This window comes from Prochlorococcus marinus XMU1411, assembly GCF_017696075.1.
GTDB classification, from domain to species: domain Bacteria; phylum Cyanobacteriota; class Cyanobacteriia; order PCC-6307; family Cyanobiaceae; genus Prochlorococcus_A; species Prochlorococcus_A marinus_V.
The window spans coordinates 687,452-745,122 of sequence record NZ_JAAORI010000003.1; the positions used below are offsets into that span (position 1 = coordinate 687,452).

Genomic DNA, 57,671 nt, shown 5'->3' on the forward strand with positions numbered 1-57,671 from the left:
TATATTTTTTGAACATAAAGCAACAAAAGTTGAGCCTGCTTTAGTGATTTCTGGAACGATCCATGCATTTGAATCATTAATCCAGTAATTATGGTAACCACCTTGTCCCCAGCTTGATGGCGACGGATCACAAATCTGAAGATTTGGCTTTTGAAGTAAGAATTCTTTTAAAGTTGTAAGCTTAATTGAATATTTACTAGAATTCTTTAAAATATTTTCAATAAAACAAGGTCCTTCATACCACCAATGTCCAAATAACTCGGCATCAAAAGGAGCTACCAATAAGGGATTAAAGGAAGAGGATAAAGTTATTTTTTCTAATTGTTTTGATCTCGCTAGAAGATAAGCATCAGCATGTTCTGCTGCCTTCTCTTTGGCTTCATTTTCTAAATAAAACTCCTTTTTCCCTAATGGAACTTTTTCATCAGTAATCTTATGAAACTTTAAACCTAAAGGTCTTTTGGTTGAAATACCCTTCTCTTGAAGCTTAGAAATAGGCAACTCCCAGCCCAAATCTTTATGAAATTCTCTATAAACTCTGTCTCCCGGGAATCCATCCTTAGCAGACCAAACGGGCAAGGTTGACTCACTATCTCTTCCGAAAAAAGCAACTCCTTTTTTAGAGCAGATTGGTGCGTAAACACCATACCTAGGCCTTGGAGTGGCATTTAAAATTCCATGTCCATCTAAAATCGCATATCTAATACCAGAATTAAATAGTAATTCATCCAAATTTTCATAATATGCACATTCAGGCAACCAAATACCTAAGGGTTTAGTTCCAAGAATATTTTCATGGCTCTTGATGGCTGTATTAATTTGTCCATTAACAGTTTCAGGGTTCTCCCTTAGAATTGGGAGATATCCGTGTGTTGCTGCACAAGTAAGAATATCCAAATTTCCAGAATTATTTAAAATTCTAAACTTCTCAATTAAATTTCCAGAACATTTTTGCCAATATAAGTATTTGTCATTAAGATTTTTTATTAAAAATGTAGAAGCACTTTTATCTTCTTCTGGCAGTTCGTTTAAGAAATCATTCCTTGTTTTAATCCAGCTTGGGAAAGTTTCCTGAATTTGTTTATTACTTAGAAGTGATAATAATGTTGGAGACAAACTAATAGTAAGTTTTGTATTAAAAGGATTTTCATCTCTGGAAGTTTCTATTGATTGAAGTAGTGGTATGTAACATTCCAATATCGCCTGAAATAACCAATCCTCTTCTAACGAGTTTTTTTCATTTTTTCTGACATAAGGAAGATGAGCATGTAAAACTATCGCTAACTGGCCTAAAAAATTTTTTTTGGGGTATTGCCCATTCATACTTTTTAAAATTTATGCCTGTAATTCTGTAGAAAATCAAAATTAACCTTTTACTTATAAAAAGTAAACTTTAATTTTAAAAGAATACTTTAATAACTTAATTATTTTATTTTTTTGTTCAGAATTTTAACCAATATTGTTAAGTAATAAACCTTTAGCAAGTTTTTATTGAACAAATCTAGTCAATTTTTTTTTATTAGCTTAAAATAAGTTTAAGTAATTTTCTCTAATGTCCAAAGATCCTGGAAGAATTTTGATCTTTGATACAACTCTTCGAGATGGAGAGCAATCTCCTGGCGCAAGTTTAAATCTTGAAGAAAAGCTTGCTATCGCACATCAACTAGCAAGATTAGGGGTAGATGTAATTGAGGCTGGATTCCCTTTTGCAAGTCCTGGAGATTTTAAAGCTGTTAATAAAATTGCCAATTCTGTCGGGAAAGAAAATGGTCCTATAATATGCGGTTTAGCTAGAGCATCCAAAGGTGATATAAAAGCATGCTATGAAGCAGTAAGTCCAGCTCCTAAGAAAAGAATACATACTTTTATTGCCACAAGTGATATTCACCTTAAACATAAACTTAAAAAATCCAGAAAAGATGTTCTTCAAATAGTTCCAGAAATGGTTAATTATGCAAAATCATTGGTAGATGATGTTGAGTTTTCTTGTGAAGATGCCTCAAGGAGTGATCCTGATTTTTTATACGAAGTGATTCAACTAGCAATTTCTGCAGGAGCAACAACAATAAATATCCCTGATACTGTTGGATTTTCAACTCCAAGTGAATTTGGGAAATTAATTAATGATATAAATAAAAACGTCCCAAATATTGATGAGGCAGTAATCTCGGTTCATGGTCATAATGATTTAGGTTTAGCAGTAGCAAATTTTCTAGATGCTGTAAAAAATGGAGCAAGACAACTTGAATGTACTATTAATGGAATTGGGGAAAGAGCCGGTAATGCCTCTCTAGAAGAATTAGTAATGGCATTGCATGTTAGAAAAAGTTTTTTTAATAGTTTTTTTAAAAGAAATCCAGATTCACCAACTCCTCTTACGGCAATAAGAACAGAAGAAATAACAAAAACCTCTAGACTAGTTTCCAACCTAACTGGAATGACTGTACAACCTAATAAAGCAATTGTAGGTGCTAATGCTTTTGCACATGAGTCAGGCATTCATCAAGATGGAGTTTTAAAAAATAGATTAACTTACGAAATTATCGATGCAAAAACTGTTGGTTTGAGTGACAACAAAATATCTTTGGGAAAACTTAGTGGAAGAAGTGCAGTAAGAGCAAGATTAGAAGAAATGGGATATGACTTGAGCCGAGAAGATTTAAATGATGCTTTTGCTCGTTTTAAGGATTTAGCTGACAGAAAAAGAGAAATCACTGATAGAGACTTAGAAGCAATTGTTAGTGAACAAGTACAGCTACCAGAAGCTAAATTTCAATTAAGTCTTGTACAAGTAAGTTGTGGTAATGCATCTAAACCTACTGCCACCATATCGCTTCTAAATACGGAAGATAATACTGAGGATACTGCTGTATCAATAGGGACTGGACCCGTTGATGCTGTATGCGAAGCTTTAAATAAATTAGCTAAAGTACCTAATGAATTAATTGAATTTTCTGTCAAGTCGGTAACAGAAGGTATTGATGCTTTGGGCGAAGTAACAATAAGAATAAGGAGGGATAATAAAATATATTCTGGTCATTCTGCTGATACGGATGTAGTAGTTGCTGCAGCGAACGCTTATGTTAATGCTTTAAATAGACTTGTCTTCTCTGAGAAAAAAAATTCAATTCACCCACAATTTGATGATTTAGAAAATCCTAATAAAACATTTATATCTAATCATGCAAACTAAATTTTTTCTCAGGAATATTAAGTAGCCTCAAAAATAGACTCTTAATATTGTAGATTAATTTAAATAGTTAAAGCAGCAAATAATGAGAGAAAGATTATTGGGATATTGGGCGCTTTCTTGGGTTGGGTTAATCAGCAATATAATTGCACTTCCAATAATCGCATTAATAATAAGTTATGGGCCCCCATTAAAAGTTGCGAATATAACTCTTGCTATAAGTCTTGGTTGGCCTGCTGCGATCGTTGGAATAGTTTCTTCAGCAGCTCTTTTAGCAGAGAGAAAATGGGGAGTAACTTTAACTCTAGTATCTCTATCAATGGTAATTTCTGGGACGGGTCCTTATTCTGTGGTAAGACTCATAACTCTCAAAGACATTTTTGGTATTGGTGGCTTTACTCTTTTAACAACCTTTTTAAGTACATTAGCTCTTCTATATTGGTGTAATCCAAAACATCGAAGAAGTATTAGGCTATAAAATTGAAAATCAAGAAAAAGTATTATTCTTACTTGTTGGATACTGAATTCTTCTATGTCTAATTCTTTTCCATACATTCAAGAACGCCCTTTGAATTAAAAAGATTTCTCCCTTTGATAAATTACTATCATCTAGTTGACCATCTTTCTGACGTGAATAAATAATTTTAGATATAGTTTCCAAAGCTTCTTCATCAGAGGCATTAATATTCATAGCTCTTAATGCTGCTTCACATCCATCAGCAAGCATTAAAATAGCTGTTTCTTTTGATTGAGGAATAGGACCCTTATATCTAAAATCATTTTCATTAATTTTAAGATTTTTTTCTTTAGCTTTATGAAAGAAATAACCCATTTTTAAAGTGCCCTGATGTTCTGGGATGAAATTGGTTATCGGTTTAGGTAGTCTGTTTTTTCTCGCATACTTTAATCCTTCATCAACATGCGCTTGTAAAACCTTTGCACTTCTAATAGGATCATCTATTTCATCATGTGGATTTTTTGAACCATCTTGATTTTCAATAAACCAATTAGGGGCATGTAATTTACCAACATCATGATATAGAGCTCCGGTTTTAATTAGATCAATATCACCACCTATCATTCTTGTTGCTTCCTCTGCCAAACCACATATCAGTAAGGTATGTTCAAAAGTACCAGGAGCTTCGAGAGACAATCTTCTAATTAGAGGTTTCTCTTTATCAGCTAATTCGAGTAATCTTGCTTTAGTTACTAATCCAAATATCGACTCAAAAATAGGTATAAATAAAATAGTAAAAAGCATTACAATTGCCAATAACAAAGAATCTGAAAAGATATTGCCGTTTGCAAAAACAAATTCTTGTTTATCAATAAGGGATATTTTATCTTTATCTATCAATATCCATTGACTCAATAATGATCCGATGGGTACAAAAATTGATAGTTGGAGCAATTGAGCTCTACTTCTTATTCTTCCTCCAAGAAGAGATACCACTGAAGCGCAGATTAATATAATAAAAAATAAATGAATATTTAAAGCAATTGCTGGGTCTGGCCAACTAAGACTTGCAATTGATACCCAAGCCAAAGCCGTTATACTTCCCATTCCTTGAGATATTATTAACGTAGGTGGAATTATCATTGATAATGGACTAATGATTGATGATAAGGCTAATTTCGAAACCTGTACTGCTAAAAGAAGAGTTAAGATCAAGATAATTTGTCTTGAAGAAATTGTAGGATTTTCCTTTTTTGAAATTAGTATCAAAATCCAAGAACTTATTAATACTTCAGTAAATGTCAAACTCCAAGAAAAAATATCTGAAATATTTAAAGGCGAAATAAGAAGAAATTTATAAGAAGAAATTATTGAAATCAAAATGCATACTAAAAAAATTATGAGATTATCAATTTTCGAAATTCTAGTTGGTTGTTTAATTGGGACTTGAATCCTTCTCCAAAGATAAGATAATTTTTTTAAGGTGGTTGTAATGTTTTGCACAGAATATAATTAAATCTATTTGAATAATTTAAAATTATAGGCATGCTAGGAGTAAAAAAGGAGATGTTTTTCTAAATGTCATTAAAATTAGACGGTAAAAAATTATCTCTGGAAATTGAGGAAAGATTAAATGACTATATTTCTAGTAATATAAAAATCGCAAAAAGAGCTCCCGGTTTAGCTGTAATAAGAATAGGTGAAGATCCAGCGAGTGGTGTTTATGTCAATAACAAGGAAAAAGCATGTTCAAGGGTAGGAATAAAGAGCTTTATCTTTCATCTAAAAAATAACGTAGAGCAAAAAGAAGTAGAAAAATTAATAAACAAGCTAAACTTGAACAAGGACATAGATGGAATGTTGCTACAACTTCCCATCCCAAAGAAATTTGATGAACAAAAGCTTATAAGTCATATCGATCCAAACAAAGATGTAGATGGATTAAATGAGATAAATATCGGCAAATTAGTAAAAAATGAGCCTGCTATGAGATCTTGTACGCCAGCAGGAATTATTAATTTATTAAAATCCCAAAATATTACAATTGAAGGAAAGAAAATTGTCGTAATAGGAAGAAGCTTACTGGTTGGGAAACCTCTATCGCTTATGTTATTGAATCTAAATGGGACAGTAACAATGACTCATTCAAAAACATTGAATTTACATAAAATCTGTATGGATGCTGACATATTAATTGCAGCAGCAGGAAAACCTAATCTAGTAGATTCTAGTTTTGTAAAAGAGGGAGCAGTGATTGTTGATGTAGGGATACATAGATTAAAAAGTTCTGATAAAAATAAATCAAGATTATGTGGCGATGTATTATTAGAAGATGTAATTCCTAAAGTATTTGCTTACACACCTGTTCCAGGAGGGGTTGGTCCAATGACAGTCACAATGTTACTAGTAAATACTATTTTTAGCTGGCAGAAAAAATTTGGTTTATCATCAACCCTAAATGAACTTTTGCCATAAATCTTAAGATGAAAAAATTATTTTTAAGAGTATAAAATGACTGACGTTATTGATAACACTTCAGATTTTGAAAAATATCTTAAAGGCACAAAAAAGATTGTAGAAGAAGCACTTGATTTTTCCTTGGGTCCTGAGAATCCAGAAATATTAAGAGATTCAATGAGATATTCCCTTTTAGCTGGGGGGAAAAGAATACGTCCAATTTTATGTTTAGCATCCTGCAAACTGGCTGGAGGAGAACCCTCTCTTGCTGTTCCTACTGCGGTAGCCATTGAGATGATACATACAATGTCACTTATTCATGACGATCTGCCAGCTATGGATAATGATGACTTGAGGAGAGGTAGGCCTACAAATCATAAAGTTTATGGAGATGCAATAGCTATTCTCGCAGGAGATGCTTTATTAACTAGAGCCTTCGAAATGGTCTCTTTAAGAAGCCCAGGAGTCGATCCAATTAGATTATTAAATGTAGTTGGCGAATTATCACTAGTAGCTGGTGCACCAGGCTTAGTCGGGGGACAAGTTGTTGATTTAGAGTGCGAAGGCAAAGAAGTAGACCTTGAAACTCTTGAATATATTCATCTTCATAAGACTGGGGCTTTATTAAAGGCTTGCGTAAGAACAGGTGCAATGATCGCAGGGGCGAACGAAAACATACTACAAGCTCTAACAACATATGCAGAGGGAATTGGTTTAGCCTTCCAAATAATAGATGATATTCTTGATTTAACTTCTAGCAGTGAAAAGCTTGGTAAAACTGCTGGTAAAGATCTTTTAGCAGACAAAACTACTTACCCTAAATTACTTGGAATGGAGGAGTCAAAGAAAAGAGCATTTGATTTAGTTGAAAAAGCAAAAAAAGCAATTGAACCTTGGGGGGTAGATGCAAAGTATTTAATATCACTAGCCGACTTTATTACAAATAGAGATAGATAAAAATTTTTAATTTATGTCTGAGTTTTTTTCCTTTTTTAATAATTCAGTTCTTTTTTGGAGCTTATTATCCTGCTTGTTAGCTCAGTTTTTTAAAATTGTTTTCAATTTCTTTTCAACTGGTGAGATAAGATTTGGAATTATGTTCGAGACGGGCGGAATGCCTTCAAGTCATTCCGCCTTAATAACTGGTGCTACATCTGGTATTGGTTATGAATTGGGATTTGATAGCTCAATTTTCGCATTATCAGTTGCTGTAGCACTAATAGTTATGTATGACGCTAGTGGTGTTCGTAAATCAGCTGGGATTCAAGCTGCAGAAATCAATAAACTATCAAAAAAACTAGATCCTCAATCTAAATTACTTTTAAAAGAAACCCTAGGCCATACAAAAATTGAGGTCATGGTGGGGAGTTTTTTAGGACCATTAATTACTTTGCCTGGAATGTTTTTTATTGGTTCTCCTCTCAAAATAATTGATTTGATAATAAATTAAGAATCCTTTGAAAAACTAATTTGGGTGGCATCTATAAAGTTTTTTGCAACTTCTGGAGAACTTGGCAAATGTAAGTGAATCCAACTTGCATGTAATTTTTTATCAAAAAAACCTTCATTTTTGTATTCAGTTTTCCAAGATTTAATTTTCCATGGAGAAGTAAGTTCCTTCGGATGTTCAGCTTTTCTTAAATCAAGTTCAGATATATTTTTTTCAATTTCCCAATAATGATATTCATGTCCTCTAATTAATTGCTTTTGTTTAATTATCGGAGTATCTTTTAAACCCTCAATGTATCTATAACCCACTGAAAGTTTACTTTTTTTCGATCTAAAAGGTAGGATACCACTCATTTTATGATCATTACCTTTTTCATCTTTTATTAAGTCTCCTAAAATCATCATACCTCCGCACTCTGCATATATAAATCCATTTTTGCGGAATTTCCTTAACGAATTTAAGCTTTTTATAGAGTTACTAATATGATCAGCATATTTTTCGGGGAACCCTCCAGGAATAATTAAAGAAGAAGCCTCATTAGGAATTTCTTCATCATCATAAATACTCCATGAAATCAATGGAATTCCTATTTCACTCAAAAACTCCTTAGTTTCAGGGTATTGAAAATGAAAGATTTTATCTTCTACAATTGCGATGGGTTTACTTTTGTCTATTTTAAAATCTTCAAGACTGATAGAATTAAATATTTTCTTTTTAGGAGATTTCATAAATTTTAGAAGAGAAAATACATCAAGATTTCTTTCGGCGAAATTTGCAAAATATTCAACATCAATTTTTCTACCATTATCCAAAGGAGATATCAAACCTAAATTAGCCTTCTTTAAAGTTATTTTTGAATCAGATGGTAAAAAACCAAGAATTTCGATATCTTCATTTTTAAAAACTTCTTCGATTAACTTTTTATGCCTATCTGAATTAACGTTATTAAATATAATTCCTGCTATTAACAACTCACCATCAAAATCTCTAAAGCCTCGAACAGTCGCCAAAAGAGAAGCTACTTGACCTCTAGCATTAACAATAAAAATTACTGGTGCATTGAGAAGTTTAGAGATATTTGCTGTGCTTGAATAGGTTGTTGATCCTAATCCATCAAATAGACCCATTGCTCCTTCAATTAATGAGAATTCATATTTAAAAGAATGTTTTAAAAAACTTTCTTGAACCCATTTCTCTCCACTTAAAAAAATATCTAAATTCCTGCAAATAGGTTGGCCAATTGAACTAAGTTGTTGTTGATCAAGATAATCTGGCCCAACCTTAAAAGTTTGTATCTTTATACCTTTTGAGAACGCCCAACAAGATATCAAAAGCGATAATGTAGTTTTGCCACTATCAGTTGAAGGAGACGATATTACACAAGGCATTTATTAGTTATTAAAACCATTAAATATTTGTAAGGCTATTTTAATTGAATTTTCAAAAAGAGGACTTGTGTTACCTCTACTACTTCCCAATAATTTACTAACATCATACTCTGATGTAGAAAAAGAATTTGGAACAACTTGTTCTATTAATTCCATATTAGCCATTCCCCCTGCTTCAAGTCTCATACATTCCACTGATTCACAGCCAAGTATTACACAAGTGTTATTTTTTTGAACCTCACTAATTTTTGAAATCAACCTTAATCCAATAACTTGTCCTAAATGAATACTTGGGTTTCCCAAAGATAAGGGATTAATTGATGCAGAAATTATTTCGCCATTAATTCTTTGAAAATCTATTTTTGTTAATTCCTTATACCTTTCAGCTCTAAGAAAAGACCAACCAAGTTTATCGCTAATCCATGAAATCAAAAACAAAGCTTGGATTATATGATCTCCCGCGATATCAATATCAATATCAGTAATATGATCTAAAATTTGTCTCCTCGAAGGTGGATCAAAAATCATTGCCAATGATTCCCTCCAATTTTTCAACCTAACCCAATTCAAATCATTAATAGCTTTATTTGCATTATTTAATTGATCTAAAACTTTTAAACATCTGTTAGGCGATCCAAGAGCAGTATCAATTATTAACCTTTGACCATAATTAGTAAAATATTCGAAAATTTCAGGCGATTCATCCAAACTTCCATTCCACCACAACCAGGAAGGTAATTCATCAATAGATAATTCATCAATTATTTTTAATCCTTTTTCGGATATTGAGGCTGAATCCCCCCTTATAACAACTAAATCCCCGCATATAGGTTGAATAGCGGGTTTATCACTTAAAGGACAGTAAGCGGACACAAAAGTTTGAATCTCTGAATGTTTATTTAACGTTGGCGCTAGAGTTATTAATCTTCTTGGATTCAATGTACTTATTGATGATTCAAAAAATTGTCCTCTAAAGTCTTCAAAGTCTTTATTAGATAAATTCTCCTTCAACAAATTCAATAATTCTTCACTACTAATCGAAGTAGTTATTGGAAGTCCTTGATCTAATATAAATTTTTTAGCAACTTCAATTATCTCTGGACTTAAATTTCCGGTAATTGGTCCATTTACTAAACCTCTTTGAACCAAACATTGTTCTAGCCAAGCAGGCTGCCAGACCATCAATGTAAAAGTATTAGCTCCAGAATTATCTGCATTCTCTGAAATCCATAATTTATTAAGGTAATTAGAAATTTCCTGATAAGGTAACTCTAATGGGGTTTGGAGTGTTAGTTGAGGTTTCATTTTTAAGGTCTACGCCAGAAAATATTATCTTTTGAAAGTAATTGATCAGACTCAGGAGGTCCCCAAGTCATTGATTCATAATTATAAATAGGTAACTTCCAAGGAGAATTATCCATCAATTCTATTAATGGGGTATAAAGTTTCCAGGCTGCCTCTACTTCATCACTTCGAGTAAATAGGGTTGGGTCAGAAAGCATCGCATCAGCTAATAATCTTACATAGCCTTCATCTGATGGTTCTCCAAATGATTCATCATAAGAAAATTCCATCTCAACAGGCCTAGATTTCATTCCAGAACCAGGAGATTTTACCTCAAATTTGAAAGTAGCACCCTCATTTGGCTGAATTCTAAGGATAAGTTGATTTGGGGCAGGATTTATTATTGTTGATTCAAATAAATGAACAGGCACGTCTTTAAAAGTTAAGACTATTTCTCCGAGTCTTTTAGGTAATCTTTTCCCTGTTCTCAAATAAAAAGGAACCCCTTGCCAACGCCAGTTATCAACGAATACTTTTGTCGCAATATAAGTTTCTGTTGTGCTATTACAATTAACACCATCTTCCTGCCTATATCCTTTGAGTCTATTTAAGATATTTCCTCCCTCTCCATATTGACCTCTTATGCAACAATTCCACGGTTCATTTTCTTCGGCAAGTTTTGCAGCTTGAAGGACCTTAGCTTTTTCATTTCTTATTGCTTCTGGTTCAAATTTTCCAGGAGGTTCCATAGCAGTAACAGCAAGCATTTGAGTCATATGATTTTGCAGCATATCTCTTAAAGCACCAGAGCTTTCGTAATAACCTGCTCTATCTTCAACACCAACCGTTTCAGATGAAGTGATTTGGACACTTGATATGTAATTCCTATTCCAGATTGGTTCAAAAATTGTGTTAGCAAACCTCAAAACAAGAATATTTTGAACTGTCTCTTTACCTAAGTAATGATCAATCCTATAAATCTGACTTTCTTCAGCACAACTTTGGACGATCTTATTCAATTTTTTTGCACTCGAATAATCCCTTCCAAAAGGTTTTTCAATCACTAAACGACTTTTTTTAGGGTCTTCTAAAAGGCCAGCTGCTTTAAGAGCTTTACATCCACTTGCATAGAAATTTGGGGATACTGATAAGTAAAATGTTCTATTCCCATGAGTAGCTTGTGTTTTATCAATTTCATTTAATCTTTTAGAAAGTCTTTCTACATGATCATATTGTTGTAAGTCAACTGGTTCATAGAAAAGATAATTAGAAAATTGTTCCCACTCCCTTTCTTTACCAGATATTTGGTTGGATAGCTTTACTTTCATCTTTTCTCTAAACTCATTATCAGTCCAAGGTCTTCTAGCACAACCAACTATTCCAAATTCGCTTGGAATTCTTCTTTGCAAATAGAGTTCAAATAAGGCTGGTATTAATTTTCTATGAGTAAGGTCTCCACTAGCACCAAATATTACTAAGCATTGTGGAGATATGACTCTTTCCTGCCGTAAACCTAATCTTAAAGGATTACTTAAAGTTGAAGGCATATTTTTAGTATTCTTTTTTTAAAATCCTCCTTTTTTTTAAAATTAGCTACATATTGTGTCTAAACCAAAAAGTATTTAGCAAGAGTAACTTAAATCAAATATTAAAGATTTAGTAAGTTTCCACGTGCCATCTTCCTGCTTTTTTTAGTTGAGGTCTTAATTCTGACCAATTCAACCCTTTTTCCTCAGCAGCCTTTGTCATTGCTTCATCTATTCCAGGCTCCATACCCTTTAATCCACAAAGATATATATGAGTTTTTTCATCTTCAATCATATTGAAAAGCTCATTCGCTGATTCTAAAACTCTGTCTTGAATATACATTCTTCCTCCTTTAGTATTTTGCTGCTCACGGCTAATAGCTTTTGTATATTTAAAATTATTAGGGTAATCAGTGAGATATCTTTGGAGATCTTCTTCATATAACAAATTAGCTGATTTTGGGGCACCCATAAATAGCCAAGCTTTTCCCTTGAAATTCCAATTATTTTTTTCTTTTTCAGTTGCTTCGAACATTCTTCTTAAATAGGCTCTCATTGGTGCTATTCCAGTGCCAGTCGCTAACATAACTATGTTCGCATCCTCTTCATCTGGGAGAAGCATCTCTTTACCTACAGGTCCTGTAATTTTTACTTTATCTCCAGGCTTGATGTCGCATAAGTAAGTGGAACAAACACCATTTATAGTTGCTCCATCTTTTTCGTACTGAAGCTGTCTAACACAAAGAGAAACTGTATTACCTTGAAAATTATCTCCATGTCTAGTGCTAGCTATAGAGTAAAGCCTTAATTTATGAGGCTTTCCATTTGCATCTTCTCCTGCAGGCATGATTCCTATACTTTGGCCCTCAACATAATTTAAGAAAGGATCACTATCTTTAAGGTCGAAAGTAATATGATTTACCCTTCCAATAGCTCCTTCTTTAAGAAGACTGTAATTCTCGATTACTGTACCTTCATATGGTGTTTTAGGCCTATAAATATTTACTGGGACGTCTGCATGTTTTTTCTTCACTACTTTTGTAGCTTCTGTTTTTGGAGCTTCTGTTTTTGAAACAGCGACTTTTTTAGGTTCCACAGCTTTTGACTCAGGTTTTTTTGTTTTTGCATCTTCAACAAATTTTAAAGCTCTTTTATTAAAAGTTGTGAGTATAAAATAAAAAACGGCTATTACTACTGGTATATGAGCTAATCCGCCTGCGATTACTTTTGCTTGTGAATACATTTTTTAGATTTCTTTTATAAAAGATTATCAATTTGTAGTTTAATTTGTAGTGATTTTACAAAAATGGTTACGTTTTGAGATCGGAATAATTTTATGAAATTATTTTTATTTTTCAGTATTTATTGCTTTTATCGGTATAGTTACACAGAAATAATTTTTTATCTAATTAAAAAATTCATTTATGAATAATCCTCAAGAATCAGTAGACCATTCTAAAAGAAATGACTACAGAACAATTGAGCAAACGATGGAAAAGCTTTCTGGAGGGACAAGAAGACTTGCAGCTCAACTTACAACCTCTGCGAGTTTTGATTCTTTGTGGAATGTTTTAACAGATTATGATCGACTAAATCTTTACATACCAAATTTACTGTCAAGCAAAAAAATATATCAAAAGGACAATAATGTGCACCTTAAACAAGTTGGGGCTCAAGATTTTCTTGGGATGAAATTTTCAGCTGAGGTAACTATCGATTTATTTGAAGATAAGGAGATTGGCCTTTTAAAATTCAATTTAATAAAAGGAGATTTCAGAAAATTTGAAGGTAGTTGGAAAATTCAAAATATTAATAATACTTCAAATAATTCATTAATTTATGATCTTACAGTTCAAGGATGTCAATGGATGCCAATAGGGATGATAGAGAAAAGACTAAAAAAAGATCTCTCAGAGAATTTGATTGCCGTAGATAAGCAAGCAAAAGAAATAAGTAAATTAGTTTAAAATTTTAAATAATAGCCCCAAGGGGATTCGAACCCCTGTCGCCTCCGTGAAAGGGAGGTGTCCTAGGCCTCTAGACGATGGGGCCAGGAAATTAGCATAACAGCTTATTAAAAATTAAGAGTAAGGCTAGCCTTTCGTCAAGTATTGTTGCTCTTTGTTTTGTCCTTGCCACACAGGAACTGTAAAATGAAAGCAAGAACCTACTCCAATTTCAGATACAACCCATATTCTTCCCCCATGGACTTGTACTATTCTCCTGCATACAGATAACCCTATCCCAAATCCTGAAGTTCCTTCGGAAGTCTGTGGGAGCCTTACTCTATCAAGAAAAATTCTTTTTTGTTCGCTCATAGGAATCCCAGCACCTTTGTCACAAATTGTTATTTCTACCCATTGATTTGTCTTGTGAATCATTGTAATTTTTATAGACCCTGAGTCTTTAGAAAATTTAATAGCATTTTCAATTAAATTTAAAAATACTTGCCTCATTCTTCTTTGATCAGCGAATACGCTTGGCAGATCAGATGGGATATCAGTATCAATTTCAATATTCCTTAGTCTCCATAATTTTTCCAATTCGAGTATTACTTCAGCACTAATATTACCTAAGTCAATTTTCTGAGGATTAAATAACGCTTCCCATTTTGTTGTTCCAACCTCTAAAAGATCCTGAGATAAGAGTTCAATCTCTTCTAGACGTCTTTTAATTACTTCCTGTAATTTTGAAATATCTATTTGTCCAAGTTTTTGACTTTGAACAGCCAAAGTGGCAGCAGTTAATGGGGTTCTTAGTTCATGCGCAACCATTCTTAATAATCTCTCCTGAGATTCTATTCTTTTTGTTAAAGTCTCATTTTCTTGTCTTAAAACAAGAAGTTCGTCTTCTAAAAGAAATTCTTTTTGAGTTCTAATTGAATCAATTTTGGATGGTTGCAAATTAATTCCCAAGTTTTTTGTTAAGCCTTCTTCTGTCCACCTCGGCAACCATTTTTGGAACTGAGAGAAAATATTACTTCCTGCAAATATTTGCTTTGGAGTCGGTGAAACTTTTATTAAAGCAGGAATGGCAACTAACCTGTGTAATTCTAGTAATTCTGGTTGCTCTGTAGGTTCGGATATTTGTAGAGATATCTCAAATTCACAATCACCTGATTCTAAATAAGCTATCAAGGACTTAATATCACTACTAGAAATTTGATTTCTAGATGCTACAAGTATTAATTTTAGCTCTTTTTTTTCATTCAAATGATTAGCCCTGAAGTGTTGAAAAGCTGTTAATCCTTATAAACACCTTAAGATATTTATTTTTATTCTACAAATAAGCTATGAAATAGATATGACATTTTTATAAATGGTTGTTATTAATCAAAAGAATAATCTAAATTTCGGTGAAAATGATACACCAGAAATTTATTTGAATAGCAATTTAAAAAGATGGTTTTCAAGAAATATTGGATTCTGGAAATCTAATAGAACATATTTTCTTGATCAATTACAAAAAACTTATACCTTATGCATGAATATTGATATACAAGCTCTTGAAAATAAATCTGAATGGGAGTCGCACTATAAATTCACATGGTATCCAGATAAAAAATATGATTTCTTTAAAGAAAATCCCCAGTATAAAGAACGTGGGGAAATGCAAGCATTTTTAAGAGGTCACCAACTTGTAAGGGGTAATTTTTATTTAAGTGATGTCGAAGGGATATCAAATATAAGGCAAGTAGATGAACACGAAATGATTTTTGAATCTTCTTATGAAGATTGGTATATTCTTGAACACACAAGATTAATAGATTCTGATAACTATAGATATAGGGTTATTTATTCATGGAATAATAATAAGCTAAAAATAGTAGAGAATCATCATGAAATAAAAATTATTAAGTAAGTTCTTTTATCAGTTAATTTGAAAACTGAAAATGTTATCTTGTAAAAATATATTATTAGTTAATGAATATTATTTTCAATACAAAAAGAATTATTAAATTGTTAGGTATTAGCCTTATTATACCCTTTACACTTTTTGAAATTAATACATTAAGTAAAAAAATTAAGGCCGAAGAAAATTTTATTGCAGCTTCTGAAAAAGATCTTTTCCTATATCGACAAATGGGCGCTTCTTATCTTTGTATAGCTTCTAAAGCTGAAGTAGATTTTAATAAAGGACTTGGCATCGCAAGTGCTACTTTCGCAAATGTAATAATTGGCAAGCATGGAGGAGCAATCAAGGAATTAGGGAAGGAAAAACTTGACGAAAAAAAATTATATAACGCAGGCACATTTCAGATTGTAGGGAGTGCGCTAAATATTTGTCCTGAAAGTATTCCTAAGAATATAAAAAATGATTATGAAAAAAGGGTAAAGCAACTTGTAAAGCAAAACAAAAAATAATCTTATTGGTTATCGGAACATTGAACTAACAGAACTTTCTTCATGGATTCTCCATATAGCTTCACCTAGCATATTTGCTACAGACAGTACTTTTAACTGAGGGAAATTTTCTTTAACAAGAACTGGTATGCTATTTGTCACAATAACTTGTTCAAATAAATCCTTAGTACTTAATCTTTCATAAGAAGGTGGAGAAAAGACGGCATGTGAAGCACAAGCAAATATTCTTTTAGCTCCTTCTTTCTTTAATAAATTAGCTCCAGAACAAATTGTGCCTCCTGTATCTATCATATCGTCTATGAGAATAGCTGTCTTTCCTTTAACTTCACCAATAACTGTTAAACTTTCAGCGATATTGTGAGCCGATCTTCGTTTATCAATTATAGCCAAGGGGGCATCTTTCATTAATTTTGCAAATGCTCTAGCTCTCGCAACTCCTCCTACATCAGGAGATACAACTACAACTTCCTCTAAATTAAGACTTTCTAGATAATCAATTAAAACAGGTGAACCGTAAATATGATCACATGGTATATCAAAATAACCTTGGATTTGAGCTGAATGTAAATCCATAGCAAGAACTCTATCAACTCCTGATTTCTCAAGTAGATTAGCAGTGAGTTTCGCAGTTATAGACTCTCTTCCTGAAGTCTTTCTATCTGCCCTTGCATATCCAAAATAAGGTATTACGGCAGTTATTTGTCTTGCAGATGCCCTCTTGCATGCATCAACCATAATCATGAGTTCCATTAAACTATCGTTTACTGGTGCACAAGTAGGTTGTATGAGGAATACATCGCAGCCTCTAATAGATTGTTGAATCTGAACATAAAGTTCTCCATCAGCAAATCTTTTAGATATTAAAGGTACATTTTTAATCCCTAAGTATGCTGCGATTTCCTCAGCTAATTCTGGATTTGTTGTTCCACTTACTAGCCTTAATCTACTGTTAGTCAGATTAAAATTCGATTCTTTATTCTGCACTGCCGTGATAAAACTTGTCACGAAATTAGCAATTTAAAACTATATCTTTATCGTAGTCCTTTATGTGAATTTCGCAAAAGATAATGACTAGATCTTTTCAAAAGTCATATCTCTTAAGAAAAAAATTAAATTTAATTAATAAAAACTAAAGTTTACCTAGATATTTAAACAAAAAGACTAGGAATAATATTTGTCAAATAAAAAAAATTTGTATATGGTTGAATTTAGAGAATTAAAAACACGTTAAGTGTAAAGAATCAAAATATATTGAAAACATGCCTATAGAGTCAATTATTGCAAGAAAATCATGTGGCGTACTAATGCATCCTACATGTATTCCAGGAGGAAGAGTATGTGGAACTTTTGGGAAAGGAGCTAAAGAGTGGATAAAAAAACTTCATAAGCATGGAATTGAATACTGGCAATTTTTACCTCTTACACCCACTGACTCTACAGGTTCTCCATATAGTTCCCCATCTAGTTTTGCACTCAATCCATGGTTTTTGGATATAGATGATTTAATCGAAAAAGGTTTTATCTTCATTTCAAATAAAGAAAGTCTAGGGCCAACCAATCAGAAGAAAGATCATTTTGATTTTGATATTGCTGATGACTTAACAAAAAAATTAGGTGTCCTCCTTTTGCAAGGTTGGAGTTCACAATCTGAAGAAAGAAAAACTAATTTTAACAACTGGATCAGTAGTAATTCTTGGGTTGAAGATTATGCAACATTTGTTGTTATCAGAGAGGAATTTAATATGTTGCCTTGGTGGGAATGGCCTCAAGAATTTAAAATAAAAAATAACAGTTTCTTAAAATCGTGGATTAAGAAAAAAAGTGAAGAGATACTTATTAAAAAATTAATACAGTGGCATCTTGATGCGCAATGGAGTGTCCTTAAAAACTTTGCAAAATCAAGAAATATTAAGCTGATAGGAGATTTACCTTTTTATGTCTCCAGAGACAGTGCAGATGTGTGGAGTAATAAATCATTATTTTCAATTTTTAAAAATGGAGATTTAATCTTTCAAAGTGGTGTTCCACCTGATTATTTTTCATCAACAGGACAATTATGGGGAACCCCAACTTACTTTTGGTCAAAACATAAGAGGACAAATTTCGATTGGTGGAGAAAAAGATTTCAAAGGCAATTTGAACTTGTGGACATATTGAGATTTGATCATTTCAGGGGTTTAGCTGGTTACTGGAGAGTTAATGGCAGTTCTAAAACGGCAATTATTGGGAAATGGATAAATTCCCCAGGTAGAACACTATTAAAAAAAGTAAAAAAGGATCTAGGGTGTAACTATTTACCAATTATTGCAGAGGATCTAGGAGTAATAACTCCAGATGTAGAGAAATTAAGGGAAAAGTTTGAACTACCCGGCATGAAAATATTACAATTCGCTTTTGATGGCAATGAAGATAATCCTTATTTACCTAAGAATATTGAGGGAGAAAATTGGGTTGTTTATACAGGTACTCACGACAACTCAACTTCTGTTTCATGGTGGGAAAATTTAGATTATGAATCCAAAAAAAGAATAAAAGATGAGTATAAATTTTCAGAAAATCCTTCTTGGGATTTAATAGAAATTGGCATGGAGACAAATACTAATCTCTTTATCGCTCCCTTACAAGATCTATTATCTCTAGACGATTCAAGTAGATTAAACAAACCCGGAACCACAAAAAATAACTGGAAATGGAAGTTAAATCGTCCTTTAGAAGAAATAGAAGATAATTTAAAGATTTTTAGTGAGCTAGGAAATAATTCAGGGAGAACTCTAAAGTAGAACTTGTTAAAAATTAGTTATCAATGATTTGATTTTCAATATTTTGAATCTCAATAACATTTACATTTAAAATAAAGTATCTCTTTAATATAAATATAGTTAGAACTAATATAAAAAAATACAAAAGACTTCCTTGCCATGTATTAATAAGATCGAATTTCCTGAACATAAAATCCTTTCCCTTTTTCTTTAAAAAATTTTTTTCTTTAAATGCTAAATTTAATAATGTATTTTTTTTTAATACTAAGCATTCCTCTAACTTAATTAATATAGATCTTATAAAAGGATACTCTGGCCTAATATTTTTATTATTATTTTCAATAGAGTTTATTATTCGTTCAGGAATTTTTGAAATGTATGATAATTCTTGAATTGTAAGGTTTTGTTGAATTCTTGCTTCTTTTACTAACTTTGCAATTTCTAAATATTGGTCAACCAATCCAGGACTAAAATCTTTGTTTTTTTTAGACTTTTTATTAAATAAAAAGAGATTTTTCAAAATATTCATTTAATCTTCCAAAGCTAAATAATCCTTTTACTTCTCATTTTTAGAACAATATTTATAGTATTGAAATCATTGATAAGTTTATTAGATATAAATATTAAAATTAAACTGTAGAAATAATATTTTGCACCGCACTTTTTGCGATATTCAGAGGGCTAAAAGTATCTCTAATTAAAGCTAAAAGTTTTTTCGCATCAGTAAATTCTAATTTTTCATCTTTTATAAGACTTAAAAGTAGATTCTTTCTAACTTCAGCTCCTTTTTTACTAACAAATAATTTCAATCCCGCGTTCGCAACAGGTATGAGGTCTGAATTAATATTCTCTGAATCTTTAAATAAAATATTTAACAAACTTTCAACTTTTTCTATTTGAATGTGGCCTTTTTTATCAAAAACGACTTCTAAAAGGATTTCTAAAATTTCTTCAGAATTATCGGTCAGTAGTTTTTTAGCAATATATGGATAAGCTATTTTTAAAATTTTAAATTCAGGATCTAACCTTAGTGCTAAACCTTCTTGACTAACCACGGCTCTTATTATTAAGGCAAACCTACTTGGAACTCTGAAAGGATAGGAATACATTAGTTTTGAGAATTTATCAGTTACATTTTTAAGATTAAAATTACCAACCTCAGCGCCAAAAGAGCCTCCCAGAACTTCTTTTAATGGTTCAACAAGTTTTTGAAGATCTTGTTCTTTGGTTAAAAAACCTAATTTCTGGAAATCTTCTGCGAGAAGATAATATTCTTCGTTTATTATGTGAACAATTGCCTTAATAAGAGTAAGTCTATCTGAATTTGTAATAGTATCCATCATTCCGAAATCAACATAAGCTAAATTCCCACAATCTGCATTCCCTCCTTTGAGAGCGAACATATTTCCTGGATGTGGGTCTGCATGAAAATATCCAAATTCAAATAATTGCTGCAGTCCACTGATGACACATGTTTTTACAAACGAAGAAGGTATTAAGTTATTTTCCTCTAGTAAAGCTCGATCTCTTAACTTAACTCCATCAATCCAAGAAGTTGTGATTACCCTTTTGGATGAAAACTGTTTTTCTAATTTAGGAATAAAAATATTTGGGTTTTCTTTGAATAAATTTGCAAACCTCAAAGCATTTTCGGCCTCTTTTTGATAGTCAATTTCATCAAAAAGTGCCTTACCAAATTCATCTATTATTTCTCCAATTCCAACACCAATATTTAATGGCAAGAGTGGGGATAAAAAAGTTGCTAAAAACCTTAAGATTACAACATCCCTTCTTATGAGAAAGTATAAATTTGGCCTCTGTACTTTCACAGCTAGATAAGAATTATTTATTTTTGCTTTATAAACTTGACCTAAGCTTGCTGAAGCAATAGGACTATCTGGAAACTCTTCAAATAATTCATTAGCAGGGGATCCAAGTTCCTCTTCAATGATTTTTAAAGCAATTTTTTGATCAAATGCTGGGAGGTTATCTTGTAATTTTGTAAGTTCTGTAAGCCAATCTTGTCTAACAAGATCTGGCCTAGTTGAGAGTGCTTGGCCTAATTTAATAAAACAAGGTCCTAAATCCGTTATTACATCAAAAAGATATTTCGAGAGATTTTTTTGTACATTTTTATTTTTACTGTTACCTTGAAAAAGTATTCTTAAAAAAAGAAAAATAAAAGTTAAAAGGATATATAAAACTCTTGGGATAAAAATCCATGGTCTCAAAATCAACCAAAGTAAGTCTTCTTTTGCTGAATATTTCGAATAAGATCTTTTCATTAAAATTAAAAAAAATCAAAAAAGATTACTACGTATCCCATTCTATATATGTCAATAAAACTTTATGAGCATTTCATCTTTTCTAACTAAAAAGTTTTTAAAATCCTTATTCTTTCCCGCTCATAACAGAGGGGCAGCCTTACCAAAGAAATTAGTGAAGTTATTAAAATATCCACCTGGGTATTGGGACTTGCCCGAACTACCAGAAATAGGCTCCCCGCTTTCCCAAAGCGGATTAATTGCTAAATCTCAAAGAGAATTCTCCGACAAATTTGGGGCTAAAGGATGTTTTTTTGGAGTTAATGGAGCTTCTGGATTAATACAATCAGCAGTAATTGCAATGGCAAATCCAGGCGAAAATATCCTGATGCCTAGAAATGTTCATATAAGTGTTATAAAAATCTGTGCGATGCAGAATATAAATCCAATATTCTTTGACCTAGATTTTTCTTCAGAAACGGGCCATTACAAACCATTAACAAAAAGCTGGTTAGAAAATGTATTTAAAAAATTAAATTTTGATGAGAATAAAATTGCAGGGGTTATTCTTGTAAATCCCTCTTATCATGGCTATACAGGAGATTTAGAGCCTTTAATAGATTGTTGTCATCAAAAAAATTTACCTGTTTTAGTTGATGAAGCCCATGGCTCATATTTCCTTTTTTGTAAAAACCTTAACTTACCAAAATCGGCTTTAACGGCAAACGCTGATTTAGTCGTTCACTCTTTGCATAAGTCGCTTAATGGTTTAACTCAAACGGCGGTACTTTGGTACAAAGGGAATCTAATAAATGAAGGTAATTTAATCAAAAGTATTAATTTGCTGCAAACTACCAGTCCAAGTTCCTTATTACTTTCTTCTTGTGAAGAGTCCATTAGAGACTGGCTTAACAAAAAAAGTTTATCAAAATATCAAAAAAGAATTTTAGAAGCAAAAAGTATTTATAAAAAATTAATTCAAAAAAATATTCCTCTCATAGAAACTCAAGACCCCTTAAAAATAGTATTAAATACTTCCAAGGCTGGAATTGATGGTTTTACTGCTGATAAATTTTTTTATAGAAATGGCCTTATTGCTGAATTACCAGAAATGATGACTCTCACTTTTTGCTTAGGATTTGGAAATCAAAAAGATTTTCTTAATTTATTTGAAAATTTATGGAAACAATTATTATTAAATTCCAAAGAATCAAAAAGTTTAGAAGTGCTCAAATCGCCCTTTGAATTAGTTCAAGCCCCCGAAATCGAAATTGGAACTGCTTGGAGAAGTAAGACTCGGAGTATTTCTTTCTCACAATCATTAAATAAAATTTCTGGAGATATTATTTGCCCTTATCCTCCTGGGATACCTCTACTGATTCCTGGCGAAAAAATTGATTTAGATAGGTTTAATTGGATAAATAATCAAAGTTTATGCAACAAAGATCTGGTAAATTTTAATATAAGAGTCTTAGAAACATAGCAATTTCATATGAGAGTGAAAAGCGGATTACTTATAGGAATTTTTGGTTTAATTGTTGTTTTGTTGGGCGGATGGTTTTTTACACTCGCAACTGCTTTGCTTACATATCTAGCATTATTAGAATTTTTTAGAATGGCAGAATTTAAAGGAATCAGACCAGCTACAAAAACCACATTATTTTCATCCTTTATTATTATAATTTTTACTTATCTTGAGACTATTGGTTTGCTTGAAGGAGAAATTTCAAATTCAATTTTGCCAATCTGTTCAGTTGGGATATGCACTTGGTTACTTTTGCAACCAAAGCCTGGGACAATTTCAGATATAGCAGCCTCTATTTTTGGATTATTCTATTTAGGTTTTTTACCTAGTTACTGGATTAAATTAAGGGGATTAGATTCAGTGATAATTAGTTCGAATCAGGATTTTATATCGTTTGAGAACTTATCAAATACGACAGGACTTCATTTAACTTTAACTTCTTGTTTTTTAATTGTAGCTAGTGATATTGGCTCTTATTTCATTGGGAAGTCATTTGGTAAAACATCTCTATCTCCAATATCTCCTAGCAAAACTATAGAAGGTTTAATTGGAGGGATATCCTGTTCAACTTTACTAGCAATATTTTTCGCATTTTTAATGAATTGGGAACATCCAATATTTTTTGGAATAATATATGGAATTTCAATTTCTCTTATGGCATTAGTTGGAGATTTAATTGAATCTATGATGAAGAGAGATGCAAAAATAAAAGATTCTGGAACTTTTTTACCGGGACATGGAGGGATTCTTGATAGAATTGACAGTTACATCTTTACTCCATCGGTTTTGTATTATATTTTTATAATCCTCAAGTATCTTAATTAATTAAAAAATCTTTTATTCCAAAAAATAATCTTGGATAATTTTACTAGATAATGATGGTAGATCTATATGTGGAAGATGACCACAATTTTTCAATCCTACAAAATTTAATTTATCTATTTTTCTTATATTGTTAATCTCTTTTTTTCCAAGAATACGGTCATTTTCTCCACATATAGCTTTAATTGGGATATTTTGGATATATTTATGTGTTCCTGCAAACCCGCCACTTTTAGCAAATGATGCAAGCGAATTCCTCCATCCTTGACAACCTAAATGAATTGAAGCAATTTGCTCTTCCATTTCACCAACACATTCATCTGGGAAAGCAAATGCTTGCCTGCAAAGACTTTTTCTAACCTGCGGCAATCCAAGAAATGAGGCACCAATTTGGTTAAGAGGAAAAGGAATTCTCTTTGGTTCTCCGAACAACCCAGCGGGAGATAAAAGAATTATCTTATCAATAGAATTAGGTAATTCAGAGGCAAGTTTTAAAGCTGTTGAGCCTCCCATAGAGGCACCAATAATTTTTAAATTATTTGTTATTTTTAAGGTCTTAAGAAGTTCAATTAAATATGAAATTATTTTCGAGGGATTGTATTCATTTGTTGCGCACCTAGGACTAAAACCAAACCCTAACAAATCAGGAATAATAACTTGGAAATTTCTTTTTAATGATTGATATATTCTCCTAAACTCTAAAAAACTACTATCAAACCCATGTAGGAGAATTATAGGTTGACCTTTTCCTCCCATAACCACTGGAAATTTCAAAGAGTTCCAGTTCTCATTGAGTTTAATCCAATTAACATCATTTGCTAGATAAAGACCTAATGGATCCAATAGAGATAATTTGGCACTCTCAAAAAAATCAATATTTAAATTACTAAGTTGTTCGAAATGGGATTTAGTCAATAATAAAATTATATTTTGATTTTTTGTTTTTCAAAATTTGAAATCACTTCAACTATATCCTGTTTATCAATTTCAAAAGGCAAGAAGTGAATTTCAGATTTATCTCGACAAGTAAAGTCAGCAATTTTCTCTAAATTGTTATTTTCAAAAACATTTATTCCAAGTTGTGCAATAGTAGTCGGCAAATTTAATTCTTTCATAAGTATCAATAATTGTTTAATTGATTGATCAGCTAATTTATTATTATTTTTCATTTCTTCTAGTTTTAATTGCAATAATAATCCAACACCAACAATTTCACCATGTAAGAATTTCTTTGGGGTAATTATCTGAGTAATTGCATTATGAATAGCATGTGCTGCAGCTGTCCTACACTTTTCTCCCCCAATACCGCCTACTAATCCTGCTGTAAGTCCACAAGCTTCTATAGTATTTTGCCAAGAAAGATTATTTTCAAATTCACCTTTAAATGCTTTCTCACCATCAATTAGTAGTTGATCTCTTAAAACTCTTGATATCTGAATAGCTTGTTGAACAAGACCATCATCAATTGTTGAGCTTGTTATTGAGGATTCATACCACTTTGCTAAAGCATCAGCTATGCCGCTAGCAAGTGTTCTTGATGGAGCTGTTTTAATAAATTTATGATCATATACCAGGATTTTTGGACAAGATCTTAATGCAAAATCCTTTATAAATTGTCCATTTTTTGTATAAATATTTGATAGAGCGGTCCAACCTGCACATGTAGAGGCACTAAGAGGCACTGTAATACAGGGGATATCAAGAGAATTTGCTATATATTTGCCAGAATCTAGAACTTTGCCGCCTCCAGCTGCGATAACAGAATCATGATTATTGTTTAAAATGATATTTTTTACTCTTGTAATATCTTCATAACAACAATCAAATTGTAAATTAGCATAATTAACATTGAGGTTTTGATTTTTTAAATCAATAAAAATTTTATTTCTCAGGTTAATCGTATTATTACCTCTACCCAAAATTAATGGGCTTTTAGTTAATTTAGTAATTTGGGGTAAAGATTTTTCCCAAGCATTATTCCCTCTGTATATAGTTTCTGGAGAGATTAATTGCATGTTTACTTTGAATAACTAGAAGTTTGCACTTGCTAACTCTTGAGGAGATTCTTCAGAGGAAATATTAATTTTAACTTTTTTATTATCATCTATATCAACTAATGCTTTATCTCCATCTTTTATTCTTCCAGAGAGGACTTCTTCAGCCAAGCTGTCCTCTAACAAGCGCATAACGGCCCTTCTTAAAGGTCTTGCTCCATAAGAAGGATTATAGCCTTCTTCAACAAGTCTCTCTTTGAAAGCATCTGTTACTGCTAATTTAATTCCCTTATCTTGTAATCTTGCAAAAACTTCTTGTAACATAATTTCAGCTATTTCTTTAACCTCATTTTTAGATAATTGCCTGAATACTATTATTTCATCGAGTCTATTTAAAAATTCAGGTCTAAAGTATTGCTTTAGTTCTTCATTAACTAAAGATTTGATTCTATTGTATTGGCTATCTTCAACAGAATCGCCTGAAAACTCAAAGCCTAATCCACCGCCTCCTTTCTCTATAACTTTTGAACCAATATTAGAGGTCATTATTAATAAAGTATTTTTAAAGTCAACAGTTCTACCCTTGGAATCTGTTAATCTACCGTCCTCAAGAAGTTGCAATAATAAATTAAATACATCTGGATGAGCTTTTTCTACTTCATCAAATAAAACAACAGTATAAGGTCTTCTTCTAACAGCTTCAGTAAGTTGACCGCCTTCATTAAAACCAACATATCCTGGAGGCGAACCTATAAGTTTACTAACAGTATGTCTCTCCATAAATTCTGACATATCTAACCTGATCATTGCTTCTTCACTACCGAAGAAATATGAAGCTAAAGATTTAGTCAATTCAGTTTTACCTACACCAGTAGGACCTGAAAAGATAAAACTTGCGATAGGTCTATTAGGATTTTTCAAACCAACTCTTGCTCTTCTAATAGCTCTAGAAACGGCTTTTACAGCTTCATCTTGTCCAATTAATCTTTGGTGAAGAGTTTCTTCCATATTGAGGAGCTTAACCGATTCAGTTTCTGTTAATTTTTGAACTGGCACACCGGTCCAAGATGCAACAATATGTGCTACGTCCTCTTCACTCACCATAGGGCTTTGTAAGAGTTTTGAATTATTCTTTTCTGAGCTTTTATCAATAGTAGATTCATCCTCATTTGTGGATTCTTTTTTATTTTCAAGAACTTCTTTAATTTTTGCAGACAATTCCATCTCCTGTTCTCTTAATTGACCAGCTTGATCAAAGTTTTGGTCTCTTACAGATTCTTCTTTTTTCTTTTGAATTTGTCTTAGTTCCTTATCTATTTTTTTAGCTTCGGGTGGAAGTTTAGAGTTTATTAAGCGGACTCTACTTCCTGCTTCATCAATAAGGTCTATTGCTTTATCTGGCAAAAATCTATCAGATATATATCGATCTCCTAAGTGAGCCGCAGCTTCTAAAGCATCATCAGTAATTTTGAGGCGATGATGTTGCTCATAACGTTCTCGGAGACCTTTTAAAATTTCTATTGTGTCTTCAATAGATGGCTCACCAACCATTACTGGTTGGAATCTCCTCTCCAGAGCAGCATCTCTTTCAATATGTTTTCTATATTCATCAAGTGTAGTTGCTCCTATGCATTGAAGTTCACCTCGGGCTAAAGCTGGTTTAAGAATATTTGCTGCATCAATAGCACCTTCAGCTGCTCCAGCGCCAATTAAAGTATGTACTTCATCTATAACAAGTATTACATTACCTGCAGATTTAATTTCTTCCATTATCTTCTTTAACCTTTCTTCAAATTCTCCCCTATATTTTGTTCCGGCAACCAAAAGTCCAATATCTAACGTCAAAACTCTTTTATCTTCAAGTATGTCAGGAATGTCTCCAAGCTGTATCCTTTGAGCTAAACCTTCAGCAATAGCTGTTTTCCCAACACCAGGTTCACCTATAAGAACGGGATTATTTTTAGTTCTTCTACCTAATATTTGTACCACACGGTCTATTTCAGAATAACGGCCAACAACTGGATCTAGTTTTGATTCACTAGCTAACTTTGTTAGATTTGTTCCAAATTCATCGAGAGTAGCTGTTTTTAAATTTCCCTTGCTTGAATTAGCTCCGCTACCCACTTCAGCTGTTTCCCCAAGCATCCTTATTACCTGAGTTCTTACTTTAGTGAGATCAATACTTAAATTTTCTAAAACTCTTGCAGCTACGCCCTCACCTTCCCTTATCAAACCTAATAAAAGATGTTCAGTCCCTATATAATTATGACCTAATTGACGAGCTTCTTCTAATGACAATTCTAAAACTCTCTTAGCTCTAGGAGTAAAAGGTATTTCTACGGCCACAAATCCTGAACCTCGCCCAATTATCTTTTCAACTTCTATTCTCGAATCTTTTAAATTAACACCAAGTGATTTAAGAACCTTTGCAGCAACACCTGTACCTTCTCCAATTAAACCTAATAAAATTTGTTCAGTTCCAACAAAATTATGACCAAGCCTTCTCGCCTCCTCTTGAGCAAGCATGATGACTTTTATAGCCTTTTCTGTAAATCTTTCAAACATCAGGGGTTTAGATTTCTACTAATAACCTACCAGTAATATGTAAATTTTGTGTTCAGAATGAGCTTTTGTGAATACCTAAAAATAAATTTTATTGAATTAAATTTAACTTTTTTAGTGATATAGCAACAAATTATAGTAATTTCAAGCATTCTGGTTATCCGAACAATTAAATTTTTAATTCTTTACTTGTTAAATTTTTTTCTTTTAAGAGAGCATCTGAACCGTCTTTATAATAGTTTTTTCTTATTCCCACAGTAGAAAAATCAAAACGACTATAAAATTGCTTAGCTTTAACATTTTTATGAGAGACTTCTAAAAATAATTTATTTATACTTAACTTCTTACACTCTTTTATTAAATTTCTCATAAGGTAAGAGCCAAAACCTTTTTTCCTATATTCTTCATTTATTGCAAAAAAATTAATTTGAGCTTCATCAATAACCACATGAAAAACGCATATTCCTATTACTAAATTCGAAAGTAATAACCCAAAGACCCTTATACCCTCTTTACTAAGTTCGTTAGACCATTGCGTTTTGCTCCACAAAGAAATCGTATTTGAATCAAATTCATAACATAAATCAATATCTTTCTCATTCATGTGTTTAATGGATATCATTTTATAATGAAAATGTATTCAAAAAATTCGTAATTAACAGTCATTATAAAATATGACGAATTAGAATCATCCTTCTTAAATTAAAAATATCTCATGGAAGAAAAAAAATCCTTTTTAAAACAAAAGATAGACCTCAGTAGTCCTAATAAAAATATTGTACCCATTACTACAGCCATCGGAAATGATGGGAAGTTATCAGTTGGCGGATGTTCTATTGAAGAATTAGTTAAAAAATACGATTCTCCTCTTTATATTTTAGATGAAACCACTTTAAGGAACTCATGTAGAGCATATAAACAAGCATTAGAAAAATATTACCCAGGGAAATCACTCCCGATATATGCCTCCAAAGCAAATAGTTCTATTTTTATGAGTAACCTTGTTTCCTCAGAAGGTTTAGGACTTGATGCAGTTTCAGAAGGAGAACTATTAACGGCTCTAAAAGGTGGAGTTCCGAATGAGAAAATTGTTTTTCATGGAAACAATAAATCAGACAAAGAAATAGAGTTTGCTGTTAAAAATAATATTCAAGTAATTGTAGATAATGATTATGATTTAGAAAGATTAGAAGAACTTTCAAATGAATTTGATCGTGACATAGATATAATGATTCGCTTTACTCCTGGAATAGAATGCCATACACATGAATACATAAGGACAGGATCATTTGATAGCAAATTTGGTTTCGGTATTGAATATTTAAATATTTTATTTGCCAGAATCAATGAAACAAAACATCTAAAATTAAAAGGATTGCATGCTCATATTGGTTCCCAGATTTTTGAATTAGAACCTCATAATGATCTTGGAGGAATAATGATAAATGTTATTTTAGAAGCTAAAAAATTTGGTCATAATATTCAACAATTGAATGTAGGCGGGGGTTTAGGTATCAAATATACAGAAAATGACACCCCCCCTTCAATTGATGAATGGGTAAAAACAATTTCCAGGTCAGTAATGGAAGCTTGTAAAAAACACAATTTAGATTTGCCTATATTGATGTGTGAGCCAGGAAGATCGATTGTATCAACAGCAGGAATAACAATATACAAAATTGGGGCTTTTAAAGAAATACCTGGGATAAGAACTTATTTATCTGTCGATGGTGGTATGAGTGATAATCCAAGACCAATAACATACCAATCAAATTATTCTGCATGCTTAGTAAGTAATCCCTTTAATTTAGATTCCAAAAAAAAATATACTATTGCTGGCAAGCATTGCGAATCAGGAGATGTGTTGTTTAAGGAGATAGAACTAGCAGATTGCAAAACAGGAGATCTAATATGTGTGTTTGGTACGGGAGCATATAACAACTCAATGAGTTCCAACTATAATAGAATTCCTAGACCTGCTGCTCTTTTAGTTTGTGATGGTGAAGCAGAATTAATTCAAAAGAGAGAAAGTCCTTTTGATCTTTTAAAATATGATGTTTTGCCTGATCGCTTTATTAAACAAAATTAGGTACATTTAAATTAATTTTGTTTTTAATGTGAATTTTTGGGGGATTATAAATTTAAAACTTTTATTAGATGTTTTATTTGCTGTTGGTTTTGGACTTTTGTTATTCTCTAGAGTAAAAGAGCAAAGGACTTTATGGCTTTTAAGAGGATATTTGTTTTTAGTTTCCTCCGCATGGTTTATACAAAGATATGCCTTTCTTCCACTAACATCAAAATTAATTGATGCAGTGGTCCTCGCTTGCTCACTCTCCTTAGCAATCCTTTGGCAAGGAGAGCTAAGAAGATTAATGGAGTTATTAGGCACTGGCAGGCTAGCTGTATTACTAGGGAATCCACCTAAGGAATTTAGAGCAACTTCAACAACTATTACTCAGCTAGTTGATACTGCAGGTAAACTTTCTCAAAATAGAAGAGGTGCTTTAATAGTTGTCGATTTAGGGAGTGATTTAAGGCCTGAAGATTTTTTATATTCTGGCACAAATATTGAGGCAAAATTGTCAACTGACCTTTTAATAAATCTTTTTGCTACGGATACACCGTTGCACGATGGAGCAGTACTTGTGAAAGGGAACAAAATAATATCAGCTGGTGTAATACTCCCCTTATCAAGGCAAGGAATTAGTAGATACGGAACAAGACATTTGGCTGCATTAGGAATTACAGAGAGATTTGACAGATGTATTTGTATTGTTGTTTCTGAAGAGACAGGTACGTTATCCTTAGCGAACCAAGGAAAACTGGAAAGACCTATTACAAGCAGTCGTTTGCAAGAACTTCTCGTAAATTTAATTGGCAATCAAAACTCTATAGGAACAACTAAATCAACTTTAAGTAAAAATGCCTTATCCCAAAACACAAACTCAAGTGATAACATTATCAGTGATATCAATGAAAATGAGTCCAATAAATCAGAAATCTTTACTCACAAAAAGGATTAACTAATGAATTTAGAAAAAGTAATAGACGATAAAATTAGTCACTTATTGATGAAAATAGATAAACAAAAATTGCCCAAACATGTAGCAATAATTATGGACGGCAATGGGAGATGGGCCACTAGAAAAGGTTTGCCCCGATCATTTGGACATAAACAAGGCGTTAGTGTGTTAAAAAAAATTCTCAAAGCTGCAAAAAATTTAGGTTGTAAAGTAATTACTGTTTACGCTTTTTCAACTGAGAATTGGACAAGACCAACAAAAGAAGTTGATTTTCTTATAAATCTTTTTAGCGAAGTTTTAAAAAATGAAATTAAAGAGATACATGAAGAATCAACAAAAATAAAATTTATTGGAGATTTAACTCCTTTCCCAAAAAATTTAAAAGAAATAATCTCTAGTTCAGAATCACTTACTAAAAACAACAATAAATTTTTATTCAATGTATGTGTTAATTACGGAGGGAGACAAGAAATAGTAAAAGTTGCAAAAGAATTAGCATTAAAATCTTCTGCTGGGGAAATAAAACCAAGTGAAATTAATGAAGAATTATTTAATTCAGAGCTATTAACTGGAGGGATTAAGGATCCAGAATTACTAATAAGAACTAGTGGCGAAAAAAGGATAAGTAATTTTTTATTATGGCAATTAGCATATTCAGAAATTTATATATCTGACGTACTTTGGCCAGAGTTTAATGAGCAAGAATTTCTTAAAGCAATAATTGATTACCAATCAAGAAATAGACGTTTCGGCGGTATAGAATCATTACCAAATGAATCTTTTGAAGATTCTCAATATTCTTCCTAATAAAAATGCCTAATTCGAATAATCAGTTATTAAAAGAAATTAGGTTCGATTGGAATAAAGAGGAGATTTTAGAAAAACTTAATATGCCTCTTATTGATTTAATGTGGGAATCACAAGCCGTTCATAGAAAATTTAACAAATACAACATTCAATTAGCATCATTGTTCAGCGTAAAAACTGGTGGATGTGAAGAAAATTGTTCGTACTGCAGCCAATCAATTTATAGTGCTAGCGAAATCAAAAGTCATCCACAATTTCAAGTTGAAGAGGTTTTAGCAAGAGCTCAAATAGCAAAAAATGAGGGTGCAGATAGGTTTTGTATGGGTTGGGCGTGGAGAGAAATTAGAGATGGAAAATCTTTTAATGCAATGCTAGAGATGGTTAGCGGTGTAAGAGATTTAGGGATGGAAGCATGTGTTACTGCTGGGATGCTTACAGAAGAACAAGCTTCCAGACTGGCTGATGCAGGTTTGACCGCTTATAACCACAATCTTGATACAAGTCCTGAGTATTATAAAAATATTATTACGACTAGAACTTTTCAAGACAGACTAGATACTATCAAAAGAGTAAGGAATGCAGGAATAAATGTTTGTTGTGGAGGGATAATAGGATTGGGTGAAACTAATGGGGATAGAGCATCTCTTTTGGAAGTGCTTTCAAATATGAATCCACACCCTGAAAGTGTTCCTATAAATTCATTAGTAGCTATTGAAGGTACTGGTTTAGAAGATAATAAAGAAATTGATTCTATTGAAATGATAAGGATGATAGCCACAGCAAGAATTCTTATGCCTAAAAGTAAAATAAGATTAAGTGCAGGGCGAGAAAAGCTTTCAAAAGAAGCCCAAATTTTATGTTTTCAATGTGGGGCAAATTCAATTTTTTATGGAGATGAGTTACTCACAACTTCAAATCCATCTTTTCAATCTGACAGAAAACTTCTTAAAGAGGTTGGAGTATCATTTAACAAAGATTTTGATACTTGTGAAAAAACATTATCTTCTTTATGAAAGGCAAAAATTATAAAATAGTTTCTCTTTACTCTTTCTTCCCATTTCAAGAAAACTTAATTCTTGATTTAAAAAATAAATTATTAGAAATCGAAAATGAAAACGATCTTTCAGGTTTATTAATTTTTGCAAGTGAGGGCATTAATGGAACTATTTGTGCAGAGAAAAATGTAATTGATATTGTTATCAATTTACTTGACAAATATACAGATAATAGAAATTTGAATATTAAAATAAATTTTTCAAAAAAGAAAGTATTCAAAAAATTAAAAATAAAAATCAAGAAAGAAATAGTTACCATGGGTTGCCCTGAAATAAACCCTTCAGAAAATAATGGGACCTATATTGACTCAGCTGATTGGAATAAGTTAATCAAAAATCAAAATACAATAGTCATTGATACTAGAAATCATTATGAGGTTTCTTTAGGAACATTTCAGAATTCTATAAACCCAAATACAAGAAATTTTAGCGATTTCCCCAAGTGGGTAGATGATCATTTAGATACCCATTTAGAAAATAATGAGTCTACAAAAATAGCAATGTTTTGTACCGGAGGAATAAGATGTGAAAAAGCTACTAGTTTGCTAAAAAAGAAAGGTTATAAAAATATTTATCACCTACGAGGCGGGATCCTTCAATACCTCCATGACATACCAAAAGAAGAAAACTTATTTGATGGTGAATGTTATGTTTTTGATAAAAGAGTTGCTTTAAATCATGAATTAGAAAAAGGCTCATACTCGATTTGCCATGCATGTGGAATGCCAGTTTCAATTCAAGATCAAAAAAGAAAAGAATATAGAAAGGGTATCCAATGTCATTTCTGCATAGATCAATTTAGTGATAATGATAGGAAAAGGTTTGAAGAAAGACAAAAACAGATCGACAGATTAAAAGTGGAAAATCATAAAATCTATCAGAACTAATTTTCAAAATCATGAAAGTTGAAGAATTAGAAAAACTAGCAAGTAATATTGGATTATTAATTAAAATTCAAGTTAGAGAAACTCTCGGATTATGTTTCTTTAGAATCGTTATAGCAGAACAGAAAGATAACATAATAAAGATTTGGGCCGAAATGAAAGGTTGGACTTTTTTAAATAAACAAGGTATTCAACTTGATACATTAAGAATCCTTAGTAAAGCTCCTGCCTTTGTTTCAGAATTAATATGGGCAACAACTATGGCTTGGGCAATTGAAAAAAAATCAAGCAACAAAGCAAGACTTTTAGCTATATTTGATAGTGAAGGATATAGTAAAAAACTTGTAAGATATTTCAAGTTAATAGGTTTCAAAATCGTTAAAGAAGTTGGTTCAAGCCCAGTAGATCTTTTATTAAGATTGGTCTGGGGAGGTGCAGGTACACTTATGAACGGGGATTGTATTTCCATATTGAAAAAACTTGAAAAGAAACTCTCTTTAATTAAAGAAAGTTAACCCGCATGATAACTACTTCTAACTAAGGGGCCAGAAGATACTTTCTTGAATCCTAATTCCTTAGAGAAGCGATATAAGTATTCAAACTCTGATGGATCCCAATATTTCTTAACTGCCAAATGATTTAATGAGGGCCTTAAATATTGGCCGATTGTAATTTGATCACAATCTATTTTTTTGAGATCATAAATTGTATTTTTTATTTCATCCAATGATTCCCCAAGACCTAACATAATGCCTGATTTAGTTTGAATATGAGGAGCAATATCTTTTGACTTTTTTAGTAAACCAAGGGATTTTTTGTAATTCGCACCTCTCCTAACTTCTTTTTGAAGTCTTTCAACAGTTTCAAGATTATGATTAAAACATATTGGATCTTTTTCTAAAATCATCTTCAATCTCTCAGTCTGAAGGTTATTAGTTTCATCAAAATTTTTTCCTCCACCCCATAAATCAGGAGTTAAAACCTCTATTTTTATTGTTGAATCAATTTTTCTAATCTCATTAATTGTAGATATAAATAAATTTGCACCATGATCAGGGAGATCGTCTCTAGCTACAGATGTCAAAACAACATATTTCAAATTCAATACTTTCACTGCTTCAGCGACTTGAGTACATTCATCAATATTAATAGAACTAGGTCTACCTTTATTTACCTGACAAAAAGCACAGGAACGAGAACATATGGATCCACCCAGTAAGAAAGTGGCTGTTCCTGAGGCATAACATTCTGCTCTATTTGGACATCTTGCTTCTTCACAAATAGTATGAATATTTGATTTTTTGATGAGTGTTTGTATTCTTTCGAATTCTGAAGCTTTACTAATAGGAAATTTAATCCAAGAGGGAAGTCTTAGGATTTTTTCTTTCTTGATTAGATTATTTTCTCTCATTGTCTAATTTAGTTTTGTTCTTCCTTCTAAAGCCCTTGCAAGTGTAACTTCATCCACATATTCAAGTTCACTACCCATTGGAAGGCCATATGCAATCCTTGTAACTTTAGTAAAAGGGGCTAACAATTTTCCAATATAAAGACTTGTTGTATCTCCCTCAACACTGGGGGTCAACGCCAATATGATCTCATCTATTTCAGACTTACTAACTCTTTCTACCAAGCTTCTTATTTCTAAGAGTTCGGGGCCAACAGAATCCATTGGGGATATTAAACCACCAATAACGTGGTAAACACCTTTAAATTCTCTTGCGCGCTCCAAAGCAAGCAAATCTTTAGTTTCTGCAACTACACAGATTAGTTTTTGATTTCTTTCAATATTTTTACAAATTTCACATTCATCTTCTGAAGTCAAATTGAAACATTTTTTGCAACGACCAACATTACTATGTGCTTCTAACAAAGCCTTTGAAAAATCTCTTATTGTACTTTCAGGTTGTTTTAAAATAAACAGGGCTAATCGTTGTGCTGTTCTTGGACCAATCCCTGGGAATTTCTCAAAATGACCAATTAATTTTGAAAGCGGTTTGGTATAAGTAATCAAAATCAAACTATTTCTAGGGATAATTTAGACGCAAAATTCTGAATTGCCATAATTGTTTGCTTTTAATGTCTTATTATGTTTTTAGTTAGTAATTTCAAACAAAATGAAAAATATTAAATTTAACCCTTTCAAATATTTATTTTTGATTTTTTTGTGTTTAACACTTAGTGCTTGTAGTGGCGGACTAAATGCGGGATTAGAAGCTTATCAAAGTCCAGATGGAAGATATGCCTTTTTGTATCCAACAGGATGGACAAGAGTAAAAGTCGATGGAGGACCTGAAATTATTTATCATGATCTAATAAATAGTAATGAGACTTTAAGTTTAGTTATTTCTAATGTAAATAAAGAGATTCAATTAGAGCAATTAGGAAGCCCAAGTGAAGTAGGCCAAACATTAATTGATAAAGTCATTGCTCCAGAAGGTTCAGGTAGAGAGGTAAAACTTATAAATACCAATAAGAGAGAGGCATCTAATCATATCTTCTATGATTTAGAGTATGAATTAAATTTAAATGAAAAGGCCAGACACGAATTAGCTACTGTTGTAATTGATAGAGGAACACTTTACACTTTTGCCGTGGGAACTAATGAAGAGAGATGGAATAAAGTTGACGGTATGTTTAATAATGTAATTGAATCATTTAACTTTTTAATATAGTTTAGAAATTCTATACTAGATTCCTACTTGGACATTCCATAAATCAGCATATATTTTGTTCTGATTTAATAGTCTTTCATGTTTTCCGCTTTCAACTATTTTACCTTTATCAATAACAACAATATTATCCGCATTTTTTATAGTGCTTAGTCTATGAGCTATTACTATAGTTGTTCTTTCTTTAGTGATTTTAGATAATGATTTTTGAATTAAAGCCTCTGTTTCATTATCAACTGAGGCTGTAGCTTCATCTAATATTAATATTGGTGCATCCTTTAAAACAGCTCTCGCCAAGGCAATTCTTTGACGTTGTCCGCCTGAGAGCCTTTGACCCCTTTCCCCCACTATAGTTTTATAACCATCAGGTAATTGTTCAATAAATTTATGAGCTTCCGCAATCTTTGAAGCTTGAATGATATCTTTAAGACTTGGGTTGATTGAGCCATAAGCAATATTTTCTTGTACACTGCCATGAAATAAATAAGTTTCTTGACTTACTAAAGAAATACACTTTCTTAAATCCCTTAAATTTATTTCTTTAATAGAAATGCCATCCAAGGTTATTGAACCATTATTACTATCATAAATCCTAAGGAGTAATTTTATTATTGTACTTTTCCCAGAACCTGTTAAACCAACAATTCCTAATGTTGAGTTATTTTCAATTTTGAAATTTATGTTTTTTAAAGTTAAATCTCGTCCAGGATAATTAAAATTTACATTATTAAAAATAATTTCTCCTTTGATATCTTTAGGTTCAATTTTTATTTTTCCATCTTTTATTTTTATAGGCGTATCTATGAGATCAATTACTCTATCTATTGAAGCCATAGATCTCTGAAAATCATCTAAAACATGCCCCAAAGTAGTTAAAGGCCATAATAGTCTTTGTGTAATAAACACTAAAAAACTATAAGTTCCTACATCAAGTGTCTTATTCCAAGTTTGGAAACCTCCAAGTAATAGAATCGCTATAAAAGCAAATAAGATTGCAAATCTTATTAGAGGTATAAAAGCAGAAGATAATTTTATTGCAGCTTTGTTACTTCTTTGATAATCTAAACTTTCTTTATTTAATCTATTTAGTTCCCATTTTTCTTTAGTAAAACTTTTTATGGTTAGAATTCCACTTAAATTATTATTAAGTCTTGATGCCAATAGTCCAGCTTTATTTCTAACATCTCTATATTTTGGAGCGAGCTTCCTTTGAAATTTAATTGATCCTAAAAATATAATTGGAATAGGAAAGAAAGCAAATAAAGCGATTTTTGGAGCGACAAAAATCATAGTGCTCCCAATTATTAAAACAGTTATAAATAATTGAATAATCTGATTAGCCCCTTGGTCTAGAAATCTCTCGAGTTGATTTATATCATCATTCAAAATAGATAATAGCCTTCCAGTATTATCATTTTCAAAAAAATCCATATCTAATTCCTGGATATGCTCATAAGCTTTTATTCTTAATTTATGTTGCGATAGCTGAGCCAAATTTCTCCATAAAATCGAATATAAATATTCAAAAGAGGATTCACCAGACCAAACTATTCCTGAAGCAAATGCAAGAAAAATCAATTGTGCTGGAACTTCTTTTATTCCAAAACCTGCAATCCATGAATTCTGTTCCTTTACAACGATATCCACCGCAAGACCAATTATTACAGGGGGAGCTAAATCTAATATTTTATTAATTATGGAACTAAGAAAAGCAAAAAATAGTAACCTTCTTTCTTGAATCAGATTTAAATAAAGTCTAATTATTGGATTTTGATTGTTCTTAGGCCTCATAAAATAACAATTAAATTTTTCTATTATGATTTAAATTTTCTTTGGTTTCTAATTTACATTTTGTTTTTGCATCTTGATGACTTGCAGTTTGTGTAAATTCTTCGTAGTAACAATCACAAGTTTCATTCGCAATTTCTTCACTATATAACATTTCTGCTTTCATCATCTCCTCTTTGACACTCTGAAGACAAAATAATTTTATGATTGAATTTTGTTTCGTTTGAGCTAAATAAGAACTATTAAAAGAGTTGAATAGGATTATCAGATTCACAAAAATAAAGAATTTATATTTGCTAGCTTTCATTCTCTATTCCTAGTTTCTGACTTTAATTTTTTTTAATTTATTTTTAGTTTCTCTATGCAGATCTCTGGGTAAATCTACCAAACTATAATCATTAAAAATCTGTATCTTACCTATGGATCTACCATTTATATTAGTTGAATTACATATTGAGGATATAATATTTGCAACTCTAACCCCATCAAATTTACCAAAGTTAAATTTGTAGGTTTCAAAAGAATCATTTTGATAATTATTTCTTCTATTTGAGTTTCTCATACGATTATTAATATTTCTATTTGATCTATTTCGATCAGTATTATTTTGTTTATTAATCCAAGAATCATCTTCATTAACAAAAAATGATTTATTACCTATTACTAAATTAATCGCCGCCATTGCAATATTTGAGTCATCCATAGAGAATTTTTCTTTTAAATTATCTAGTACATCAATAATCAAAGCTTTATTTTCTTCATTTTCATCTTTAGCTAAAGAACTCTCATTAACATTATCTATAAGTTTCTCCATCCTTTTTTCATTTATTATTTTATTACTTGGTATATTAATTTCTTCAATCTTAGTTCTTGTTGAGTTTTCTAAGTTTCTTAGAAAATGTTTTTCTCTTTGATTAACAAATAAAATTGCTTCTCCTGATCTACCTGCCCTTCCAGTTCTTCCAATTCTATGAGTATATGTTTCCTTGTCAAAAGGAAAATCGTAATTAACAACAAGTTTTATCCTCTCAACATCTAATCCTCTAGCTGCGACATCAGTTGCAACAAGGATATTAATAAATCCTTTTTTTAATCTATCTACAGTATTTTCTCTTTGATTTTGAGGTATATCTCCATTAAGTACTGCCACAGTATGACCTGAATTCTCTAAAGCTTCAGCTATTGAAGTGGTAAGTAATTTTGTCCTCACGAAGATAATTACTCCCTCGTTATTAAGTTCTAATATTCTTTTTAAAGCATCTAACTTATGATGCCTTTGTACATATAGAAATTTTTGCGAAATTAATTGAGTTTCTTTTTTGACACTTTTGATTAATATTTCGGCGGGATCATTTAGATATTTTTTTGCTATATTTCTAATTTCACTAGGCATAGTTGCTGAAAACAATACCATCTGCTTATTTCCAGGAAGTTGATCTATTATCCATTCAATATCTTCAAGAAAACCCATATTTAACATTTCATCTGCCTCATCTAAAACAAGACAATTTATATCTTTAATTTTAAAAGTCCCTTGCCTTATATGATCCATTATTCGGCCTGGAGTCCCAACAACTACATCAACTTTTCTTTTTAATGCTGAAATTTGATTTCGATAGTCAGTACCTCCATATATTGCAACCGTCTTAAAATTACTAGATTCAGAACTATAACTTTTAAAAGATTCTGCCACTTGAGTTGCTAATTCTCTTGTAGGAGTCATAACTAAAACCTTGGCATTTAATTCATTATTATCTGTAAGTTTTTCTATTAATGGTAGTGCGAAAGCTGCAGTCTTTCCTGTTCCTGTTTGTGCTTGGCCTAGTAAATCTCTGCCTAACATTAGTTCCGGAATTGCAGCTTTTTGGATGGGAGTTGGATTTTTATATCCTTTCTTTCTTAACGAATTTAAGACCGATTGATTAAAACCAAAATCGAGAAATCCATTCTCATTATCTTTTCCTTTAGATACTTCCAATGGTTGCGATTCAATTTCTTTTTTGTTCTCTAAGTTCTTTAACTCAAGTAGGGAAGGATCTTCATTCTGAAATTTTTCATTCTCACTATTATGAGAGTTAATATCTTTTTTTAAAGCCATTTTAAATGCCTAATAATCTTCTGATTAGGCATTCAACAAATATCTAAATTGACTTTAATTGTTGATTAGCCTTACAGAGCCGAATAATTAATCTAACATCTTAGGGTTAAAATCTTACAAATTTCTCAAAAATAAAAATTAATTTAAATAATATATATCTAGAAATTTTTTCGCTCTTGTAACAGCTGTATAAAATAACCTTCTTTCAAAATTATCTCTGCAAAAGATATTTTCATTATCTTGTTTTTCTTTTAAAGCATATTGATTTCTTCTATACTTTTGGGACCACAAAATGCTTACTTTTTCAGATTCACTTCCTTGAGATTTATGTATAGTGATGGCTATTGCTGGAACAACATTTTCTAAATTAGATGGATCAATTAATGCGACAGTTTCTTCGTTATTATCATTAAATTTTCTAAAAAGATATTTTCTTTTATTTTTTAAACCTATGAGTACTCCAATATCCCCATTTGACAAACCAAGTTCATCATTATTTTTTGTACACATGATCGGAACACCCTCTTTAAGAGTTTTAAGGTCATAGGGTTTTTTTTGACCAAAAACAATTTCATTCAAATATTCAACACTCCATATTCCGGAATTTTTTTCGCATAAAATCAAGTGACTTTTTAAATCCAGAAATATCTTATCTACTAAATCTTTTTCATTAAGCAATAAATTATCAATACCCTCATCAAATATATATTTTTTTTTACTTAAATTTGAAGTTGAAAGATTTAATTGTTTTAGATGACTTGTAATCGAAAAAAATAAATTTTTTGGAATATCTTTTTCTCTACTTTTTGAAATAGTAATTTCTTTTGAATTATTATCTTTTTCTAATTCTTTTATCTTTTGATTAAGTAAAGAAAAATCATTATTAAATATTAAACTACTAATTAATGCTATATCTCCAATATTTCTATAAGTTTTTTCTAAATTTACTACACAAGATTTTATTGAACTATTATCACAATATTCAAACAAATAATTCCAGATAGAACAATTATTTACTGGAGACAATTGATTTTTATCTCCAACTAAAATAATTTTACAGTCCCTTGCTAGCAAATTTAAAACAGATTCAATCAAATCTATATTAACCATTGACATTTCATCAATTATGAAAATATCAAGCTCTTTTAGTTTAAATTTCAACTTAAGAGATTTATTTTGAGAATTTAAAATCCATCTATGTAAAGTTTGAAATTCTATTTGGTCTAGAAATTTGCTAAAGGAAATATTTTTTTTATCATTAAGAGCTTCTTTTAGACGAGCTGTAGCTTTACCCGTTGGAGCAGACAAACCAATATTTAAAAATTTATCAATTTGAAGGAGTTCTAGTATTAACTTTATTATTAAAGTTGTTTTACCTGTACCTGGTCCTCCTTGAAGGAAAACTAAGTTTGAATATTTAAATATATTTTTAATTTGATCAATTTTATTATCATCTTTATAAATTATCGAGTTAATTAAATTATCGATATCTATTTTTTTTAGAAATAAATTAATAACTCTTTCTATCTTTTTTGACCATTTTGATAGGGATAATTTTCTATTTACTAATACGAATGGAGAATTAAGGGAACCTATCAAAGCTATATTTTTTAGAACATTTATATGAGTATTGGGCCAGCCATCTTCTAATAATTCAAAGTTTATTAAACTATTATCTACATCAATAATAGTTTCACCATTTTTTTCAAACTCTAACAAAATTCTTATTGCATCTTTTACGAAATTTCCATATTTCTTTTCATTAAATTTGAAAATACCTAATATTAAATTAAATATATGATCATATTGGAACTTTTCAATATCAGTAGTAGTTTTAGTCATTCTAAAAAAGGTTATCTAAATAATTAATTCTTTTTAAAGGTGCTTTACTAATAAAAATACCTGGAGATATATCTTTCGACTTAGATTTTTCAAACAATTCAAAATCTGGCAATCCCTTTAAAAAAAAATAAATATATCCTCCTAGATGTTTATGTGGTTGATAATTTTTAATTCGCCACTTTAATAATCTATGCAATGCTAATAAATAAAGATGAGATTGCAATGGATAATGATGTTTAATCATTTCATTTCTCATATTTTCATAGTTATAGTTTCTTGGTAAACAATCACTATTATCACTACCAGAAATCAAATTACTTTTCCAATCAATTACCCACCATTTACTATCTTCTAATTTATTACCTACAGGGAAAACACAATCAATACATCCTGAATGAAAGCCTTTATTCATAATTTGAAGATCATTTATTTTGTTTGCATATTCTTCACCAAATTCATATTCCTGATCTAAAAAAAAGCATTTTGATATATCATTTGAATTAATATTTCTACCTTCATAAGATAGAGTTAAATCATATTTAAGTTCCTTAATTAAATATTCATTTGGAATATCAACTAGTTTCTTATTTTGTAATTCGCTTCCTAAAGATATATTTATAATTCTTAAAATCGCATCTCTTACTTTAAAAGCTAAAGAATTATCGATTTGATGAAAGTTCAATTCCTCAATAATTAAATCAATTAATTCTTCATTATTATCGTTTCTAAATTCAAATCTTTCTATTATTTTGTGTAGGCAAGTCCCAGCAATAGTTCCTTTTGGAAATTCACTTAAGGGATTTGGATAAGAAAAATAATTAGGATAATTCTTTTTTTTCCTAAGAATAGAATCTTTGATAATTGATATATTATCTTCATAATCCTTATATTGATTAATGACTGAATCAATATTTTTATCTTTACGTATCCAAGAAGAATAACTTGAATAAGAAATTAATTGATCAGAATTAAATTCAGTAGATATTTTTTTATTTACATTATCTATTTTCCAAAGATTATTATTCAATTGGTTGGTTTGGAACTTAGCAAAAATTTCTTTTATTTTCTCTTTTTCTATCCTAGCTTCAAAAGTAGACTTATATATATTGATATTTTCCAAATTATTAAGTAAATCATTATTTAAAATATTATTTGTATCTTCTAAATCATTAAAAACAATTAGTTTATATTTGCTCCTTGTAAGTGCTACATAAACTAACCTCTCACTCTCTTTAAATAAATCTTCTTCTTCTATTAATTTAAATTTTTCAACCTTAGGATAATTATTAGAAATATTAATGTATATGTTTCTATCAATATTTGATTTCCAAAGAGGTCCTTTAATTTTATTTGACTTATTTGAAATACTTGAGAGATATGGACATAGAACTATTTCAAATTCTAGGCCCTTACTACTATGAATGGTAGAAAGATTTATTCCATTTTGAAGATTATAATCTTTCGTCAAAAAATCTTCTCCAGTAGAAATTCTTAAAATATGATCTAACTGATTTTTATACCATTTGAAGACTTTATTGAGATTAAAATCATTATTCATTAATTCTATTTCAACAATTTCTGAAAGTTGAAATAAATTTGAATTTAAATCTGAATCTTGAATAATCCAGGATGACTTGTAATTTATAAGGAGTTCATTAACAATGTTTAAAAAACCTTTTTCTCTTAGTTCCTGGGACCAAGTAATGCATTTATTAATTAAAATTTCTAAATTTTCACTAATTCCATCATCAATTAGATATTCTAATTCTATTTCTATAAACTTTGAAGTAGCAAGCAAAGTTATATTTTTTAAAGACCTAGGATTTAATAAACATTCAATGAATAAACATATTAAAGAACTTGCTTCTGTTTCAAAAATATTTTGTTTATTTTGAATTTTGCATGGAAGGTTAAACTGATTTAATTTATTTTTAAAATCTAAGCATTGCGAATTATTTAAAGTAAGAATTGCAATTTTATTAATATCAATTTCTTTATTATTTAAAATAAAGTTAACTATGTAATGAGTTACAAGATCCTCTATATCAGTTTCTTTTTTTGAAAATTCTACAATTTCAAATACATCTTTATATTTAAATTCAGAATTTATATTTTCATTAATTCTAGAGGTTAATTTCCTATATTTTAGTTTTGATTGTTTAAGTCCATTCTTATAAAGTTTATTAAGAACATCGATTAACTTTTTTGAGGATCTATAGTTATCTGTAAGACTAAAAACTTCGATTGCATTAGATCTTGCATTTAAATAAGTTTCAATATCTCCACCTCTAAATTTGTAGATCGCTTGTTTTGGATCACCTACACAAAGTAAAAAATGATTTTTTGTATTAAAGAACTTTTTTATTAAATTCCACTGAGTAATATCTGTATCTTGAAACTCATCTACTAAGATACATTTAAATCTTTTTTGAATTTTAGATAGAGTATTACTATTACTAATTTCTGAATCTAGAAATGTATTTTCTACAGTCTTTATAAGATCATTGAAGTTAAAAATAGAAAAACTTTTCTTTAATTCAATTAATTTTATATAAGCTAATTGGGTAAATATTCTTACAAATTCGGTATAGAAACCTTCTTTTATTTTATAAATTTTATCTTGTAATAAATTAAATTTAGTAAAATCTATTTTTAGATTATGTTTATTAATTTCTTTAGATATATTTTCATTATAAAAATATTTAGATAAAAGATCATCTTTAGAAATATCATATATAAAATCAATCACATTTTTAGAATTAAGCCTTTTGTTAATCTCGTCAATCCAACTAATTATTTGATTAAACTTATCATCTCTTGGTTTTGCTGCATATATTTGACTTTTCCCACCACTCTCTTTAATTAATTTCCCCAACTCTTTAAGTTGTAAAAATAATTCCTTACCTTTCTTATTCCATTCAACACAAAACTCATTCCAATTTAAATAAAAAAATTCATTAAAATAATTATTTAAATCAATAATCTTATATTTATTATTTATTTTAAATTTACAGATATTTTCTTGATCTATATTTTTTAAAATTTCTACAAAAAATGACTTATTGATCCTACTCCCAAATCTAGAACTTATTTTTTTTTTATTGACTGCTGAAATAAGCTCATGATTAAGATTCAAAAAATCATCAATCCACAAATTATCTATTACATCTTTATACAAATTATCTATATTATTCTCAATATATGGATCTTGAGTTACACCTATTTCAATACTATATTCATCAATAATATTATTGCAAAAAGAATGGAATGTAGTTACTTGTAACTTATAAATTTCATTAACAAAATTATCAATTTCGGATATAATTTTTTCTTTAGATTTTTCCTTTTTCTTAAACTTTAGATACCAATCCTTAAGCGTATTATCTATCTTAATTTCATCATTATTTTGCAAATATAATTTTAGATTATGGAATCTCAAAAGTATTTTATCTCTTAATTCACTACATGTATTTTTTGTAAAACTTAATAAGAGTATCTCATCTGGTTTAATTTTTTTCTCCAAAACATTTCTTAAAACTAGGTGAGACAAAGTGAAACTTTTACCAGTTCCTGCACTTGCTTCTACTAATTTAAATTTGTTATCTAATTTAATTTGATTAATATCCATATCTTTATTAATTAATATTTGACCTCATTTTTATAAAGTAAATAATTATTAAATTTATTGTTTAAATATTGCTCTTCTAGAGCAATCTTAAATTTAATTATTAAACCAAGACTTGTTGATAAAAATAAATAATAAATAGATAACTTTGTTATAAAAACTCCAAAGGAAATACATATTAAAGAATAGTACATAGGATGACGCGTTAATCGATAAATACCTGTAGTAACAAGATTGCTATTGTTTACAGGTTTTGGGAAAGGGGATAAATTTCTTCCTAAGTCTTTAATTGCAACTAACAATATTATGAAAGAGATTATGATAATTAAAAACCCCAAAAAATAAGAAAAAGAAGTGACTTGAATTAATTGTTTTTGTGGAATAAACTCCCATTGAAAAAAATGGAGGCTAATAATAAAGAACTGTAAAAATACAAGGATTATTTCATAAGTAGCTTTTAAAAACATTTTTAACTTAAATTTAGTCATTATTTATTTCTTTAATGCTTTAATGAGAGGACCATATAATATGAATGATAATTTATCAAAATTATTATTTCCCAAAAAGAAATCTGGTTCTTTTTTATTTCCAAAACATAATTTCATTTCGATATTATCTCTTTCTCCTTTAGAAAAAGTTTTATTACCAATCCATCTATCCATAAAAGCTTTTTTCTCATTTTTTGATTTTATTTTTGCTTCTACATATTTATAAGCACTCTCTGGAGGGAGAGGTAAACAGTTTTCAGAATAATTTTTAAAAATATTTATGTATTCCGCCAAAATTAAATTTGACTCCAATGCTCCAGGTGATTGAATAATTTGCGATTTATATTGATTCTCTGTTCTAAAAATTACTTTAGTCTTTTTTATCTTCTTTAAAGAAGAAATGAATAGTGATTTTATCCAAGCCTCCGTCAAACGACTGAAAGTTAGTTTCGTATGAATTAATTCAATTACGGTGTCATCAGAGATGAAATATTCTTCTTTATTTGCATTTGACTTAATATAAATTCTATTAATCTTATTATGTTGACTCAAATTTTTAGATAGACTTTCTAATAAATCTTTGATTTCTTTTTCTTTTATAAAAATACTATTTTTTGGCATAATAATCCCATTTTCAACCAATTGATCATTAATATTCAAATTTTTTAAATCATCAATAACATTATGATTATCAATCTCTAACTCCTGGATTATTTTTGTAATTAGTCGCGACTTCTCTAGATTACTTATATTCTCCTCATCTGGATGATGAATAAATATTTCCTTGGGAGAAATATTTTTTTTATTTAGCCAATATTTTTGTGGAGTCTTGAACCAATAAATAAGTTCTGATAATTTGTAATTTTTAATATCAAATTTTTTTTCATTCCAATCTATCTCTTCTGCTAAAGAATAATTACTTTGAATTATCTTAGAAATATCATGATCAATTATTTCTTTTTTATTTAAATCTGAATCTTTAATTATTAGTTCTCTTTGGTCTTGGTTTAAAAATCTATCAAAAAAAGAAATTAACTCTTTTATAGGAAAAGAAACATCTAATTTTTTATTGTTTTTGTCATTCTTTACCCAAGAAACTATAAATTTATCTCTACAGGAAATTAACAACTCAAGAAATATATATTTCTCTCTTTCAAAAACTGATGGATCTCCTAGGCGATATTTATTATTCAATAAATTAATATTTTCATTCTTTGATAATTTTGGAAAATAAACACTATTCATGTCTATTAAGAAGATAACCTTATGAGGAATATGTCTTGAATTCTCAATATCACAAACAAGTACCTTGTTGATGAGTGATTTGCTTTGATATTTAACTTTAATTATGCAAGAAATTAATATCTCTCTAAAAACATTTAACAAAATAAGATCATCAGGTATTAAATGTATTGAGTTATTATCAAGAATTCTATTTATTTCACTTATTTCTAAATTAAAATTTGCATTAGAATCAGCAATACTTTTTAATATAAACTTTATCTTTTCAACCCAAGTTGAGTAGGAAAAAGATCCCCTTAGCAAATTAATATATTTTTTAAAATCAAGTAATAATTTAACCCATTTATTCAAGTCTAAACTTGTATTTTTGAAACTAAATGGTTTTAAATTAAAACTGATTAAATTGACATCTTTATCATAAATTAGGCCTAAAGTAATTCTATTTATACACCACTCTAGAGTATTTTTTTCTTCACCTAATCTTTCATTAGCATCTAATCCCCAATGAAAACCAACTTGAGTAAGTAAGAAAATAATTTCATCCTTCTCAGTAATATCAAAATCAAAAATTTTCTGAATTACTTTTTTCGAAAGAATATAATCTATTTTTTCAAGAGTAATTTTTTCGTTTGCTATTTCAGTGATGTCAATTAAAAATTTATAAATATCTGGATAATCATCATTTTCCTCATCAATAAAACAATAAGGTATCTTTTCACCATTAATTAACTCATTATTAAAGATATACCTTAAATAAGGTTTGATTTGATTAGTTTGTGGAGATAAAACAGCAATATCTCTATATTTAATATCGTCGCAAGAATTTATTATTTCTATAATTTTATTTCTTATATATTCTAGTTGATTATTTTGATTAAAATGCTCACAAAGTAATATTGAATCATCACTTTCATTTATTACAAAATCATTACTATTATTATCAATTAGTCTTTTTTGTATTTGGTTAAGAAGAGGAATATCTTTCTTCTCATGAAAATTAGTTGTTGGATCGATATATATTAAATTATTTTTTAAATTTATTCCTTCATTATAAATATTCTCATCAATTAATTTATGAAAGTTTGCTCCAAATTTGCCAAATATTTTCTCTATATTTGTATTTTTAAAATTGAATTTACTTTCAAAATTATCAAATGCCAACTCACCTTCAAGGAAATTTATTCTATTCCATAAATCATCTCCTGGAGATAATAAATATAAATTTATCTTAGTAAATTTTGAAAGTTCTGAATAAAAGTTAATATGTAGTTTAGATAAGTTATTGTCAGCAATAATATAAATTTGATTTGGTAGCTTACCTTGTAAGTCTTTTATTTTTTTTAAATTCTTTATTACTTCAATCATGTATAAACATGAAGGTTTTTCAGATATCTTTTTCTCTAATAATTTATATAAAATAGGTTGCCAAAATTGATCTGTATTTAAATTCTTAAATAGATTAAGTGAATTAATTTCATATCTATTCCAATCAGCAATCATTTCTGGTCTGAAAATAAGGTAATCAATAAAATTCTGCGTAATTTTTTTTGTCAAATTGTATAGGTCTCCATCAATTGTCTTTTTATTATCCAAATATTTATTTATCCAATTTCTAAGCGGAAATGATTCTTTATAGCTATTCAATTCTTCTAATGAATCAATAATGGCCCATTTAATTGACTCAAAATTCCATAAACCCATATCGATTCCTGGAAAAAAATTTGTCAATAATGATTCGGTATAACTTGATATTGTCTTTAATTGATAAAGAGCACTAATTTTGTTTTTTATAGTTATTTGTTCTCTTAACCACTTACCAAAAAAATAATTAGGAACAGCTATTTCTAAATTCTCATTTATAACAGGAGGATATATTTTTAATTCTTCTGCCAAGAGCTCACTAATTACTTCAATTTTATTTGACTTGTATAGATTGAGCAATTTACTGGTTTGTTATATTACTCAACTCTAAATGGATCAGTTATTTCTGCATTAGGACATTCGAATTCCCCAACAGCAACAAATTCTAAACGAAGCTTTAAAAAAATTATAAATTTTTTATCAGTTGATAAAACAGCTGCAGGTGGTGATGGAATCTTTGTTGTTAGATCGACAAATTGCTTAGTTTGCAAAAAAGATGGATTTTTTAATAGCCAAAAATCTTTTTCTTTATTGTTTTCTTTGTAATTCCTCTCCCTCTCTTTCAAAATCTCTTCAAGTGGTTCTTCAATTGTTAAAAACTTTTCACTTGCTGCGACGAAAAAATATGTTGTCATTTTTAAAATTTAATTTAATGTAATGAGAGACTTCATTTCACGAACAGACTTTTCTAATCCTACCGCTAAAGCCCTCGCAACAATACTATGGCCTATGTTTAATTCATTCATATTTTTAATTGATGCAATTTTTTTAACATTATTATAATTAAGTCCATGGCCAGCATTAACAACTAATCCAAGGTCATTTGCTTGATATGTAGACTCAATAATCCTTTGCAACTCTTCATATTGATCATAACCGGAAAGCTCAGCATATTTACCAGTATGTAATTCTACAAATTTAAATCCTATTTCCTTTGAATAGTTAATCTGATCAATTTGAGGATCAATAAATGCACTTACTTCGATATTTGAATCTTTTAAATTTTCAACGAAATTTTTAAAATATTTGACATTACTTTTTATATCCAATCCTCCTTCAGTAGTAACTTCCTCTCTTTTTTCTGGTACAAGTGTTACGTATTCTGGTAGAAGTTTTCTTGCAATTTCTAACATTTCTTCTGTTGCAGCCATCTCTAAATTGAGTTTTGTTTTTATAGTTTCTTTCAAAAGGAATACGTCCCTATCTTGAATATGTCTTCTATCTTCTCTTAGATGAACTGTAATTGAATCTGCCCCACCTAATTCAGCTAAAAAAGCAAATTGTACAGGATCAGGTTCTACAGTTTTTCTTGCTTGCCTTACATTTGCAATATGGTCAATATTTACTCCTAAAGTAGTCATAATTTCAAAATCTTTAGTTTCTAGACAATCTAGTAACCGCCCAATAATAGCTAATAAAAAATTACAAACACGTAAATTATTAATAAATAGTAAATTGATTTTGAAGAAAGATCCATTAAATATTTGCTACAAAATCAACCCATTATTGGGAATTATCGCAATGTTCGTTACCCAGGACATTGTTTTGAGGTTTTTTTTTAGAAAAAGGCAAATAATTAATAAAAACTTCTCAATACCAAAAAACTCATCTATTATTTTGGCTCCAACCCATAGATCAAGATGGGATGGATTAGTTCTTACTATGGCAATGGGTAGGAGAGTAACCAATAAGGATTCCAGATTTATGGTTACAAGATCTGAGATGAAAGGAATACAAGGATGGTTTTTAAAAAGACTTGGATGTTTTTCCATAAATCAATTTTCTCCTTCAATATCCGCATTAAGATATGCCATAAATTTAATAGAGATAGGTGAACAATTAGTTGTTTTTCCTGAAGGAAAGATTAATAAATATGGAAAAAAATTAATTCTCAAAGAAGGACTTTATAGATTAGCCCTTTTAGCAACAAAAAAAACACCCTCCGTCACAATAATTCCTATTGGTATTGCATATAGTGAAGTATCTCCAAGATTTAGAGGCACATTTTGTTTATCCTTTGGAGAGCCTATTGCAATGAGTGATTATCTAAATCTATCTATTAATGAATTTAATGAATTCTTAAATAATAAAATGCGTAAAGCTGAAAAAATTGCCTTAAAAAAAGTCGGTAGATGAATACTTTATAAGTTAATATTAAGTCTAATATTTATAGATAATATGAAATTCTTAAAGTTAATCCCCATTTTCTTCATATTTTTTGGAAATTTATCTTATAAACATTTAGTTCACGCAGAAATTAAAAATCCAAATAACTTTAAAGCACTTTCAAGTAATAGTAAAAATCTCTCTATTTCAAACGTAAAATATTACCTTGAGGAAGGTGATAAATTTATAAAAATTGGAAATTTTGATAAAGCTAAGGATTCTTATCTAGATGCAAGAAAATTAGCAAAGCAACTAGCTTCTTTTTATTCCGATCTAAATTCATCCTTTAAAGGAGTTGATGCAAGAATACCAAATGAAATGCAAAGAAAAGGGAAAGGAATATTGGCAATTTTGGCAGAAATAAATGGAAGATTAGCTTCTTTATATATAAAAAATGAAAATCCTGAAGTTGCGGTACCATTACTTATTGAGACGATAAGAATAATGTCCCCCAATACTCCAGAAGGCAAAGAAGCCTACCAAAAACTTATCCAACTAGGATTTGTTGAAACACAATTCAAGGGTTAACTAACTTAAATCATGATTACGAAAAAAGAAGTTATTAATTTAATCACTAAAAAAATACCAAATGCCCAAGTATATGTTGAAAATATTAAAGGAAATGATCATTTGCAAGTAACTGTAATTGCTTCTGAATTTAATGGATTATCATTAGTGAAACAACACCAGCTTATCTATTCTGCATTAAAAGAAGAACTAGCTTCAGAGGCCATTCATGCACTGGCATTAAAAACAGAAACACCAACTTGAATTATGGACAATTTAACAAAAGATAAAATACAAGCTCTAATAAGTTCAAATCCAGTAATGGTATTTATGAAAGGAACAAAATTAATGCCTCAGTGCGGTTTTTCGAATAATGTAGTTCAAATACTAAATTCCCTAGGTGTTGAATTTTTCACTTTTGATGTTTTAAGCGATTTCGAGATCAGAGAAGGTATCAAAGAATATTCAGATTGGCCAACAATCCCTCAAGTTTATTTAAAAGGAGAGTTCCTTGGTGGATCAGACATTCTTATTGAAATGTACAACTCAGGTTCCCTAAAAGAAAAAATTGAAATTGCATTAGCGTCTTAAGATAATTATTAAGTATAAATACTGATTTAGTTAATAAAAATTAATATTTTAAATCCTTTTTTTATCAAAAAAGCCTTTGTTTTCATCTCCATCTGGGTCAATAAAACTTGATGGATCCAATATCCATCTTTCAATTAATCTTTCCAACTTTTCTTGATCTTTTTGCCCTAAACTACTGCAATTCCTTAAGGCTTGGAGGTATCCATCACTATATAATTTAAGATCAGATGGCGTATGAAAATGAGTAACCAAGTCTTGGCAACTATCGCAAATTGACTGAAAATGACGAATTGCTTTTGGGTTTTCAAATGATGTCATAATTCGATAGATTCTTATTTTTTTTTTGCATTTGTTATACCTTATTAAGGATGATAAAAAATTGCCTGGCACAACAGTAATTAAGAATGCAATCAACTGAGCAAATCTTAGCTTCAACCCCTGGCAGTTCACAATTGCCTACGAGCTCTCAAACTCCCTCAAGAGTTCTTGTTGTTGAACCTCACCCCACTCTTAGAACAGTCCTTGTACAAAGACTTCGCCAAGATGGTCACCTAGCTGCTGCAGTTGGATCAGCTGCAGAAGCAGTTGATCTTTGCAGAGAACAATCACCTGACTTATTAGTAAGTGCTGAAATCCTTGAGCAGAATACTGCAATGAGATTAGCTCAACAGTTGGGATCTGCTGTTATTGTTCTTACAGCAAGATCAGGGGTTGAAGCTTTAGTAAACCTTCTAGATGAAGGAGCTGATGATGTTCTAAGAAAGCCTTTTGGTTTAGAAGAACTAGCAGCAAGATGTAGAACCTTACTAAAAAGAGGAAGAATAGGATTACAAGAAAAAGTAGAAGTTGGTCCTCTAGAAGTTCATCTCCTTTTAAGGCAAGTAACTCTTAGTGAGAAGCCCGTAGAACTTAGCCCAAGAGAGTTTGCCCTGCTCTGCGCTCTTCTTATGCCTCCTGGTATGGTAAGAAGTCGACAAGAGCTTTTAAGGATGGCCTGGCCTCCATTCAGTGGAGGCCCAAGATCAGTAGATACTCAAGTCTTAACATTGAGAAGAAAATTAGAACAGGCAGGTCTAGGAGAAGGAGGGGGAATAACGACAGTAAGACAACAAGGTTATAGATTTAGCATCGATAATATTTGATATTTATAAACAAAAATTTCCCAAATAATCATTAGAGCTGACAAAATTGTCAATATTTTATATGTCCATAAAGGTGATAAATACGATATATCTTTCACCTCAATTTCAGTTTTTCTAGAAATAATTAATAAAAACTTCTCAAAATTTTCAATTCTTTGAGGGATAAGATAATTATCCCCTTTATTAGTATTGAAGTAATAAACTTTACTACCCTGACTGGTAGGCTGAGATTTGATTAATTTAATATCTTTCCAAGAAATCTCCCAATTTTTTCTCCCTAAGGCTTTAGAAATAAAGCTAGTTTTGTAGGAAATTTTTTTATCACAAGTCTCAACGTAATCACTTGTGATATTAATAATTAAATAAAGGCCTAAAACAAATGTGCAAATTGAGGGAATTTTTAATTTGTCAATGGCAATAAACGGTATGGGGATAGTAAGAGCTAAATATAGAGAAATTAACGAGCTTTTAACAAAAAAAAGAGTTTTAAACTTTTCTACCATCTACTAAGAACCCTTTTTAATCTGGCAAGCTGAAACTATTTATATTTAATTTTGAACCTATTTTATGAGCACAAGCATATCCACTAAAGGCTACCGCATTCAAGCCTTGGCCTGGAAAGCATGAATCTCCTACGCAATAAAGGTTTTTAATTTTTGTAGTATTAAAAGGCATTGGTAAAAGTCCTAGCAACTTTTGGCTAGGAATAGGTCCATAACTACCTTCATATCTTCCTAGAAACTTTTTATGAGTTTTTGGAGTACCAATTTCTTTGTGATCGATATTCTCTTCTAGATTCGGTAATATAGTTGAAATTTTTTCAATAATAAATGAAAAATATTCTTCTTTCTTATGTAGATATTCTTTCCTTGATAGTCCTTCCCATTCATTAATAGATGAGGGAGTAAATGCATGGATAATATGTTTACCTTCTGGGGCTAAAGAAGAGTCAAGCAAAGTAGGTATAGAAATAAAAATCACACCTTTTTCACTCTCTAATTCATCCCAATTCTCAACAATTATATGATGACAATTAAAGTCATTACTTATCAAATTTTTTTCTACCCCAAGGTGAATTGAGACAAAAGATGGAGAAGGTTTATATGTCTCTGACCACTTATATTCACTCTTTGGTACATTTTTGCTCGCAATTAATCCTTTCTTTTTATCTTTCAGGCCAAATGTGTCCCACCTTGTGGAATTAGATACAATGATATTTGAGTAAATTTCCTCCCCATTTGAGAGCTTAACGCCTACTGCCTTTTCGTCCTTTAAAAGTATTTCAGTAACATTAGCTTTGTAGCGAATTTTACTACCTAATTTTTCCATCCCAGAAACTAACTTCTCTGCTATAGTTCCAACCCCACCTTTTGGATAGTTTATACCGCCAGCATGCCTATCTGTAAATACCATTCCAGCATTAATCATAGGAGTTTTGAGAGCAGGCATTACAGACCAACAAAAGCATTCGATATCGATAAATTTTAAAAGCTGAGGATCCTTAATAAACTTTCTTGCGACATCTCCAGCATTTACAGGTAACCATCTTGCTAAACCTAAGCAAGATAATGGAGATTTAAAGAAAACTTTAAAAAGATAACTTGGATCCTCTATTGATAAAAGAGGCATTGAATCTAAACATTTAAAAACACTTGCACAAGTATCGTAAAATTTTCTGATACCCACTTTTTCTTTTGGGAAAGTAGCTGATAATTTATTTATAAACTGATCATAATTTTTATCTACAGAAATACTAAAGTTATTTGGAAGGTGATATTCCAGTTGCACTGGATCAGGAATAGTTTCACATTTTTCGTTTACATCTTTTAAAGCACGAGTTAATAAATTGGTATAACCCTTATCTCCAAATCCAAATATCATAGATGCACCAACATCAAAGGTATAACCTTTTCTCTTGAAAGAGCCCCCACTCCCTCCTGGAATAATATATTTTTCAAGAACTAAGACTTCCGCTCCTTTAGAGGCTAATTGAGATGCTGTTACCAACCCCCCAATTCCCGAGCCAATTACAATTGCATCGAAATTTTCTTTATTAGATTTCATTTTGGACAATTTGGATAATTTATTTTAATTAATTTTGGTAAGTAAGTGATCTTTTTCAAAAAGAGTATCTAATTCTTTTTTAAACCCTTTTAAAGCAGTTGTGGATCTCTCTTGATAAGCTTTATATCTTAATCTTTTATCTTTAATTCTTTGTGTTAGTTCTGGGACTAAACCAAATGAAGCAGGCATTGGCTGAAATTTATTTTTTTTCTGTTTTGACAATATTTGATTTCTATTACTGATGAAATTCATCAAAGAACCAATCATTGATTCATCAGGGAAAGTAACTGTTTTTTTACCCTTAGCTAATAAAGCTGCATTTATTCCTGCGAGTAATCCGCCCGCAGAAGCAGCAGCATAACCTTCCGTTCCTGTAATCTGCCCTGCGGCGAAAAGAGTTTCTCTCTTCATAAATTGCAGTGTTGGCAATAGTAGTTTAGGAGATTCTAAAAATGTATTTCTATGCATTACTCCAAAACGTACAAATTCAGCTTTTTCTAAGCCAGGAATCATTCTAAATATTCTTTTTTGCTCTGACCATTTAAGGTTGGTTTGAAAACCTACCATATTAAGCAACTTCCCTTCAAGATCTTCCATCCTTAATTGAACAATTGCATGAGGCCGATTTTTCAATCTATTTTCCCTATTAAATAAGTCTCCCCACTTTGGATTCCACAACCCAATAGATTTCAAGGGTCCGTATCTCATTGTGTCAATTCCTCTTCTAGCAATTTCTTCTATTGGCAAACAAGCCTCAAAGAAATTAGCAGATTCTTTTTCAAAATCTTTTAAATTAGCTTGTTCTCCCTCTATTAGCTCGTTCCTAAAAAGAATATAATCATTTTCATTCATTGGGCAATTAAGGTATGCCGGATCCCCTTTGTCGTATCTACTAGCTTTAAAAACAATCTCTTTGTCAATAGTATCACCATAAATTATTGGGCTGGCAGCATCAAAAAAATGACAGGCATCAATACCTGTGAAAAATTGAATTTTGTTGGCTAATTCATCTGCAGTTAGTGGACCAGTTGCGAGGATAGTTATATTTTCTTTAGTTGGGAGATCCAATTGTTCAAATCTCTTAATTTCAATTAAAGGGTGATTAGATAAAACTTCAGTCAAAGCATTACTAAATTTAGATCTATCAACCGCCAAAGCACCTCCAGCTGGAACTGCAAATTTATCTGCTGTTTGAACTATCAATGAATTAAAAAATCTTAGTTCTTTTTGTAATAAACCCGCTGCTCTATCTGCACTTAAAGCGCCAAAGCTGTTACTGCAAACCAATTCTCCACATTCACAAGTATGATGCGCTGGAGTTGATTTGAGAGGTCTCATTTCAACTAACTTAACCGACACGCCATGATTTGCTAACTGCCAGGCAGCTTCAGAACCTGCTAGACCTGCTCCAATTACTATTACTTCTTTTTCTAACAAATTAGATTAATCCTTCCCCAAGAAGTCTCTATTAAACTGCTCTCTTGCTGGTTTTTGTATATTAAATATAACCCAAGCTAAAGCTGCGATAATAGGTGCAAAAACTACGATTGTTCTGAGCATTTTAAAAATTCTGTTATTTAATCAATATCCTACCTTTTAAGTGTAAATATAGAGAGAATTTTTAATTTTTTATTTCATTAGTTAAGAATTGTATTTCTATTGTTCAACTTGAAATAATAAGTTGTTTTTTTTTCCTTAAAAAGGGATAATTTCTAATGTACTCAATTTTACAAAATGGGTCGCTAGCTCAGCGGTAGAGCATCCGGCTTTTAACCGGCTGGTCCTGAGTTCGAATCTCAGGCGACCCACATTTTTATAAAATTGAGTCCAGTATTCGTTCGTAACTGCAAGTATAAAACCAATTTCTATAAAATTGATCTTAATTAACAATGCAGCGATAAGCTATTTATTAATAATTTAAGACTAATGAATAAGAATAGTTTGCTTGGTTGTATTTTTGCAATATTAATAGAACACTATGAGTTTAAGGA

At 30.5% G+C, this 57,671-nt stretch carries 53 protein-coding genes and 2 tRNA genes (1 of these 55 cut by a window edge); 24 read left to right on the forward strand and 31 right to left on the reverse strand.

What is annotated here, in order from left to right; genetic code table 11:
* Positions 1–1,323 carry the 5' portion of a glycoside hydrolase family 57 protein gene (locus HA145_RS05710; RefSeq protein ID WP_209128234.1) on the reverse strand. Its footprint begins 261 nt before the window's first position, so 1,323 of the gene's 1,584 nt are visible here — the first part of the coding sequence; its start codon is at positions 1,321–1,323; its stop codon lies off the left edge, out of view.
* Between the two features lie 229 nt (positions 1,324–1,552).
* On the opposite strand from HA145_RS05710, the gene HA145_RS05715 reads away from it, so the two are divergent.
* Both HA145_RS05715 and HA145_RS05720 read left to right on the forward strand, forming a co-directional pair.
* Complete coding sequence (locus HA145_RS05715) at positions 1,553–3,193, forward strand: 2-isopropylmalate synthase (protein ID WP_209128235.1); 1,641 nt, start codon at positions 1,553–1,555, stop codon at positions 3,191–3,193.
* Between the two features lie 82 nt (positions 3,194–3,275).
* The gene (locus HA145_RS05720; RefSeq protein WP_209128236.1) at positions 3,276–3,668 is read left to right on the forward strand and encodes a hypothetical protein; all 393 of its coding nucleotides are present in this window, start codon (positions 3,276–3,278) and stop codon (positions 3,666–3,668) included.
* A 9-nt stretch (positions 3,669–3,677) separates the two neighbouring features.
* On the opposite strand, the gene HA145_RS05725 is transcribed toward HA145_RS05720, so the two are convergent.
* Complete coding sequence (locus HA145_RS05725; RefSeq protein ID WP_209128237.1) at positions 3,678–5,150, reverse strand: HDIG domain-containing metalloprotein; 1,473 nt, start codon at positions 5,148–5,150, stop codon at positions 3,678–3,680.
* A 75-nt stretch (positions 5,151–5,225) separates the two neighbouring features.
* Between HA145_RS05725 and folD the strand changes: the two genes are divergently transcribed.
* Genes folD through HA145_RS05740 form a run of 3 tightly spaced genes read left to right on the forward strand, consistent with a single transcriptional unit; the run spans position 5,226 to position 7,554 of the window.
* The gene (folD, locus tag HA145_RS05730; protein ID WP_209128238.1) at positions 5,226–6,122 is read left to right on the forward strand and encodes a bifunctional methylenetetrahydrofolate dehydrogenase/methenyltetrahydrofolate cyclohydrolase FolD; all 897 of its coding nucleotides are present in this window, start codon (positions 5,226–5,228) and stop codon (positions 6,120–6,122) included.
* A gap of 36 nt (positions 6,123–6,158) precedes the next feature.
* On the forward strand, positions 6,159–7,061 hold the full coding sequence (locus HA145_RS05735; RefSeq protein WP_209128239.1) for a polyprenyl synthetase family protein: 903 nt from the start codon (positions 6,159–6,161) through the stop codon (positions 7,059–7,061).
* A gap of 13 nt (positions 7,062–7,074) precedes the next feature.
* Positions 7,075–7,554, forward strand: coding sequence for a divergent PAP2 family protein (locus HA145_RS05740; RefSeq protein ID WP_209128240.1), 480 nt, complete (start codon positions 7,075–7,077; stop codon positions 7,552–7,554).
* On the opposite strand, the gene HA145_RS05745 is transcribed toward HA145_RS05740, so the two are convergent.
* From HA145_RS05745 to HA145_RS05760, 4 genes are all read right to left on the reverse strand, one after another.
* Positions 7,551–8,942, reverse strand: coding sequence for a cobyrinate a,c-diamide synthase (locus HA145_RS05745; RefSeq protein WP_209128241.1), 1,392 nt, complete (start codon positions 8,940–8,942; stop codon positions 7,551–7,553). The genes HA145_RS05740 and HA145_RS05745 overlap by 4 nt on opposite strands.
* A 3-nt stretch (positions 8,943–8,945) precedes the next feature.
* Positions 8,946–10,247, reverse strand: a complete 1,302-nt coding sequence (locus HA145_RS05750) for a glucose-6-phosphate dehydrogenase assembly protein OpcA (protein ID WP_209128242.1) — start codon at positions 10,245–10,247, stop codon at positions 8,946–8,948.
* Positions 10,248–10,249: 2 nt separating this feature from the next.
* Positions 10,250–11,773 (reverse strand): glucose-6-phosphate dehydrogenase, encoded by a 1,524-nt coding sequence (gene zwf, locus HA145_RS05755; RefSeq protein ID WP_209128243.1) that lies wholly within the window; start codon positions 11,771–11,773, stop codon positions 10,250–10,252.
* Positions 11,774–11,882: 109 nt separating this feature from the next.
* Positions 11,883–12,995, reverse strand: a complete 1,113-nt coding sequence (locus HA145_RS05760; protein ID WP_209128244.1) for an FAD-binding oxidoreductase — start codon at positions 12,993–12,995, stop codon at positions 11,883–11,885.
* A gap of 181 nt (positions 12,996–13,176) precedes the next feature.
* On the opposite strand from HA145_RS05760, the gene HA145_RS05765 reads away from it, so the two are divergent.
* The gene (locus HA145_RS05765; protein ID WP_209128245.1) at positions 13,177–13,719 is read left to right on the forward strand and encodes an SRPBCC family protein; all 543 of its coding nucleotides are present in this window, start codon (positions 13,177–13,179) and stop codon (positions 13,717–13,719) included.
* 12 nt (positions 13,720–13,731) lie between these two features.
* On the opposite strand, the gene HA145_RS05770 is transcribed toward HA145_RS05765, so the two are convergent.
* Positions 13,732–13,804: transfer RNA gene (locus HA145_RS05770), tRNA-Glu, on the reverse strand.
* A gap of 41 nt (positions 13,805–13,845) precedes the next feature.
* On the reverse strand, positions 13,846–14,964 hold the full coding sequence (locus HA145_RS05775; RefSeq protein ID WP_209128246.1) for a histidine kinase: 1,119 nt from the start codon (positions 14,962–14,964) through the stop codon (positions 13,846–13,848).
* A gap of 106 nt (positions 14,965–15,070) precedes the next feature.
* On the opposite strand from HA145_RS05775, the gene HA145_RS05780 reads away from it, so the two are divergent.
* Positions 15,071–15,613 (forward strand): hypothetical protein, encoded by a 543-nt coding sequence (locus HA145_RS05780; RefSeq protein WP_209128247.1) that lies wholly within the window; start codon positions 15,071–15,073, stop codon positions 15,611–15,613.
* A 62-nt stretch (positions 15,614–15,675) separates the two neighbouring features.
* The gene (locus HA145_RS05785) at positions 15,676–16,116 is read left to right on the forward strand and encodes a Villin headpiece domain-containing protein (protein ID WP_209128248.1); all 441 of its coding nucleotides are present in this window, start codon (positions 15,676–15,678) and stop codon (positions 16,114–16,116) included.
* A 9-nt stretch (positions 16,117–16,125) separates the two neighbouring features.
* On the opposite strand, the gene HA145_RS05790 is transcribed toward HA145_RS05785, so the two are convergent.
* Positions 16,126–17,121 (reverse strand): ribose-phosphate pyrophosphokinase, encoded by a 996-nt coding sequence (locus HA145_RS05790; protein WP_209128249.1) that lies wholly within the window; start codon positions 17,119–17,121, stop codon positions 16,126–16,128.
* A 254-nt stretch (positions 17,122–17,375) separates the two neighbouring features.
* On the opposite strand from HA145_RS05790, the gene malQ reads away from it, so the two are divergent.
* Positions 17,376–18,896: a 4-alpha-glucanotransferase gene (malQ, locus tag HA145_RS05795; protein ID WP_209128250.1), complete on the forward strand. Its 1,521-nt coding sequence runs from the start codon at positions 17,376–17,378 to the stop codon at positions 18,894–18,896.
* A gap of 13 nt (positions 18,897–18,909) precedes the next feature.
* Here the strand turns inward: malQ and HA145_RS05800 are convergent, their stop codons facing one another.
* Entirely contained in the window at positions 18,910–19,404 is a 495-nt protein-coding gene (locus HA145_RS05800) for a helix-turn-helix domain-containing protein (protein ID WP_209128251.1), read from the reverse strand.
* A gap of 100 nt (positions 19,405–19,504) precedes the next feature.
* A complete protein-coding gene (locus HA145_RS05805) occupies positions 19,505–21,160 on the reverse strand; it encodes an ABC1 kinase family protein (RefSeq protein ID WP_209128252.1) in 1,656 nt (551 codons plus the stop codon).
* Between the two features lie 64 nt (positions 21,161–21,224).
* Between HA145_RS05805 and HA145_RS05810 the strand changes: the two genes are divergently transcribed.
* Both HA145_RS05810 and HA145_RS05815 read left to right on the forward strand, forming a co-directional pair.
* Positions 21,225–22,622: an aminotransferase class I/II-fold pyridoxal phosphate-dependent enzyme gene (locus HA145_RS05810; RefSeq protein WP_209128253.1), complete on the forward strand. Its 1,398-nt coding sequence runs from the start codon at positions 21,225–21,227 to the stop codon at positions 22,620–22,622.
* Between the two features lie 9 nt (positions 22,623–22,631).
* Positions 22,632–23,489: a phosphatidate cytidylyltransferase gene (locus tag HA145_RS05815; protein WP_209128254.1), complete on the forward strand. Its 858-nt coding sequence runs from the start codon at positions 22,632–22,634 to the stop codon at positions 23,487–23,489.
* A gap of 12 nt (positions 23,490–23,501) precedes the next feature.
* On the opposite strand, the gene HA145_RS05820 is transcribed toward HA145_RS05815, so the two are convergent.
* The 4 genes from HA145_RS05820 to rimI all read right to left on the reverse strand — a co-directional run bounded on the left by HA145_RS05820 (position 23,502) and on the right by rimI (position 28,664).
* Positions 23,502–24,401, reverse strand: coding sequence for an alpha/beta fold hydrolase (locus HA145_RS05820; RefSeq protein ID WP_209128255.1), 900 nt, complete (start codon positions 24,399–24,401; stop codon positions 23,502–23,504).
* A gap of 8 nt (positions 24,402–24,409) precedes the next feature.
* On the reverse strand, positions 24,410–25,501 hold the full coding sequence (locus HA145_RS05825; protein ID WP_209128256.1) for an iron-containing alcohol dehydrogenase: 1,092 nt from the start codon (positions 25,499–25,501) through the stop codon (positions 24,410–24,412).
* Between the two features lie 15 nt (positions 25,502–25,516).
* Positions 25,517–28,045 (reverse strand): ATP-dependent Clp protease ATP-binding subunit, encoded by a 2,529-nt coding sequence (locus HA145_RS05830; RefSeq protein WP_209128257.1) that lies wholly within the window; start codon positions 28,043–28,045, stop codon positions 25,517–25,519.
* Positions 28,046–28,211: 166 nt separating this feature from the next.
* Positions 28,212–28,664, reverse strand: a complete 453-nt coding sequence (gene rimI / locus HA145_RS05835; protein WP_209128258.1) for a ribosomal protein S18-alanine N-acetyltransferase — start codon at positions 28,662–28,664, stop codon at positions 28,212–28,214.
* A 93-nt stretch (positions 28,665–28,757) separates the two neighbouring features.
* On the opposite strand from rimI, the gene lysA reads away from it, so the two are divergent.
* From lysA to HA145_RS05865, 6 genes are read left to right on the forward strand one after another with little or no spacing between them, the layout of a single operon-like run.
* Positions 28,758–30,131 (forward strand): diaminopimelate decarboxylase, encoded by a 1,374-nt coding sequence (gene lysA, locus HA145_RS05840; protein WP_209128259.1) that lies wholly within the window; start codon positions 28,758–28,760, stop codon positions 30,129–30,131.
* A 28-nt stretch (positions 30,132–30,159) separates the two neighbouring features.
* Positions 30,160–31,068: a diadenylate cyclase CdaA gene (gene cdaA, locus HA145_RS05845; RefSeq protein ID WP_209128260.1), complete on the forward strand. Its 909-nt coding sequence runs from the start codon at positions 30,160–30,162 to the stop codon at positions 31,066–31,068.
* Positions 31,069–31,071: 3 nt separating this feature from the next.
* Entirely contained in the window at positions 31,072–31,875 is an 804-nt protein-coding gene (locus HA145_RS05850) for an isoprenyl transferase (RefSeq protein WP_209128261.1), read from the forward strand.
* Positions 31,876–31,880: 5 nt separating this feature from the next.
* Positions 31,881–32,888 (forward strand): biotin synthase BioB, encoded by a 1,008-nt coding sequence (gene bioB, locus HA145_RS05855; protein WP_209128262.1) that lies wholly within the window; start codon positions 31,881–31,883, stop codon positions 32,886–32,888.
* A complete protein-coding gene (locus tag HA145_RS05860) occupies positions 32,885–33,817 on the forward strand; it encodes a rhodanese-related sulfurtransferase (RefSeq protein WP_209128263.1) in 933 nt (310 codons plus the stop codon). The genes bioB and HA145_RS05860 overlap by 4 nt, the downstream gene beginning before the upstream one ends.
* A gap of 11 nt (positions 33,818–33,828) precedes the next feature.
* Positions 33,829–34,329, forward strand: coding sequence for a hypothetical protein (locus HA145_RS05865; RefSeq protein ID WP_209128264.1), 501 nt, complete (start codon positions 33,829–33,831; stop codon positions 34,327–34,329).
* On the opposite strand, the gene lipA is transcribed toward HA145_RS05865, so the two are convergent.
* Positions 34,326–35,225 carry a lipoyl synthase gene (gene lipA / locus HA145_RS05870; protein ID WP_209128265.1) on the reverse strand — a complete coding sequence of 300 codons (900 nt, stop codon included), beginning with the start codon at positions 35,223–35,225 and terminating at the stop codon, positions 34,326–34,328. The genes HA145_RS05865 and lipA overlap by 4 nt on opposite strands.
* 3 nt (positions 35,226–35,228) lie before the next feature.
* Positions 35,229–35,828: a recombination mediator RecR gene (gene recR / locus HA145_RS05875; protein WP_209128266.1), complete on the reverse strand. Its 600-nt coding sequence runs from the start codon at positions 35,826–35,828 to the stop codon at positions 35,229–35,231.
* Positions 35,829–35,931: 103 nt separating this feature from the next.
* On the opposite strand from recR, the gene psbP reads away from it, so the two are divergent.
* Entirely contained in the window at positions 35,932–36,489 is a 558-nt protein-coding gene (psbP, locus tag HA145_RS05880) for a photosystem II reaction center PsbP (RefSeq protein ID WP_209128267.1), read from the forward strand.
* Positions 36,490–36,504: 15 nt separating this feature from the next.
* Here psbP and HA145_RS05885 read toward each other — a convergent pair whose 3' ends face one another.
* From HA145_RS05885 to HA145_RS05925, 9 genes are all read right to left on the reverse strand, one after another.
* Positions 36,505–38,277 (reverse strand): ABC transporter ATP-binding protein, encoded by a 1,773-nt coding sequence (locus HA145_RS05885; RefSeq protein WP_209128268.1) that lies wholly within the window; start codon positions 38,275–38,277, stop codon positions 36,505–36,507.
* A gap of 10 nt (positions 38,278–38,287) precedes the next feature.
* Positions 38,288–38,443 (reverse strand): hypothetical protein, encoded by a 156-nt coding sequence (locus HA145_RS09565; RefSeq protein ID WP_245151793.1) that lies wholly within the window; start codon positions 38,441–38,443, stop codon positions 38,288–38,290.
* 147 nt (positions 38,444–38,590) lie between these two features.
* Positions 38,591–40,372 carry a DEAD/DEAH box helicase gene (locus HA145_RS05895; RefSeq protein ID WP_209128270.1) on the reverse strand — a complete coding sequence of 594 codons (1,782 nt, stop codon included), beginning with the start codon at positions 40,370–40,372 and terminating at the stop codon, positions 38,591–38,593.
* Between the two features lie 138 nt (positions 40,373–40,510).
* Positions 40,511–42,214, reverse strand: a complete 1,704-nt coding sequence (locus tag HA145_RS05900) for an AAA family ATPase (RefSeq protein ID WP_209128271.1) — start codon at positions 42,212–42,214, stop codon at positions 40,511–40,513.
* A 1-nt stretch (position 42,215) separates the two neighbouring features.
* Complete coding sequence (locus tag HA145_RS05905) at positions 42,216–45,842, reverse strand: UvrD-helicase domain-containing protein (protein ID WP_209128272.1); 3,627 nt, start codon at positions 45,840–45,842, stop codon at positions 42,216–42,218.
* An 11-nt stretch (positions 45,843–45,853) separates the two neighbouring features.
* Positions 45,854–46,306 carry a methyltransferase family protein gene (locus tag HA145_RS05910; RefSeq protein ID WP_245151794.1) on the reverse strand — a complete coding sequence of 151 codons (453 nt, stop codon included), beginning with the start codon at positions 46,304–46,306 and terminating at the stop codon, positions 45,854–45,856.
* 24 nt (positions 46,307–46,330) lie between these two features.
* Complete coding sequence (locus HA145_RS05915; protein WP_245151795.1) at positions 46,331–49,462, reverse strand: exodeoxyribonuclease V subunit gamma; 3,132 nt, start codon at positions 49,460–49,462, stop codon at positions 46,331–46,333.
* A 65-nt stretch (positions 49,463–49,527) separates the two neighbouring features.
* Positions 49,528–49,845, reverse strand: coding sequence for an MgPME-cyclase complex family protein (locus tag HA145_RS05920; protein WP_209128275.1), 318 nt, complete (start codon positions 49,843–49,845; stop codon positions 49,528–49,530).
* Positions 49,846–49,854: 9 nt separating this feature from the next.
* Complete coding sequence (locus HA145_RS05925) at positions 49,855–50,571, reverse strand: pyridoxine 5'-phosphate synthase (RefSeq protein WP_209128276.1); 717 nt, start codon at positions 50,569–50,571, stop codon at positions 49,855–49,857.
* Between the two features lie 160 nt (positions 50,572–50,731).
* Here HA145_RS05925 and HA145_RS05930 point away from each other — a divergent pair, with 160 nt between their 5' ends.
* Genes HA145_RS05930 through grxD form a run of 4 tightly spaced genes read left to right on the forward strand, consistent with a single transcriptional unit; the run spans position 50,732 to position 52,474 of the window.
* The gene (locus HA145_RS05930; RefSeq protein WP_209128319.1) at positions 50,732–51,346 is read left to right on the forward strand and encodes a lysophospholipid acyltransferase family protein; all 615 of its coding nucleotides are present in this window, start codon (positions 50,732–50,734) and stop codon (positions 51,344–51,346) included.
* Between the two features lie 42 nt (positions 51,347–51,388).
* Positions 51,389–51,904 carry a hypothetical protein gene (locus tag HA145_RS05935; protein WP_209128277.1) on the forward strand — a complete coding sequence of 172 codons (516 nt, stop codon included), beginning with the start codon at positions 51,389–51,391 and terminating at the stop codon, positions 51,902–51,904.
* Positions 51,905–51,916: 12 nt separating this feature from the next.
* The gene (locus HA145_RS05940; RefSeq protein WP_209128278.1) at positions 51,917–52,147 is read left to right on the forward strand and encodes a BolA family protein; all 231 of its coding nucleotides are present in this window, start codon (positions 51,917–51,919) and stop codon (positions 52,145–52,147) included.
* A 3-nt stretch (positions 52,148–52,150) separates the two neighbouring features.
* Entirely contained in the window at positions 52,151–52,474 is a 324-nt protein-coding gene (grxD, locus tag HA145_RS05945) for a Grx4 family monothiol glutaredoxin (RefSeq protein WP_209128279.1), read from the forward strand.
* 48 nt (positions 52,475–52,522) lie between these two features.
* On the opposite strand, the gene HA145_RS05950 is transcribed toward grxD, so the two are convergent.
* The gene (locus HA145_RS05950) at positions 52,523–52,792 is read right to left on the reverse strand and encodes a DUF6761 family protein (RefSeq protein WP_209128280.1); all 270 of its coding nucleotides are present in this window, start codon (positions 52,790–52,792) and stop codon (positions 52,523–52,525) included.
* 86 nt (positions 52,793–52,878) lie between these two features.
* Between HA145_RS05950 and HA145_RS05955 the strand changes: the two genes are divergently transcribed.
* Entirely contained in the window at positions 52,879–53,616 is a 738-nt protein-coding gene (locus HA145_RS05955; protein ID WP_209128281.1) for a response regulator transcription factor, read from the forward strand.
* On the opposite strand, the gene HA145_RS05960 is transcribed toward HA145_RS05955, so the two are convergent.
* The 4 genes from HA145_RS05960 to HA145_RS05975 are packed head-to-tail and all read right to left on the reverse strand — an operon-like array spanning position 53,589 to position 57,240.
* The gene (locus HA145_RS05960) at positions 53,589–54,119 is read right to left on the reverse strand and encodes a hypothetical protein (RefSeq protein ID WP_209128282.1); all 531 of its coding nucleotides are present in this window, start codon (positions 54,117–54,119) and stop codon (positions 53,589–53,591) included. The genes HA145_RS05955 and HA145_RS05960 overlap by 28 nt on opposite strands.
* A 16-nt stretch (positions 54,120–54,135) precedes the next feature.
* A complete protein-coding gene (gene crtH, locus HA145_RS05965) occupies positions 54,136–55,680 on the reverse strand; it encodes a carotenoid isomerase (protein ID WP_209128283.1) in 1,545 nt (514 codons plus the stop codon).
* Between the two features lie 24 nt (positions 55,681–55,704).
* Complete coding sequence (gene trmFO / locus HA145_RS05970; protein ID WP_209128284.1) at positions 55,705–57,117, reverse strand: methylenetetrahydrofolate--tRNA-(uracil(54)-C(5))-methyltransferase (FADH(2)-oxidizing) TrmFO; 1,413 nt, start codon at positions 57,115–57,117, stop codon at positions 55,705–55,707.
* A 6-nt stretch (positions 57,118–57,123) separates the two neighbouring features.
* The gene (locus HA145_RS05975) at positions 57,124–57,240 is read right to left on the reverse strand and encodes a photosystem II protein Y (protein ID WP_011818654.1); all 117 of its coding nucleotides are present in this window, start codon (positions 57,238–57,240) and stop codon (positions 57,124–57,126) included.
* Between the two features lie 176 nt (positions 57,241–57,416).
* Between HA145_RS05975 and HA145_RS05980 the strand changes: the two genes are divergently transcribed.
* Positions 57,417–57,488: transfer RNA gene (locus HA145_RS05980), tRNA-Lys, on the forward strand.
* Positions 57,489–57,671 lie beyond the last annotated feature (183 nt).

Coding starts and splice junctions, on each gene's coding strand:
- HA145_RS05715 (WP_209128235.1), top strand. CDS start 1,553: ATGTCCAAAGATCCTGGAAGAATTTTGATCTTTGATACAACTCTTCGA.
- HA145_RS05720 (WP_209128236.1), top strand. CDS start 3,276: ATGAGAGAAAGATTATTGGGATATTGGGCGCTTTCTTGGGTTGGGTTA.
- folD (WP_209128238.1), top strand. CDS start 5,226: ATGTCATTAAAATTAGACGGTAAAAAATTATCTCTGGAAATTGAGGAA.
- HA145_RS05735 (WP_209128239.1), top strand. CDS start 6,159: ATGACTGACGTTATTGATAACACTTCAGATTTTGAAAAATATCTTAAA.
- HA145_RS05740 (WP_209128240.1), top strand. CDS start 7,075: ATGTCTGAGTTTTTTTCCTTTTTTAATAATTCAGTTCTTTTTTGGAGC.
- HA145_RS05745 (WP_209128241.1), bottom strand. CDS start 8,942: ATGCCTTGTGTAATATCGTCTCCTTCAACTGATAGTGGCAAAACTACA.
- HA145_RS05750 (WP_209128242.1), bottom strand. CDS start 10,247: ATGAAACCTCAACTAACACTCCAAACCCCATTAGAGTTACCTTATCAG.
- zwf (WP_209128243.1), bottom strand. CDS start 11,773: ATGCCTTCAACTTTAAGTAATCCTTTAAGATTAGGTTTACGGCAGGAA.
- HA145_RS05760 (WP_209128244.1), bottom strand. CDS start 12,995: ATGTATTCACAAGCAAAAGTAATCGCAGGCGGATTAGCTCATATACCA.
- HA145_RS05765 (WP_209128245.1), top strand. CDS start 13,177: ATGAATAATCCTCAAGAATCAGTAGACCATTCTAAAAGAAATGACTAC.
- HA145_RS05780 (WP_209128247.1), top strand. CDS start 15,071: ATGGTTGTTATTAATCAAAAGAATAATCTAAATTTCGGTGAAAATGAT.
- HA145_RS05785 (WP_209128248.1), top strand. CDS start 15,676: ATGAATATTATTTTCAATACAAAAAGAATTATTAAATTGTTAGGTATT.
- malQ (WP_209128250.1), top strand. CDS start 17,376: ATGCCTATAGAGTCAATTATTGCAAGAAAATCATGTGGCGTACTAATG.
- HA145_RS05800 (WP_209128251.1), bottom strand. CDS start 19,404: ATGAATATTTTGAAAAATCTCTTTTTATTTAATAAAAAGTCTAAAAAA.
- HA145_RS05805 (WP_209128252.1), bottom strand. CDS start 21,160: ATGAAAAGATCTTATTCGAAATATTCAGCAAAAGAAGACTTACTTTGG.
- HA145_RS05810 (WP_209128253.1), top strand. CDS start 21,225: ATGAGCATTTCATCTTTTCTAACTAAAAAGTTTTTAAAATCCTTATTC.
- HA145_RS05815 (WP_209128254.1), top strand. CDS start 22,632: ATGAGAGTGAAAAGCGGATTACTTATAGGAATTTTTGGTTTAATTGTT.
- HA145_RS05825 (WP_209128256.1), bottom strand. CDS start 25,501: ATGCAATTAATCTCTCCAGAAACTATATACAGAGGGAATAATGCTTGG.
- HA145_RS05830 (WP_209128257.1), bottom strand. CDS start 28,045: ATGTTTGAAAGATTTACAGAAAAGGCTATAAAAGTCATCATGCTTGCT.
- rimI (WP_209128258.1), bottom strand. CDS start 28,664: ATGATATCCATTAAACACATGAATGAGAAAGATATTGATTTATGTTAT.
- lysA (WP_209128259.1), top strand. CDS start 28,758: ATGGAAGAAAAAAAATCCTTTTTAAAACAAAAGATAGACCTCAGTAGT.
- HA145_RS05850 (WP_209128261.1), top strand. CDS start 31,072: ATGAATTTAGAAAAAGTAATAGACGATAAAATTAGTCACTTATTGATG.
- bioB (WP_209128262.1), top strand. CDS start 31,881: ATGCCTAATTCGAATAATCAGTTATTAAAAGAAATTAGGTTCGATTGG.
- HA145_RS05860 (WP_209128263.1), top strand. CDS start 32,885: ATGAAAGGCAAAAATTATAAAATAGTTTCTCTTTACTCTTTCTTCCCA.
- HA145_RS05865 (WP_209128264.1), top strand. CDS start 33,829: ATGAAAGTTGAAGAATTAGAAAAACTAGCAAGTAATATTGGATTATTA.
- lipA (WP_209128265.1), bottom strand. CDS start 35,225: ATGAGAGAAAATAATCTAATCAAGAAAGAAAAAATCCTAAGACTTCCC.
- psbP (WP_209128267.1), top strand. CDS start 35,932: ATGAAAAATATTAAATTTAACCCTTTCAAATATTTATTTTTGATTTTT.
- HA145_RS05885 (WP_209128268.1), bottom strand. CDS start 38,277: ATGAGGCCTAAGAACAATCAAAATCCAATAATTAGACTTTATTTAAAT.
- HA145_RS09565 (WP_245151793.1), bottom strand. CDS start 38,443: ATGATGAAAGCAGAAATGTTATATAGTGAAGAAATTGCGAATGAAACT.
- HA145_RS05895 (WP_209128270.1), bottom strand. CDS start 40,372: ATGGCTTTAAAAAAAGATATTAACTCTCATAATAGTGAGAATGAAAAA.
- HA145_RS05900 (WP_209128271.1), bottom strand. CDS start 42,214: ATGACTAAAACTACTACTGATATTGAAAAGTTCCAATATGATCATATA.
- HA145_RS05905 (WP_209128272.1), bottom strand. CDS start 45,842: ATGGATATTAATCAAATTAAATTAGATAACAAATTTAAATTAGTAGAA.
- HA145_RS05910 (WP_245151794.1), bottom strand. CDS start 46,306: ATGTTTTTAAAAGCTACTTATGAAATAATCCTTGTATTTTTACAGTTC.
- HA145_RS05920 (WP_209128275.1), bottom strand. CDS start 49,845: ATGACAACATATTTTTTCGTCGCAGCAAGTGAAAAGTTTTTAACAATT.
- HA145_RS05925 (WP_209128276.1), bottom strand. CDS start 50,571: ATGACTACTTTAGGAGTAAATATTGACCATATTGCAAATGTAAGGCAA.
- HA145_RS05930 (WP_209128319.1), top strand. CDS start 50,732: ATGTTCGTTACCCAGGACATTGTTTTGAGGTTTTTTTTTAGAAAAAGG.
- HA145_RS05935 (WP_209128277.1), top strand. CDS start 51,389: ATGAAATTCTTAAAGTTAATCCCCATTTTCTTCATATTTTTTGGAAAT.
- HA145_RS05940 (WP_209128278.1), top strand. CDS start 51,917: ATGATTACGAAAAAAGAAGTTATTAATTTAATCACTAAAAAAATACCA.
- grxD (WP_209128279.1), top strand. CDS start 52,151: ATGGACAATTTAACAAAAGATAAAATACAAGCTCTAATAAGTTCAAAT.
- HA145_RS05950 (WP_209128280.1), bottom strand. CDS start 52,792: ATGACATCATTTGAAAACCCAAAAGCAATTCGTCATTTTCAGTCAATT.
- HA145_RS05955 (WP_209128281.1), top strand. CDS start 52,879: ATGCAATCAACTGAGCAAATCTTAGCTTCAACCCCTGGCAGTTCACAA.
- HA145_RS05960 (WP_209128282.1), bottom strand. CDS start 54,119: ATGGTAGAAAAGTTTAAAACTCTTTTTTTTGTTAAAAGCTCGTTAATT.
- crtH (WP_209128283.1), bottom strand. CDS start 55,680: ATGAAATCTAATAAAGAAAATTTCGATGCAATTGTAATTGGCTCGGGA.
- HA145_RS05975 (WP_011818654.1), bottom strand. CDS start 57,240: ATGCTCAGAACAATCGTAGTTTTTGCACCTATTATCGCAGCTTTAGCT.